Source organism: Prevotella pallens (genome assembly GCF_900454935.1).
GTDB lineage: Bacteria > Bacteroidota > Bacteroidia > Bacteroidales > Bacteroidaceae > Prevotella > Prevotella pallens.
In genome coordinates, this window is sequence record NZ_UGTP01000001.1 from 115344 (window position 1) to 173014 (window position 57671).

Genomic DNA, 57671 nt, shown 5'->3' on the forward strand with positions numbered 1-57671 from the left:
ACATCGCTGAATTTGCGCATTACATTGAAGTTACACTCAAATATTCCGCTTACACATTCCTCGAATTCTATAATCTGGTGGCTCATTGTTCCAATAGCAACAAGGTTGTATTGCATAGCAAGATAAATGTTGCTTGTTCCTGCAAAGCGTCCCGTCCATGGGTGAAAACCATCGTTATCGGTATAGCCACCCTGTTCGTATACCTCCTTCATAGTACGAATAACCATATTTTGGTGGTCGAACGACATACGACGACGCGTACCCATATCGCTTAAAATAAGTCCATTTGAAAGTATTTTGCGTGTTTTTTCCACACAACGTTCATACTCGTGCTTAGGGTTATAGGTTTCTATATCGCCTTGAAGATTGTGCATTAACTCCGAAACAATACTCAAAATGGGCATCTCCCACATAATGGTAGAGAACCATTTTCCACGCACTCGAATATCTAAATGCCCTTCTTCATCTTGCGAAACTGTAAGTTCGTGTGGATTGAAACGATATCCACGAAGAAAAGTAAAGTACCATTCGGGCAGATAATACATACGTTTCTTCATAAAAGCAATCTCTTCTTCCGTGATAATAACACGAGGCATACACCCCAATTGTTCGTTTAGCAGCTCGGCAAACCCCTTTGGATAGATAGTTTCGTTACGATCAAAGAAGGTATATTCCACTTCGGCACGAGGATAAGTCTGCATTATGTAATACTGACAACTAAATGTATAGGCATCGTTATCGGTAAAATGTTGAATTATTTGTTGCATATTCTTTTCTAAAATCTGCCTCATTGTTAAGGCTTTATCCCGTGCAAAGATAATAAAACTTAATGGATAAGTAGGCTAACTCTTATTTATTTTGTACATTTGCACCTAATTTTAATGTTTAAAGAACATCAACAATGCAAAACTTAGTTATATATAATACGTTGCATCGGCAGAAGGAACGCTTCCAACCAATAGCCGCACCACACGTTGGAATGTATGTTTGTGGACCTACAGTGTACGGCGATCCACACTTGGGACATGCACGTCCAGCCATAACCTTCGACATTTTGTTTCGCTATCTACAGCATATTGGCTACAAAGTGCGCTATGTTCGCAACATAACCGACGTAGGACACTTAGAACACGATGCCGATGAAGGCGACGACAAGATAGAAAAGAAAGCACGATTGGAACAGCTTGAGCCTATGGAAATAGCTCAATTTTATGCCAATAGATACCACGATGCTATGCGTGCGCTTAACGTTTTGCCTCCATCTATAGAGCCTTGCGCTACAGGACACATAATAGAGCAAGAGGAGTTAGTAAAGGAGATACTAGCAAATGGATATGCTTACGAGAGCAATGGTAGCATTTACTTTGATGTTGCTAAGTATGACAAGGACCATAAGTACGGTATTCTGTCTGGACGAAACCTTAACGATATGATAAACAACTCGCGCGAGCTGAACGGCGTGGGCGAAAAGCGAAACCAAACAGACTTTGCTCTGTGGAAACGAGCTATGCCTGAGCACATAATGCGGTGGCCTTCGCCTTGGAGCGACGGCTTCCCGGGCTGGCATTGCGAGTGTACTGCAATGGGAAGAAAGTATCTTGGCAAGCATTTCGATATACATGGTGGCGGAATGGACTTGGTTTTCCCACACCACGAGTGCGAGATAGCACAGGCTGTGGCAGCCCAAGGCGACCAAATGGTGAAGTATTGGATGCACAATAACATGATAACCATCAACGGACAGAAGATGGGTAAGTCGCTAAACAACTTCATTACGCTGGAACAGTTCTTTACTGGCAACCACGAAACGCTACAACAGGCTTACTCGCCTATGACCATTCGTTTCTTTATCCTATCTGCTCACTATCGCGGAACTGTAGATTTCTCTAACGAAGCTCTACAAGCTGCACAGAAAGGATACGAAAAACTAATGAATGGTATAGAGGATTTGAAACACATTCAAACCGCTAAAACAAGCGACGAGAATACAAAAAAGTTTGTTTCTACCCTACGCCAGAAGTGTTACGATGCAATGAACGACGACCTTATGACACCTGCCGTTATCTCAAACCTATTTGAAGCGTGCCACATAGTGAACCTGCTTATAGACCATAAGGCGCAAATTAGCGAAGAAGACTTAAAGGAACTCAGCGAAACTATGCATCTTTTTGCTTTCGATATACTTGGTTTAGTAAACGAACGTGGCGCTAATAACGATGCACGAGAGGCTGCTTACGGCAAAGTAGTTGATATGGTGCTCGACTTACGTGCGAAAGCAAAAGCCAATAAAGATTGGGCTGTGAGCGACCAAATACGCAACGCACTTGCTGAAGCTGGTTTTCAAGTGAAAGATACCAAAGATGGTGTAACGTGGAAATTAGATAAATAGGGCTGAATAGCCAACGGAACATAAAAGCGTAAAGCGGAGTTTATCAGGGATTCTTTCGCCCTCTTAACTCCGCTTTACGCTTTTATACTTTTATTATATGTGTTTCGTAGAACTATTATATACGCACTGCGGTGCCCGAACAAGCCACCATAAGCATAGAACCACCCTGCCCCACTGTTTCATAATCAATATCTATGCCTACAATAGCGTTCGCACCCAATTCTTGTGCACGTTCCATCATCTCCTTAATACACGTATTTTTACCTTCCAGCAATACACTTTCGTACGACTTGCTGCGTCCGCCTACAATGTCTCTAATACCTGCAAAGAAGTCTTTCACTATGTTTGCACCAATAATAGCCTCACCCGTTACAAGTCCTTTGTACTCTAAAATCTTATAACCTTCAATGTTTGGAGTTGTTGTAAGAATCATAATTTTCCTTTTTTTAAGTTTTAATTGGCAATCGCTTTGACCGCCCTACCCTTTTAACGGAATATCTCCCGAAAAATTATAAAAGGCAAGTCCTATAAACACTCCTGCCAAAACTCCACAACAGAGTTTTGGCAGGATATTCTATCTATGTTTTTTTAACACCTGTTCCTTACGGGTGGCTGGGCGTGCCGCCCTCTTCTTGTTTGCCTTTCCCTTTTTCGTCGTCTTTCTTCACCGTCTCATACGAATTGTCGGCAAGCTCTTTCTTCAGTTCCGTGCTTGGCGTAAAGGTTACGCGGGGTTTAATCTTCTCAATGTTGAAGGCTTTTTCCGTCAGCGAACCCTCGCTCGAAAGCGTCAGGCGCATGGTGCCGAACTCGCTAAGCTGCACGCTGAAACCGTCGCGCAGGTAGCTGGGCAGACGGTCTACGAAGTTCGACAGCACGTTCTCGATATCGCCTCGCGTCAGCGACGACCGCCCGGCAATATCCTTCGCAATGTCTTTCAGCGTCTTGCGTCCCACGTTCACGGGGTTCGCATAAAACTTGCCGGGACCCGTCTTCGTGCCCGGCTTCCTCTTTTCTATCAACTTTATTTTCATTGTGTTAAAAATTTAAATTATTAATAATCATCGTGCCACGTCCGCAGCACAACGTTTCCAACTTTTTTGTTTGTCTTCTGTCTACACTTTCAACATAGCTGACGCAATCGTGTTCATTCCCTCCGTTTTCCAAGCGAAGGCAAACCTCCGTACAGCCTAAAAAAACAGTGCCTTTTCGAGGCTGAAAAATCCGACGGGTTGCCCTAAAATTTTTCACACGTGAGAAGAAAATTTCTCACACGTGAAAAATATTTTTCTCACCCGTTCCCCGTAAATTTCTCACACGTGAAAAATTTTGTTCCGACGGGTGAGAATTTTTACGCCTCCCATTGCACCTTTTTACCATACCTTTAGTAGTGGACGAAAGGACGGACAATGTAGGTTGTTGCATCATTATAATATGAAGCATAGGCATTCTCACTATTTCTTTTATTAATAAGATGTGCAGGCAACATGGCTTGAATATAGTAAAAAGAATAATCTCTACGGCTGTATGCAATTGGTGCTATATAGTTACTTGCATCGTATTCCGACGACAAAAGTGGTATTTGGACATCTGTTTGACCTGACGTGCTTGCAAATGCTGAAATGACATTCCCACTTGCACGTCGGAAGCCATAATCGACAGGGCAGAGGCCTGACGGATATGCGCCTGGCCTTGGAGGATTGGTAAAGCTTGTGTATGTGGTTATCAGTGGAAGGTCTACGATTTCAAGGTTAAGGTTTCTAGACAGCAAGTTCCATTCGCCCAAGGTGGGTAGGAACCATTTGCCCACATTCGACCCCGTAACGGGTACACCCGGGTCGTAATGGGGCGCAGCGTAGAAGGCCGGATAATCGGCAGCCTCGTTACCCTTCACCTTCCCGTCCGTGCTGTAGGTAGAAGTCCAGGTATAGTCCTCGCCCTTGAAGTCGGCAATATGGGCGGCTATGTTGCTGCTCATAGTTGTAAGGCTCTGTGTGTTCTGAAGAGCGGAAGCGCTCCAAAGTGTAGCTGCAACCGGAGAACCGAACTGCTGCCTCAGCACACCTTCGGCAGCATTTTTCAATGCCACGGCCAATCGTTTCGAGCGGCTCACAACGATGCCTATTGGTGTTTTGCCACTGTGGGCAGCATCGGTGTATTGGCCTGTCGTGCCGTCGCTGTAAAGGTAGATGTAGTTGTAGTGGAGTGCCATTTGTAATGTGTACGAACCGTTGGCCGCCATCAAAGCCAGTGCAGGGAACAAAACCGTGCGACCTGCAACGGGCATACGGTAGGCCGTGCCGCCGGTAAGGGTCAGCTTCAATTGGCTACCGGCAGTGCCAGGAAAGAAGTACACGTATTGGCTGTTCTTAACCTGGCTGTCATACGAACCATAATCGGGTGTAACGGCAAGGGCTTCCGTAGAGGCATTGGTATAGGTTTGTGTGGCGGGGTTGAAGTTTACGGAAGCTGCAATGTTGCTTGTCGATGTAAACGTACTCGTAATGTTCTGCAGCGGGAAGCCGTCGGCCACCAGTTGTATTTTTGCACGGCTACCAACATACTTCATTTCGAACGCAACTTTCTGTTTGCGCGGCGTGGCAGTAATCACTTGCCCTGCGGCAATGCCGATACGCGCATTTTCAAGGTTTGCACGGTCGATGGTCCATGTTTCGCCCGAAACGTTCACCTTGTCGTTGCAGCAAACAAAGGTGTAGGTGCCAGGCTCCAGTCCTATTTCTTGATTGCTGCTCGTGGGTGTGAACACATTACTGCTAACGATTCCCGTCAGTGTGCCCTTGAGCGTGGTGCCCTGATAAGCGTAAATGGTGTAGGTGCCGTCGGTAAGGGCGCGGGTGGCAGCAGCCTTTTCTTTGGGTGTTGCCTTCGTGGTGTCGCGCTGCAGACTTACCTCGGCATACATCATGTCGCCCATGGGAACAATGCGCGGCTTGGCTAGCTCGGCATCCATTGCGGCACGGGTGGCGTGGTTTACGGTGTCTTCGGCGTTGTAGTCGCTGAACGACAAACTAAACTCTATATTCTCGGCTGCATTTATCTGCGTCGTGGTCTTGCCGTTCGGCATATCGTCGTTGCTGCACGCTGCCAATAGTAGGGCCGATGTAACGCAGGCTGCTGAAATAATGGTTGTTTTAAATGTCTTCATTTTTCTTGTCTCTTTAATTTGTTTGATAATCTTTTTTTAATTTTCGTCGGCCCAAAATCCGTTTTGTTCTTTTGCCGGAGCCACCTCGGTGGAAGAACCGAACCATTCGTCGTGGTCGCCGTTGATGATTTGGTCGTACCCCCACGTGTTCGGCTCCGAGGAGCCTTGCGGATTGAGCGTTACCGAGACGCATATACAACCCTCGTTCTCAACTGCCACCGTGCTGCACGCCGGAGCGACATAAGTTTTCTTTGCGTGTTCCGTCTGCCCCGATACATCGGCAACCGGTAAACTTACTTTCTTTTTGTTCATACTCTCTTGTCTTTTGTTATTAAAAAAATATACTATGTTTCATCTTATAGGACAAACCACTGCCCTTCTGTTTCAAAATCTTGAGACAGAAGTTAAAACCTTACTTTGCCCAGTTAGGACTAAAACGTTGTGCATAAACCATAGTCTTGCATGTCGTTATTCGGAGTAACAATCAATTTATCGACCTGCAGTTCCGAAACTGTTGCACCTATTCATAAGAGGTGCACAAGGAGAAAGAAAAAATACCGAAAGTACAGACTATCAAAAGGTTCTGCAAGGATTAACAAAACGAAGGAATAGAAATTTAGTTAGGAAACATTTGCATATTTGAAAGAAAAGCCTTACTTTTGCGGCACTTAACGCAGTTTGTGCACCTCTTATGAATAGGTGCAACAAATACAGCTTCCATCAAGTATTCATTTGTCTTTTTCATTACGCTGTTGTCTACCCTGTCCAAGTAATATTGCGTAGTACCGACATTGCTGTGCCCGAGAGCCTGAGAAATAATTCCAACCGGAATACCCTTCTCGTTGGCAATGCTCGCCCAAGAATGGCGGGGAATGTAGGAAGAAAGCGGAACCTCAATGCCAGCTTTCTTTGCCAACGCCTTTAATGCACGGTTGTATTGCGAAAGAAACGAACGATACTTCCTATAGTTTCCTAATCGGGGAAAGATTAAATCGGAACTATCTTTCCTGTACCTATCTATTATCACTTGCATCTGTTCATTGATGGGCACAACAACCATGTTTCCGGTCTTTTGCCTGCGATAAGTAATCGCACTACCTCTAACCTGTGAGTAGCGTAGATAGAAAATGTCGATGGGCGGCATGCCCATGGCACAGAACGAAAAAAGGAAAAGGTCGCGCGCAAAGGCAAGAAACGAACCTTCGGATAGTGCAAGCATACGTAATCGTTGCAGTTCGCTGGCTTTCAGGCTCGTCTTCACCGTCGGCTCGTTGCCTGTAAACACACCCTTAAACGGCTTCGCATCGCGCACCTTGTGCTTCGCTACACCTTTATTATATATAGCACGCAGCGAACGCAAATAACACGAAATGGTGTTGTTGCACACGCCTCGCTTGCGCAACCACCATTCGTATGCTTTTACTTTATCGGCCGTGATGCCCGACAAGGCAATGTCATTTCCTTTATTAAAACGATGGAAAGAGCGCACAGCCGTATGATAGTTGCCTTTGGTAGACTCGCTGACACCTTTTGATGCCACCGTAACAAAGTTATTCAAGGTTAATACAGGAACATTGGCTTTATCAGGTTTGCCAACCTTTACCTTATGCTTGGAGTGCGAAAACACAGAGAATATGCCTATGAATTTCATAGCTTGTATAGATTTTGATTGATAATTGATGCCAAAAATAAACAAAAGGGCTGAATTCCTTGCAAGGAAATTGGCTATCGTTTGGACAATATGCCGAAAATTCGTATTTTTGCATTTCACGAATTTATATAGTAATAGGTAAGAAAGGTAAAAGCAATATGGCAAAAGACAACAAAGGACTTACTCCGATGATGCGACAATTCTTTTCGATGAAAGAAAAGCACCCCGATGCGTTAATGCTCTTTAGGTGTGGCGACTTCTACGAAACGTATTGCGACGATGCTATAGAGGCTTCTAAAATTCTTGGTATTACTTTGACACGACGAAATAATGGTGCTGCAGCTGGCGATGAGATGGCTGGGTTCCCTCATCATGCACTTGATACCTTCTTACCAAAGCTTATCCGTGCTGGAAAGCGTGTAGCTATCTGCGACCAATTAGAAGACCCAAAGAAGAAACGAGAGGCTTTAAAGGGACAACGAGGCTTGTCTGCCGAAGACAAGATGGTGAAACGGGGTATAACAGAACTAGTTACACCTGGTATTGCTATGGGCGACAACGTGCTAAACTATAAAGAAAACAACTTTTTAGCAGCTGTTCATTTTGGAAAAGGGGCGTGTGGCGTAAGCTTTCTCGATATTTCTACAGGCGAATTTCTTGTTGGTGAGGGTACTTTCGACTATGTTGAAAAGCTTATTGGCAACTTCTCGCCGAAAGAAGTATTATACGAACGTTCACGAAAAGCCGACTTTGACCGCTATTTTGGTACACGAATGTGTGTGTACGAAATGGAAGACTGGGTGTTTACCGACCTTTCAGCACGACAAAAGCTGCTGAAACATTTTGGAACAAAGAACTTAAAAGGTTTCGGTGTAGACCATCTGAACAACGGAGTAATAGCTGCTGGAGCTATTATGCAATACTTAGAACAAACGCAACATACGCATATTAGCCATATAACGTCGCTCGCTCGCATAGAAGAAGAGAAGTATGTGCGACTCGACCGTTTCACTATTCGCTCTTTAGAGCTTGTTGCACCTATGCAAGAAGATGGTTTATCGCTGCTTGGAGTGGTAGATAGAACCATAACTCCTATGGGTGGTAGAATGTTACACCGCTGGCTTGTGTTTCCATTAAAGGACGTAAAGCCCATTAACGAACGTTTAGACATTGTGGAATACTACTTCCGCGAACCTGATTTCCGCCATTGTTTAGACGACCAACTACACCGTATGGGCGACTTGGAACGTATTATTTCTAGAGTAGCAGCAGGCAGAGTATCGCCCAGAGAAGTTGTTCAACTAAAGAATGCCCTATCTGCCATACAGCCAATAAAGTCTGCTTGCTTATATTCTAGTAACGAAGCGTTGAAAAGAGTGGGGGAACAGCTGAACCTTTGCGAGTCTATTCGCGACCGAATAGAACAAGAAATAATGCCCGATCCACCACAGTTGGTTGCAAAAGGAGGAGTTATTGCACATGGTTTCAATGCCGAATTAGACGAATTGCGTTCTATCCGAGAGAATGGAAAGCAAGTTTTGTTAGACATTCAAGAGAAAGAAGCTGCTAAAACAGGTATTAATTCGTTAAAAATAGGCTTCAACAACATCTTTGGATACTATCTTGAAGTGCGCAATACCTTTAAAAACAAAGTACCACAAGACTGGATTCGCAAACAAACACTTGCACAAGCAGAACGCTATATTACTCCCGAATTAAAGGAATATGAGGCAAAAATACTAGGTGCAGACGAGAAAATACTAATTCTTGAAGCCCGTCTCTTTAACGAATTAGTACAAGATATGCAAGAGTATATTCCACAAATACAAATAAATGCCAATCTTTTGGCACGGCTCGATTGCCTGTTGTCGTTTGCAAACATTGCCGAAGAGAACAAGTATGTGCGCCCTATGGTTGACGATAGTATGGTGATTGATATAAAGAAAGGTCGCCACCCCGTTATAGAAACTCAACTCCCACTTGGTGAACAATACATTCCGAACGATGTATATCTTGACAACGAACAACAGCAAATTATGATGATAACTGGTCCAAATATGGCTGGTAAATCGGCATTGTTGCGTCAAACGGCACTCATAGTACTCTTAGCGCAGGTGGGTTGCTTTGTTCCTGCAGAGAGTGCACGTATTGGTTTAGTAGACAAAGTATTTACAAGAGTTGGCGCTTCTGATAATATTTCGCTTGGAGAGTCTACATTTATGGTTGAAATGACCGAAGCTGCAAATATTCTAAATAGTGTAACGCCACGTTCTTTAGTACTCTTCGACGAATTAGGGCGCGGTACAAGCACCTACGATGGAATAAGTATAGCGTGGGCTATAGTAGAATATTTGCACGAACAACCACGCGCAACGGCACGCACTCTCTTCGCTACGCACTACCATGAACTAAACGAAATGGCGAAAAACTTCCACAGAATAAAGAACTTTAATGTGTCGGTGAAAGAAGTAAATGGTAAGATTATCTTCCTAAGAAAGTTAGAGCGAGGTGGCAGTGAACATTCTTTCGGTATACATGTGGCTGATATTGCGGGTATGCCAAAGTCGATTGTGAAACGTGCAAACATTGTTCTAAAAGAGTTAGAAGCCGACAACGCACAAGTGGGAAGTGTTGGAAAACCATCAGCAGAGAAGTTTGAGAAGAGTAGGGAAGGGGTTCAGCTTTCGTTCTTCCAGCTCGACGACCCTGTACTAACACAGATACGCGACGAGATTATAGGATTAGATATTAACAACCTTACTCCTGTTGAGGCTCTAAACAAACTTAATGAGATTAAACGAATAGTGCTTCCAAACAGTAAAAACTAATAGAACGCTCAGTATCTATAGGATTCAGAACTACAATACTGTATCGCTATTTAGTTTTAATTATAGTATAAAATAAACTAAATTATAAGTTAATTCTTTCGATAATGGTATTTGGTGCGATGCTTTGCATACATTCGAAGTCGGCACGATAGCATGGTTTGTTACCAAATACAGAACAAGGACGACATTCTAATTTAGTGTTTTGCACGGCATCTTCTGTTTTCTGATTCCAACCAAGGAACCCACAGTAAGGATGTGTAGCCCCCCAAATGCTTACAACACGTGTTCCTACAAGCGATGCAAGGTGCATATTGGCACTATCCATCGATATCATAACATCTAAATGACTCATTAATACAAGTTCGTCGTGTAGTCCGTGTAGCACTTCAGACGCACAAATGCAATGCTTATATTTTGTTGCCCACATATTTAGTACTTGTTTTTCTTCTTTTCCGCCACCAAAAAAGAATATGCGCAGACTTGTATAATTGGCAGAAAGAGTATTCACAACCTCTTCCATTTTATCTTTTGGATACATTTTTCCACCGTGGGCAGCAAACGGAGCTATACCTATCCAGCGCTCACCATCAGGTTTTTCACCTATTATATTAGGGAGTTGCGACAGCTGGTTGCCACCATTTGCAAACAATGAGGTAAAAGAAATATTTATAGGATAGCCCAATTTGCTTAATACTTCGGCATAGTTATGGAACGATGTGGGCTGTTGTTCCATTACTTTATGTGTTTTTCGACATAGTTTACGCTTACCACTCTTATGCTTGTCAATGTGTGCCACTTTGTATCCAGACAACAAAAAGCGTGTTCTTATGTATTTTGTACGCAACACATCGTGAAAATCGGCAATGGCTGTAGGTTGTTTTGCCTTCAGCCTACCATATAGTTGGTTTAGTCCTTTAATACCCTTATATTCGCTTTTTAAGTCGGCTGCAATAAAATATACATTCTTTGACAACCCTGTGAAAAAAGCTTTGGCAAACGGACGGGAGAGAACACTAATGCGCAACTCAGGATATTGCTTTGCAAGCGAATAGACCACAGGTACAGTCATAGCTACATCGCCCATTGCAGAGAAGCGCATTATAATAATGTGGTCAGTCTTCACCTCTTACTTTTTGTAGAGTACAGGATTGGTTGCAGGGTCGTTATACATCTTCATTTGGCGATAAACTTTCATAAATTTACGCCCTGCTTGAATGTCATCGAGTAACTGGTCGATAGCCGTTCCCAGATCAACTTGCTGCTCGAGTAACACGTTTAGCTTATTCTTACATCTCTTTATATGTTCTTCCGAAGCATCTGTGCGCTCTGCTTGTTCGCGCATGTGATAGATTTTCAGTGCCAATATAGACAAGCGGTCTACTGCCCAAGCTGGACTTTCGGTATTGATAGTTGCACCTTCTTGTATTTTCACGTCAGAATAGAGCTGTCGAAAGTACGAATCAATTTGCTCTACTAAATCTGTCCTGTCCTGATTAGAACGGTCTATACGACGCTTTAAACTCATTCCATCTTCTGGAGCGATGTGTGGATCGCGGATAAGATCCTCAAAATGCCACTGCACCGTATCAATCCAGCACTTCAAATACAATCTATTCTCAATTGAATCTCTCTCGTATGGATTATTTATAGGTGTGTCTACATTATCCGTGATATGGTAATCGCGGATTGCCTGATTAAAAATCTCATTACAATGGTCTGTGAATGACATATTTTTTGTTCTTTTAATTTTTCTGCAAATATAGTTCAAATAAATCACATACACAAAATAAAAACACGGCATTTTACCAGTATAGCCGTTATTGAAACAAAATATAGGTTTAATTAATGTATTAAAGTGCCTGTTAAACCGTAAGCGAAAGTATTTAATAACGCATACAATGCATACAGAATGTAGAGATTTAAAATGCTTAAACACAACACGAATAATAGAAATAAGATAGTTTCATAAGGGTATTTAGGCATCTACGAAAGGCGTGGCTGAGAAAAGTTAGGAAAACTATAAGCAGTGTTCACAGGCATTCACCATTCGGATAGATAGCTCAGATATCTATAAAAAATCGTCAGAATTTAGTTGCTCTTGTTTTAGATATCTGTCACGTTCGTCTCAGATATCTGTCGTGTTTGTCTCAGATATCTATCAGTTACGAATTAGGCATCATAAAAAACAACAACTATATGCTCTCATTTATCTATTTCGGCAAAACCATTACTAAAAATCTATAATGCTAATTCCAACACAAAAGACATTAAATTAATTTCATTTAGCAACTAAGACTTTAAAAATAATGCATTGGCTGAATTAGAAAATAGTAGAAGTAAGGTTCTAATCATACAGCATAATGTCTTGATTTAGCGCAATATAATAGCAAAAAGTATCATTTTTATTGCACAATTATATATGTTCTGTGCAAAGTAGTATGCATTTTTGAATAAAAAATTTGCGTGTATCGAAAATTTATCTTTCCTTTGCAGCCGAATTTTATAATTTAGAAAGTTAATAATAATAATTTTAAAACTTAACAATTATGTCAGAAATTGAATCAAAGGTAAAAGCAATTATCGTGGATAAGCTCGGTGTTGACGAAGCAGAAGTAAAGCCAGAAGCAAGTTTTACAAACGATCTTGGTGCTGATTCTTTGGATACAGTAGAACTTATTATGGAGTTTGAGAAAGAATTTGGTATTTCAATTCCAGACGATAAGGCAGAAAAGATTGTTACTGTAGGCGATGCCATTGCTTATATCCAAGAGAACGCAAAGTAAGAAGATACATAAATTAAGGTTGGGAGCTTCGGCTTCCAGCTAATTTTTATCTTTACATTCACTTATTTCTTACTTAGGGTTCGTTCATTCAGAGTCTAAGACAAGAATAAGAATTAAGGAGTTAAGCCAATCGTTTTACTTATGTTTCTAAATGTACGTAGAACTAATTGCTTAACTCCTTAATTTTATATCTGAAAAGAGAGCCTTATGCGTCTCGTACTATCACGATGACAGAATTTAAACTAATAAATTAATGGAATTAAAAAGAGTAGTAGTAACAGGACTTGGTGCAGTTACTCCATTGGGAAACAACCCTGAAGAAACTTGGAAAGCAATGCTCGAAGGTAAGAGTGGCGCAGCTCCTATTACTTATTTCGATACAACTAATTTTAAAACAAAATTCGCTTGCGAAGTAAAAGGGCTAAATATAAACGATTATATCGACCGTAAAGAAGCACGTAAGCTCGACCGTTATACACAATTAGCACTCATTAGTGCCATTCAAGGTGTAGAAGATTGTGGCATCGATTTGGACAAAGTAAACAAGAATCGCATCGGTGTAGTCTACGGAGTAGGTATTGGCGGTATAAAGACTTTTGAAGAAGAAATTAGTTATTATGCTTTGCATAAAGAAGCAGGTCCAAAATTCAATCCATTCTTCATTCCTAAAATGATTGCCGACATTGCTTCTGGACACATTAGCATACGTTTCGGCTTCCATGGACCAAACTTTACAACCACATCAGCTTGTGCATCGTCTACCAATGCAATCAGTCAAGCATTCAATTTAATACGTTTGGGTAAAGCCGATATGATTGTTAGCGGTGGAGCAGAAGCAGCTATTACCGAATCAGGAGTAGGCGGTTTCAATGCAATGCACGCTCTCTCTACTCGTAACGACGACCCAGAACACGCATCTCGTCCATTTTCTGCAAGTCGCGATGGCTTCGTTATGGGCGAAGGAGCAGGTTGCTTAATTCTCGAAGAACTAGAACACGCAAAAGCTCGCGGTGCTAAGATATATGCAGAACTAGTTGGTGAAGGCGAATCTGCCGATGCATATCACATCACAGCATCTCACCCAGATGGTTTGGGAGCAAATTTAGTAATGCAAGCAGCCCTCAACGATGCAGGATTAAAGCCTGAAGACATAGACTATATAAATGTTCATGGCACATCAACCCCCGTTGGCGATGTTTCAGAAATAAAGGCTATTACGCAATTATTCGGCGATGCAGCCTACAAACTCAATATTTCGTCTACCAAAAGTATGACTGGACACTTGCTAGGAGCAGCTGGAGCTGTTGAGGCAATGGCTTGTGTACTTTCAATTCAGAACGATATTGTTCCCCCAACAATTAATCATAATGAAGAGGATAAGGACGAAGAAATTGATTACAACCTGAATTTTACGTTTAATAAAGCAGAAAAACGCGAAGTGCGTGCAGCACTTAGCAATACATTTGGCTTTGGCGGCCACAATGCTTGCGTAATATTCAAGAAATATGCTGAATAAAATCATTGATAGAATAAAGCTCCCTTTCCGCAAGGAAAAGGAGCTTTATTTGTCATTATATAATATAATAGGTGTGCTTCCGCATAATCTTTCCTTTTACAAAACAGCCCTTTTACACAAAAGTGTGGCACGAAGGAACGACAAAGGCAAACCCGTTAACAACGAACGCTTAGAGTTTTTGGGAGATGCAATTCTCGATGCTATTGTAGGAGACATTGTTTACGAACACTTTCCTGGTAAACGAGAAGGTTTTCTCACTAATACTCGTTCGAAAATAGTACAGCGCGAAACACTAAATAAGTTAGCTAACGATTTAGGAATAACGCGTTTAATTTTGTCGAGTGGACATTCTCAGTCGCACAATAGTTACCTTGGTGGCAATGCATTCGAGGCTTTAGTGGGTGCATTATATCTCGACCATGGATACACAGCCTGTATGAAGTTTATGAAGAAACAAATATTAGGCGAACTTATAAACATTGATAAGGTGGCATATAAGGAGGTAAACTTTAAGTCGAAACTCATAGAATGGACACAGAAACACAAAATTTGCCTTGAGTTTAAACCTCTTTCGTTTGGTAAAGACAAGGAAGGCAGTCCCACTTTTTCATTCCAGGTAGTATTGGAAGGTATTGCTTGTGGCGAAGGAAGCGGTTACTCCAAGAAAGAAAGTCAGCAAGAAGCGGCTAAAGTTACACTTCAATACATTCGAAAGAACACAAAGTTCGCTGATAAAATATTCAAAGCTAAACAAAAGCGTATAGCTTTAGAACAACCAGAAGACCTTAGTGTTATTGAAACAACAGAAGATAATGTATCTGTTTTGCCTCTGAAAGATGACGCAGATGATGAATCTAATACATTTACCAACATAGAAAGAGAAGATTGCTTTTCTGGTATGGTGGCAGATGAGAAAGAAAACATTATTGCTAAAGCAGAAGCAGAGGCATTCGAATAATAATAGCTATATAAAGCAGTGCAAAATAGCTTTGCAATTTACAATAAGAATATAAAATAGTGCTTTTCAAAGCTTTTAGTATCAGAATAAAGCCGTATTTTTGCACTAAAAGAATATAAATGTTATTTAGAATATGGCATTAAAATGTGGTATAGTAGGTTTGCCTAACGTTGGCAAATCTACACTTTTCAATTGTTTGAGCAGTGCCAAAGCTCAGGCAGCCAATTTTCCGTTTTGTACAATAGAACCCAACTTGGGTGTTATTACTGTTCCTGACGAGCGTTTGAACAAACTCGCTGAGATTGTTCACCCGGGGAGAATTGTACCTGCAACTTGCGAAATAGTAGACATTGCTGGTCTTGTTAAGGGAGCCAGCAAAGGCGAAGGATTGGGTAATAAGTTTCTTGGTAATATTCGCGAATGCGATGCTATCATTCATGTAATTCGTTGTTTTGAAGACGATAATATAGTTCGTGAAGGTGGGGCAGCAGTTAATCCGATTGAAGACAAGGAAATTATAGATACCGAACTCCAGCTAAAAGACCTTGAAACTATAGAATCGCAGCTTGCTAAACAGCAAAAAGTGGCTGCAGCAGGCAACAAAGATGCAAAGACTATGGTTGCTGTTCTCGAAGCTTACAAAACTGTTTTAGAGCAAGGAAAGAACGCGCGCAGTGTGCAATTCGAAACTAAAGAAGAACAACTGGCGGCTCACGACCTTTTTCTTCTTACCACAAAGCCCGTTCTTTACGTTTGCAACGTAGATGAAAACAGTGCGAAAGAGGGTAACGAATATAGCAAGCAGGTTGAGAAGATTGCTGCTGAAGAGGGTGCCGAAGCTATGATTATTGCTGCAAAGACCGAAGAAGACATTGCATCGTTGGATAGTTACGAAGACAAGAAACTCTTTCTCGACGAACTTGGGTTAGAACAAAGTGGCGTAAACCGACTGATAAAGAAGGCTTATCATCTCTTAAATCTTCAAACATTCATTACTGCTGGAGAAATGGAGGTAAAGGCATGGACATTCCATAAAGGTTGGAAGGCTCCACAATGTGCTGGAGTTATACACACTGACTTCGAAAAGGGATTCATCAGAGCAGAGGTTATTAAGTACGACGACTATCTGAAATATGGTTCAGAAGCCGCTGTTAGAGAAGCAGGAAAACTCGGCGTAGAAGGTAAAGAGTATATAGTGCAAGACGGAGACATTATGCACTTCCGTTTCAATGTATAGTTTATGGAGGAATAAAGTATGCTGAATAACTTGCTTTATATAGCCTGGCAACCCAACGAATACCTTGTGCGCATTGGCTCAGCAGGCATACGTTGGTATGGAATGTGTTGGCTGGTAGGGTTTGCTATAGCCTATTTGCTTATGCGATGGCTTTTTAAACAACACAAAATAGCTAACGAGAAGTTCGAACCAATGTTTATGTATGTTTTTCTTGGTGCATTTATAGGAGCACGCTTAGGACATTGTTTCTTTTACGAACCAAAAGAATTTTTCGACTCTTGGCAGCATTTTGTTGAAATATTCCTACCTATTAAGTTTCTTGCTGGCGGTGGCTGGAAGTTTGTTGGCTATCAAGGATTGGCATCGCACGGTGGAGTTGTAGGACTGCTTATAGCGCTTTATCTCTACATAAAACGCACTAAGCTGAACCCATGGTTAGTTCTCGACTTTATGGGTATCTGTTCTACCATTACATCGGTATTCATTCGTTTAGGAAATCTTATGAATTCGGAGATTATAGGTAGAGTTACCGATGTGCCTTGGGCATTTATTTTTTACGATGTTGATACCTATCCGCGACACCCCGGACAACTCTATGAGGCAATTGCTTACTTTGTTTTCTTCTGGATTATATTTCTCATTTACAGGAAATATCCTAAAAAGGCTGGTACTGGTCTTTACTTTGGGCTTTGCCTTACGCTTATATTCACTTTCCGTTTCCTCATTGAATTTACAAAAGAAGTACAGGTTTCATTCGAATCGAGCTTACCTATTGATATGGGACAAATACTTAGTGTGCCGCTCATAGCACTGGGTATGTGGGCTATCATACGGTCGAAGGGGAAAGAATATAACGAATAAAGTTACTCTATAAGCAAAAAACACTTTTAAAAACAGTGCATTCGCCGTCTAGAATTCCTATTTATCCATAGGAATTCTAGATTTTTTCGTCTTTCAAATACAAACTTTTTCTATTCTAATAATGGCTCAACAGAAAGGCTGATAGGGTTCTTTGGAAAAAAGATATAGCGTTACGAACGCTACTTTTATATAACACATTGGTGAACAACATATTGGTTTCCGAGATACTATAATAACACCTAAAGTAAAATATTGCAGAATTAAAACCAAATAACTCATTAACCACAATATGCATAGTTCTTATTACTGTGGTATTGTTTCCTAACATTGTTTATTTTCTTATCGGTATCTTGTCTGTCTTTCTAACTTAACGTAGCCCGCTACGCCTACATTGCTAAGACAGACAATCTACTCAACAATAAAACAAAATATGCTTAGGCTCTAATGACAGATTTGGATTAAATAATTCGTAATCTTCAGCTAAATAATTATCTTTTAAATACGATAATGTAGAGTTATAAAGGTGGTAGTTTTTTATGATATCTAATTCGCAACTGACAGATGTCTGAAAGGAACACGACAGATATCTGTAACGAACACGACAGATATCTGAAACGAACGCAATAGATATCTGAAACAAAAGTATCTAATATCTATCTGATTTTTCTAAGCATTTGTGATATTCCATTCGACTTGTGGGTGTATGTGGACAGACAGTAGATGCTGCTCATAAAATATCTACTCATTTTCTACCTATTTTCTATAATGCTTAAGAATACTAAGTATATATTTTCTTATTTCTTACAACAAACTTTTTTATACTATAAAAGTTATGCTTTTGCATTGCAAAACAATTGTTTTTGGTAAACGCCTCATATTCTGTACAAATCTAAAACAATAAATGCGTCAAATTATAACTAACCAAAAATTCTCTAACCAATAATCTTTAACTGTTAGTTCTTTCCTGTTCTACACCAAATTAATTTGGTAAAAGACTTGTTATACCTATTAAAATTCGTAATTTTGCAACTTGGATAGTAACGCATTGTCATATAATGAACTAAACGATAGGGTAGGGGAAGCGTCTTCGCCTTACCAGTATTATGGTTCGTAAACAACGACATCAAAATAAAACAAACATAAGAATGGAATACAACTTCACAGAGATTGAGAAGAAATGGCAGAAGAAATGGGTTGAGAACAAAACCTATAAGGTTGTTGAAGATAAGAACAAGCAAAAGTTCTATGTGCTTAATATGTTTCCATACCCATCGGGAGCAGGGTTGCACGTAGGACACCCACTCGGCTATATAGCCAGCGACATTTACGCACGCTATAAGCGTTTGAAAGGTTTCAACGTGTTAAATCCAATGGGATATGATGCTTACGGACTGCCTGCCGAGCAGTATGCCATTCAAACAGGACAGCACCCATCTATTACAACCGAAAAAAATATAGCCCGTTATAGGGAACAGTTAGACAAGATAGGTTTCAGTTTCGATTGGGATCGTGAAGTGCGTACCTGCGATCCTGAATACTACCATTGGACACAATGGGCATTCCAACGTATGTTTGATTCATACTACGACTATAATGATGGCAAAGCAAAACCTATATCTAACCTCGTTCTCCATTTTGAAGAAGAAGGAACGCTTAATCTCAACGTAGCGCAAGGCGAAGAAAAAACATTCTCTGCTCGCAATTGGATAAGTATGAGCGAAAAAGAACAGCAGGAAACGCTTATGAACTATCGTATAGCATATCTTGGCGAGACTATGGTGAACTGGTGTCCTGGTTTAGGAACAGTGTTGGCAAACGATGAAGTTGTAGATGGTGTAAGCGAACGCGGAGGCTATCCGGTTGTACAAAAGAAAATGAAACAATGGTGTTTACGTGTTTCTGCATACGCACAACGGTTGTTAGACGGTTTAGAAAATGTAAACTGGACAGACTCTATGAAAGAGACACAACGCAACTGGATTGGGCGTTCGGAAGGTACGGAAGTGGTGTTTAAGAGCATTACACCCACAGCCGATAATGAGGAAATAGAACACGACATTACTATCTTTACAACCCGTGCCGATACAATGTTTGGCGTAACTTTTATAGTGCTTGCTCCAGAAAGCGAATTAGTTCCAGAGCTTACAACAGCCAAACAAAAATCAGAGGTTGAAGAATATTTAGCATACGTAAAGAAACGAACAGAGCGCGACCGTATGACCGACCGTAAAGTTACAGGTGTTTTCACAGGTTCGTATGGTATTAATCCGCTAACAGACGAGAAATTACCTATCTATATATCAGAATACGTACTCTCAGGCTATGGTACAGGTGCCATTATGGCTGTACCAGCACACGACAGTCGCGATTATGCATTTGCCAAACACTTCGGTCTTCCAATACGTCCGCTTATCGAAGGCGCTGATGTTTCAGAAGAAAGCTTCGACGCAAAAGAAGGTATCGTCATCAATAGTCCAATAAAACCAGTTGAAGGAAGTTTCTCTTTGAACGGACTTACAGTGAAAGAAGCAATAGCAGCAACTAAGAAGTATGTTACAGAGAGAGGATTAGGCAAAGTGAAAGTGAACTATCGTTTACGCGATGCTATCTTCTCACGCCAACGCTATTGGGGCGAACCATTCCCAGTTTATTATAAAGATGGTATGCCTTATATGGTTCCAGAAGAATGTTTACCACTCGAATTACCAGCAATAGACAAATTTGAACCTACCAAAACGGGCGAACCTCCATTGGGACGAGCTAAAATATGGGCTTGGGACGAAGAGAATAAGACTATTGTAGATAAAGAATTGATAGACAATAAAACTATATTCCCATTAGAATTGAATACAATGCCGGGCTTCGCAGGTAGCTCTGCTTATTATCTTCGCTATATGGACCCACACAATAACAAGGCTTTAGTGGGAAAAGAAGCCGATGAATATTGGCAGAATGTAGACCTTTATGTAGGAGGAACAGAGCATGCAACAGGACACTTAATATACAGCCGCTTCTGGAATAAGTTCCTTTTCGACTACGGTTATAGTTGTAAAGAAGAACCATACGAGAAGTTAGTAAATCAAGGAATGATACAAGGACGTTCTAACTTTGTGTATCGCATCAATTCAGACGACCATTCTAAAGCTCCAGTATTTGTAAGTTTCGGACTGAAAGATAAATACGAAACAACACCAATCCACGTAGATGTGAATATTGTTCATGCCGATGTATTGGATATTGATGCTTTCAAAGCATGGCGACCAGAATACGAAAATGCAGAGTTTATACTCGAAGATGGTAAGTATATTTGCGGTTGGGCAGTAGAAAAAATGTCGAAGTCTATGTTCAACGTAGTCAATCCCGACGTCATTGTTGAGCAATATGGCGCAGATACTTTACGTTTGTATGAAATGTTCTTAGGTCCAGTTGAAACAAGTAAACCTTGGGACACCAATGGTATTGATGGTTGTTTCCGATTCTTGAAAAAGTTTTGGAAACTGTATCAGCAAGACTTAAACGACAACGAGCCTTCTAAAGAGTCAGTAAAGAGTGTTCATAAACTTATTAAGAAGGTTTCTAACGATATAGAACAGTTCTCTTACAATACTGCTATCTCTGCTTTCATGATTTGTGTAAACGAATTAGGACAACAAAAGTGTAATAACCGTGGTCTGTTGCGCAACTTAGTTATATTAATAGCACCGTTTGCACCACACATTGCCGAAGAACTTTGGCAACATCTTGGTGAAAAAGACAGCGTTTGTAACGCACAATGGCCAATATGGAACGAGGCTTATTTAACAGAAAACGAGGTTCAACTCACCATTTCTTTCAACGGGAAAGCACGCTTCCAAATGACTTTCCCTATTGATGCAAGTAAAGAAGATGTTGAAACGGCAGCATTAAACGATGAAAGAAGTAAAAAATACATAGACGGTAAAACTATTGTAAAAGTAATAGTAGTACCTAAGAAAATTGTAAACATCGTTTGCAAATAGAATAAAAGCACATTCATTGGTTTGAAACACAGCCACGAATGTGCTAAAACACATTATTAAACTATGACAATTAATCAGCAATTAATTAGAGACGAAATAAAAGATTACATTTTACTAACTCTTGGTTTAACGCTGTATGCGGCTGCATTCACAGTGTTTCTTATGCCATATCAGATAGTAACAGGTGGTGTTACAGGTTTATCAGCCATTATTTTCTATGCAACACAGTTTAAACTCGAAAACACTTATATGATTATCAATGTAGTATTATTGGGTGCTGCACTGAAGATATTGGGTTTAAAGTTTATGATGAAAACCATCTACGCTATTATTGTGTTATATTTTATGCTAAAGTTTGCACAACAATTAATGCCAATAGATACAAACGGACACTTCGTAAAGATATTAGGCGAAGACCAAAAGTTTATGTCGCTCATTGTGGGGTGTTGTATTACAGGTACTGGAATGGCTATGGTATTTCTAAATGGTGGTAGTATGGGTGGTACAGATATAGTTGCAGCCTGCATAAACAAATATAAAAACATTTCGTTGGGACAGGTTCTAATGGCTGTCGATATCTGTATTATTGGTAGTTGTATGCTTTTTCCACAATTTGGAACATACATTCAGCGTTTTTATAAAGTTATTTTCGGTCTTTGCACAATGTTTATCGAATGTTCTGTACTCGATTATATAATGAATTTAAGGCGCCAATCGGTACAATTTCTCATATTTTCTAAGAAGTATGAAGAGATTGCTAATGCTATTATGCAAGAACGCGATCGAGGAATAACCATATTAGATGGACATGGTTGGTACACTGGAAAAGATGTAAAAGTAATTTGCCTAATGGCTAAACGTAGAGAAAGCCAATCTATATTTCGTATTGTTAAGATTATAGACCCATTAGCTTTTGTCAGTCAAAGTTCTGTAATTGGCGTCTATGGGGAAGGATTCGATAAAATAAAAGTAAATACAAAGAATGCTGAGAAAGTTCTTTCGCAAGTATATCCGAATAACAATACGGAAATAACCAACGAACAATAAAATGAAAATAGTATTTGCAACAAACAATAAACACAAGCTTATCGAAATTAAAGATATTCTTGGAAACGACTTTAATATTGTTTCGTTAAAGGATATTGGCTGCAACGTAGACATACCAGAAACTGCCGATACGCTGGAAGGAAACGCAAGTATAAAGTCGCATTATATCTACAATAATTATCATTTAAATTGCTTTGCCGATGATACAGGACTTGAAGTTGATGCACTTAACGGTGAACCTGGTGTACATTCTGCACGTTACGACGAATATACCGACCACGATAGCGAAGCAAATATGCGCAAATTGCTCCGTAAATTGGGCGATACAACGAATAGAAAAGCGCACTTCCGAACAGTAATTTCTCTAATTATTGATGGTAAAGAACATCAATTCGAAGGTAGAGTAGATGGATATATTGCTACGAAAAAATTGGGAACAGAAGGCTTTGGCTACGATCCTATCTTTATTCCTGAAGGCTATGACAAGAGTTTTGCAGAACTTGGAGAAGATATTAAAAACCAAATTTCGCACAGAGCACGTGCCGTTCGTAAACTCGCTGAATATCTAAAGCAACTATAATGAGTAAAAGTTTGTCTATTCTGCTGCCCACTTACAATTGTAATTGCACTGCACTTATCAGTGAATTGCAACGACAGTGTGTTGCAGAAGGAACAAATTTCGAAATTATTGTAGCCGACGATGCATCTCCTGACAAACGGTTTATTATAAAAAACAGAACCATTTCAAACCTTGATGGCGTTCGTTATATAGAAAGAGAACAAAATGTTGGTAGGTCTGCTATCCGCAATTATCTTGTTTCGCAGTCGTCAAAGGAATGGATTTTGTTTATTGATGGAGACCTTTCGCTCAACAATTCTAAATTTATACACAACTATTTGAAAGCCGAAGGCGATGTTATTGTAGGTGGTATTAGTATTGTTGAAAACGAAAAAAGATGGGGAAACAATTTAAGATACCGTTACGAACATTCTTCAAAAGAAGCTATTAGTGCCGAAAATCGCAGAAAAACACCTTATCAACATCTTAGTACTAATTTCATTGCAAACAGAAAACTAATAGGAAAAAATCCTTATAACGAAGATATAAAACAATATGGTTTTGAAGATGTGTTGCTTGGAAAACGCTTCAAAGCATTAAACGCAAAAATAAACCATATTGATAATCCTGTACTATTCAACGATTTTGAACTTAACGCAGTATTTCTTTGCAAAACCGAAGAGGCTTTACGTACACTTTCTACCTTTCAAACAGAGTTAAAAGGCTATTCTAATTTATTAAAAATAACTGGAAAGCTACAAAAAATGTACATTAGCTGGATAGGAGTGTGGCTTTATAAATTTTTGCATAAACCATTAAAACACAATCTTAAAGGCAATAATCCCAGTGTTTTCTTGTTTAATATCTATAAACTTCTTTATTTTTTACATTATAATTCTATAAGGAAATGACAAAAAGAATATACATACTTATATTTACTTGCTTACTCTTCGTACTACCATTAAGTTGTTTTGCCAATGCTACAGATACATGGAAAAACTATATGGCATATAGTAATGTGCAATGGATAGAAAAAGGTGGTAATATGCTTTATGTACTTGCGTCCAACGACCTATATTCTTATAACGAAAAGGACAATAGTATTCAAACATTCGATAAAGTAAATGGACTAAACGATACCGATATTGAATTTATAGCATGGAACAATGTTGCTAAATGTTTAGTTATTGCTTATTCTGACCAAAATATAGATTTGCTCACACAAAAAGGAGAAATTATTAGCTTGTCTGATTATTACAGAAAAACTATGACAGCTAATAAAAAAATAAATAATCTATATATAGAAGGACAATATTGCTACGTTTCAACTGGATTTGGTATTTTAAAAATAAATGTTAGTAAAGCAGAAATAAGCGATACTTACAATCTTGGTTTCAATGTAAACTATACTTATATAGAAGGAAACTATATTTATGCTGCAAGTAACGAACAAGGACTTTTTCGAGCTTTGCTTTCCGATAATCTTTTAGATAGAAATAATTGGCAATGGGTAGGCAACTATGTAGCACAAAACAAAACTATTGCACCTGAATTATTGGAGAAAGTAAAAGCTTTACAACCGGGTGGTCCTAAATACAATCGTTTTTTCTTTATGCAATATCTTAATAATCGTCTTTATACAACGGGTGGAGCATTTGAACCAGGAGCAATAGGACTGAATCAACCTGGAACAATACAGGTATTAAAGAATGGCGAATGGGATATCTATCAAGACGAATTGGATAAAATAACGGGATATTACTATCACGATATGAACTGTTTGGCAGTAGATCCAAAGAATTCTGAACATGTATTTGCAGGTGGACGAGCTGGATTATACGAATTTTTGAATGGAAAACTTAAGCGATATTTCAATAAAGATAATAGCCTTTTACGTCCTTCGGTTCATAAAGGAATTGAGCTTGGAAACGATTATGTGGTAATACAAGGATTAGTTTTCGACCGAAAAAACAATTTATGGATATTAAATAGTGGTACCAAAACTACATCTTTATTAAAGTTATCGCCAGATGGAACTATGACAGACTATTCTAAACCTCAACTTATGAATAAAGGATTTAGTTTACACGTTATGCGTCGTCCTATTCTTGATAGTCGTGGCTTAATATGGTTTGTAAATAGTCATTACGAAGCCCCTGGTTTGTTCTGTTATAATCCAGAAACCGATAAGCTAAATGTTTATAACAACTTTAAAAATCAAGATGGCTCATCTATTATGGTTATTCAAATGCGTTGTGTTGTTGAAGATGCATATCAAAATATTTGGGTTGGAACAAATGTAGGACCATTACGTCTTACTACTGAACAAATGAAAAATCCTTCTGAAGCTATTTTCGAACAAATAAAAATACCACGCAACGATGGAACAAATCTTGCCGATTATTTATTGGCTGGTGTAGATATTTCGTGTATGGCTATTGATGGTGGCGGCAGAAAATGGTTTGGTACAAACGGAAATGGTGTTTATCTTATTAGTGCCGACAATATGAAACAGGTGCAACACTTCCTAAGCGACAACAGCAAACTTATTTCAAACAATATAGAAAGTATTGCCATTAACGATAAAACTGGCGAAGTTTTCATTGGAACCGATAAAGGATTATGCTCGTATATGAGTGATGCTACAAAACCATCTGATAATCCTGGTGGAGAAGAAACTTATGCTTATCCTAATCCTGTACGTCCAAATTACACAGGATTAATAACAGTTGTTGGCTTAGCTTTTAATTCCGATGTAAAAATAGTTACCACTAATGGTGTACTTGTAGCAAAAGGTACAAGTAATGGTGGTACATTTACATGGGACGGCAACGATTTAAATGGAAAACGTGTAGCATCTGGAGTTTATATGGTGCAAACATCCGACCAAGAAGGTAATAACGGAACAGTATGCAAAATAGCAATTGTGAATTAAAACAAAATAAACGCAAACATTGGATAGACTTATTGCGAGGTTTTTGTATGGTGGCTATATTGCTCGACCATACTGAAATATATTATACAGGCGACAACATTATTGGCTACAATTATTATGTAGCCAATGTGTTAGTCGCTTTTTTCTTTCTTTCAGGCTATCTTTTCTATAAAGATACACCGTTTTCGCTGCAACTGAAACTTAAAGCCATTGCACGATATTTATTATTGCCTTATTTTATCTTCACAACCTTTATTGCAATTCCTAAAGCTTTAGCACACGGATTTGATATTCCAGAAACTTTATTCTCTGTTCTTACAGGACAAGCATCGTGGTTTATAGCGGCTCTTATTGTAGCAGAAATTGTTTTTTCCACAGTGTTATGGGCATGCAAAGGTAAAACTTGGGGATTATTAACACTTTCTCTTGTAGCATCAGTTGCTTGTTATTTTCTTTCCACACGTTATTCCAATATTTATTGGCAAATAGAAAATGCTTGTATGGCGCTCCCTATCCTTTGTTTTGGCTATTTTTACCATAAATGGGAAAATGTTTTCCACCGTTTCCACAACCTATCATCATCTTTCTTTTTATTTATACTTTTAGTAATTATAAAAGTATATGAACATACGCAAGGCATAAGTTTACTTATAGAACCTATACAAGTAAACAATTGGTATGTATTTATTTTCGATACCTTTATTTGCACCTTATTCCTTGTTAGTTTAGCTAAACAGTTAGAAAGCGTTACTTGGTTAGAATGGACAGGACGTAGAAGTATTGTTTATTATTTCTTTTCTGGTGGCATACCACTCATTGTTTCTTCTTTATTACAACGCATCGGTATGGGTTATTCTGGCGAATACTATCGTGTTCTTATTGCTTTCCTTCTTGTTTATGCCTTTGCTTCCATTATAGCGTGGGCTATTTATCGCTATTTAGGGTTTATTGTTCAAAAAAATAATTGAGTACAGGAAAGAAATAAAAAAGAAAAGCAGTCGTTTGAAGAAGTTCATATTACATTTCATTAACGTACCTGCCAAATGGATTAAGACAGGAAGGAGATACGTCTTAAACCTATACACCCAAAAAGTATTATATCAAGATTTTTAAAGAATAGCTTCAAACTCTTTGCTGAATTTTATCTTTCCCATTCCCTATGGGTAAGGGAACTTGTGTCGAATAACCAGCCTATTTGTGATAAGTTGAGCAAAAAATAACAAATCGAACTTTCTCGTAGGGTTAAATGAGACGCAAACAAGTTTTGAAACAAACAAGGAAATTGTTTGCGGAAATAAGGTGTTATATCACCTTTACCTTCCTAATAGAGTGCTATTTTTGCAATTTTACTAATTGTCCAAAAAGATAATATAATTTATATAGGATTATAGTCTTACTGCAAGTATTGTTGAAACTTTGCTATAGAAATAGTCATGGTTTGACAATTATTTACTATCTTTGCAACAAAAACAAACATAAAACCAATGAGGGAAATCCCGATTATTGAAAATGTGTTGCGTATGAAACACGCTGAAGAAATGCTTTCGTTTTGGTTAGTTGTCCAAGAAAATGCTATAACCTCAACCGAAAATCAAGTACAAAGCGTGTATTAGAGTTGGCGAAAAACACCATGCATTAACGAAACAGAACTATAATATTATGCCTCAAATAAAATCATATAAGAAATCATTCTTAATAGGTGCTTCGCTCTTTGCAAGTGCTGGAATAGATGAACAATATTTTAAAGATGTTGGTATTAATATTGTTGCAGCTAATGAATTGTTGCCTGAACGTGCAAAACTATATCAAGCGCAATATCCAAATTCAAAAATGATTTGTGGCAATATTTTGGATAAAAAGATTTTTAATGCAATGGTAGAAGCTACACCACAAAAGTTAGATTTTTTAATAGCCTCTCCTCCGTGTCAAGGAATGAGTGTAGCAGGGAAAAACCGAACATTAAAACAAATGCTTGCAGATGAACGCAATTTCTTAGTGTTTAAAATTATTGATTTTATAAATATAAAAAATCCTGATTTTGTTTTGATAGAAAATGTACCGACATTTTTTAAAATAGAATTGCTATTTCAAGATATGCCGATGAAGATTGTAAATATACTTCAAATTTTATATGGCGCTACTTATGTTATTAAACCAGAAATATTTGATGCTTCTGAATATGGCGTTGCCCAAAAACGTACACGAGCAATTATCAAAATGCACAAGAAAGGAACAACATGGGGGGAACCTCAAAAGTTAAAACAAGTAACTGTTAGAGATGTTATTGGAGATTTGCCAAGTCTTGAAGCAGGGGAAAAATCGGATATAAAATGGCATTTTGCACGCAAACATTCAAAAAAGCATATTGAATGGATGCGTTACACGCCGACAGGAAAAACTGCTATTGATAATCCTTTACATTATCCTGTAAAAAGAGATGGAACACGAATAAATAGTTATAAAACCACATATCGTCGTATGAAATGGGACGAGCCAGCACCCACTATAACTATTCGCAATGATGCAATAAGTTCGCAGTTGAATGTACACCCTGGAAGATTGAAACCAGATGGCACTTATTCGGATGCAAGAGTGTTGACTCCTTTAGAATTGATGTTACTTTCGTCTTTGCCCCCAAATTGGAAAATTCCTGATGATACTCCTGAACTTTTGATACGCAAATGTATTGGCGAATGTATTCCGCCATTACTTATTAAACAAATTGTTTCTGAAATCAATAAATAAAAAGAATGACTCTTCAAGTTGAACATCCTAAATGGATTTTATACAGACATACGAGTGATTTTACATTATTATGTGAAGTTGCCCAAATTCTTAAATCTTATTCAAAAACCAATATAACAAAAGCAGAGAAAGAGCGACTTAATCTACGTTTACGTGAATTGGGTTTGTATAATGAACGGAATCCACAATTACCGCTTGATGCTATTAATCACAAGATAAATCAATTGTCCTATTATATGTTTGGTTATCAAGCCAAAATTGATGGAGTTGATAGATTTATGTTTAGCCCATTGGGCAATCTATTACTGAAAAATCTTAATGACAAAGAAAAGTTAGCAAAGATATTTCTAACAATGCTTTGGGCTATGCAATATCGCCACCCACACGGGGGAACTGATAAGGAGTTTCAACTTTATCCATTTAGATTGATTTACAAACTGCTTTCTGATGCAAGATTAGAAAATAAACTCTATGCTTTTGAAGTAGCTTATTCTGTTGTATTTATTAAAAATGTAACAGTGGATATTTACGAAAATCTTGTGAATCAATTACTTGGTTTACGTAAACTTTCAAACAATGACTTGGCAGTAAAATTTCAAGAAGATAGACATGCTTATGTTAATTCTGCTTATGAATGGGATTATTATGTTTCAAAACTATTTCAAAGTGCAGGAGTATTAGAGAAAAGAAATGGCGAATTGATTTGTAAGTTGCAACATGGAAATACAGCTACTTTTAGAAAGGTAACTCGCAATGTAGTTTCTATTCCTAAAAATCTTGTTTCGCTTGTGAATGAGTTAGAACAACAATATTCATATCTTGATAAACCTTTATTCCTGAATGATACAGAACGCTTACAAATAGATATTATAAAAGAAATTTATAGTTTTTATCCAGATATATTGTTATCAGCAATTGGAGAATCAAAGGAGATGAGCAAACTCCTTGAACTCCCCAAATTGATAGAGCAATATTCCAATAATCCAGAAAACGAAACGGCTTATTTATTTGAGAATATTTTGGTTGAGGGATTCAATATGTTTTATAATGTAGAAGCAAAAGGAATTGGAGGGGCAGGACATACAGATATTGAATGTTTGTATTTGACTAAAAAGAAAAAATTTGCAGTGGAAGCCAAATCAACGGCAAATAAACTATTGGGTATAAGTATAGGCAGATTGCGTGAACATCGAAAAGAGATAGGCGGAGAATATACTATTGTTGTAACGCCACGATATGTTCCAGCCACAAAACGTGATATTATAGGAACACCTATTGTTATTATTTTAGCAAGTACCTTTGCCGAATATCTTTATAATTGCATAGACCATAATGTAAGAGAAATCGATTATGAAGATTTTGATAATATTATTGTCAATAATTTGGGTAAAGATATTAGTCGTAGTATTTCCACATTAACCATTTCAAAATTTGCCGTACGTAGGAGGGAACAATGATAACTATTAGTCAAGAAGATAATATGCAATTGATGTCAAGATACCCTGATGGATATTTTGACCTTGCTATTGTAGACCCACCATATGGGATTCTCAATAAAACGCCACGTGGGGGAGACCATAAATTTAATAAAAGTGAATATGGTCAATGGGATATAAAGCCTAGCAATGAATATTTTAAGGAGTTGTTTCGTGTTTCCAAAAATCAAATCATTTGGGGAGGAAACTATTTTGGACAATTGTGGGCAAGAAGTGAGTATAATAAAGGATTTATTATTTGGGATAAAAATCAACCAGAATCATTGAATAATTTTTCTATGGCAGAAATGGCATGGTCATCGCTCGACCGTCCCTCAAAGATTTTTCATTTCAGCGTGCGTAAGAATAGAAACAAAATACATCCTACGCAGAAACCTGTTGAATTATACGAATGGCTACTGAATATGTATGCAAAGCCAACAGATAAGATATTAGACACACATTTAGGAAGCGGAACAATAGCTATTGCGTGTTATCATGCAGGAATAGACCTTACAGCCTGTGAAATAAGTAAAGAATATTTTTTAAAAGCATTAGGAAAAATTAAAGAAGTTATTCCTGAAGAAGCGATAGAATTTCAAGAAAACAATTTCTCAATTACAGAATAATAAGGACTGCGAGTTGTGTAAAATATAATGATATATGTGCTTTAGATTTTAAAAAACTATTGTTTTGTCAAAAAAGCAATAGGTTTTGCCGTGTAAATGATATATTATTGCATGAGCCATTCCCCTTCATTCGGGCGGTTTAGTTTTATTTGCAAAGATAACAAAAAAAAGAAGTGAATGCAATAATTTGGGCAAAAAAGTTAAGCCATGTGAATTATTTGCAACAATCTGTGGTTTTATATAAAGTCTTAATTATCAGATGCCCATAGTAGTAGTGGTTTCCTATCCGATTTACTTACAATGTTTTGGAGAACTTTGAAAGTAGAATTATTTATAACAAAGCACCCAAGGCTAACATTCCCAAAAGGGGCTAGCAAATATAAATTAGAACACCAATCAACTTCCTTTCTTGGGTGAATAAGAATGCCTCTTTTGGTGGAATTTTTCACGTAATAGATGTCTTTTACGTCTAAAAATTATAGATAATATTAAGTTCGATACCGAGAGAAAATTAAACTTTGCATTCCAAATTAATGCTTTAATAAAAAGATTGTTTATATTTGTACTTGCTTGTTGAAAACAACAGTAGAAATAATAATAACAGATTCATAAAATATGGAAACTATCTTTAATGTTATAGCTTCTAATTTAGCCAATAAGATGCCTTTTAAGTCCCTATTTAAGGAACTTGGAGATGCAAATATAAATTCAGAACAAAAGTTGAAATATCTAATGTTTTCAGCTTATTGTTTTTACTTTGATGGTGATATAACACACACGAAAGAAATTCTATCTGATTTAGTTAATTACAGTTTTGATGGCGATTATAATAAATGGACTTGGATAGAAGCAGCCATTATGCTACAGCTGTATCTTGATGACTTTAATAATTTAGAATTAAAGAATAAAGTTCTGGCAACTTTAGATTATGGCAACGATGAGTTGAAAAATAAAATAAAGAAAAAGGCTTTTGCCAGAAGAAGCAATGGACTTTTATTGCATACAAACGAAAAGTCGTCTTTAGTAAACAATAAAGAAGTAGACTTTTTAAAACTAATACCCTATTTCAGCGAACTTATTTTTATAAGGGCATTTGGAAATGGAGAAAAATTTACGGAAGAAGAATTGATGATTGACCTTACTTCTTTAGAGCAAAAAGTAAAATCTGTAATATCATTGTACAGATAAAAATAGTATTGTTTTGAGAAAAATAATTATGATTAAAGAAAATATTTTAGTATCTCACAATCAAATTATAGTTCGTTCTATTCCATTTAATCATGAAAAACAAAAATGGACGGAAGAAACTCTTGAAAGAGGAATATTGTGGAATAAAAACTATGTAATTTTAGACCCATTAGTTGATGAATCTTTTGGAAGTTGGTTTTTTATAGAAGAAAAAAATATATTACTACCTTGCGAAGATTCTATTAGGGCTGCCATTATTCCTTTTGAGGTAACCAATGTTTGTGATTTTAGTATAAATACAGTTTCGGAATCCGTTAGATTATATAAAGATACCACCAAAGATATAATTCAAGAAAATGAAAAGGGAAATTATTATCCGCTGAATACATTAAATGAATATAACTTCGAAAAAGGTAATTATAGTATGTTATTTGAAATCTGTATGGGCAAACCTTTAGAAAATATTGAAGAAGATGAGGTTTACTATAGGTTCACTTTAAAAAAGGAAGATAATACTATATTTAAAGTCTTAAAAGACGACCCTTATGGCTGGAATAAACAGATGAGTTTATAATAAGATAAAAAGTGTAATGGATATTAGCAATATACTCCAATCGAATTTAAAAAATAAAATATAATTTGTTTACAACTATTCGGAAAGCATAATAATAAAATGGCTTGAAATTTATAATAACAAAAATAAAAATCATAATTACAAAATTAAAATTTATAATTAAAGTTTTGCTGTTTTCTTATTATAAATTTTCAATCAGTAATTTCCTCAAAATAAATAAAAAAAATGACGTTATATTTATAAAAGATATAGCGTCATTTCTTTATTACTATACTAACTTACCAATAAATAAATATTAAAAATTTACATTCCTATTCCTGTACCAACTCCACCAACCTGACTGTCGTTTTTCTTTTCTTGAAAATCGTTAGAAATATTAGTTTTATTTGTTTGGAATTGTCTTTTTGTATTACCAAATTTCCAAGTAAGTGTTAATCCTATTTGCTGAACAGGAATCACTATATTTACACGTTGCGTAAAGTCAGTTCCTTCGCTATAAGTGTTTTGTTTTATTTTTCCAGAGAATGGAGTAAAGTAGTTTAAAGCTACATTTAGTTTTTCGTTAAAGAAATCTTTCGATAAAGCTAAATTTATCATATCAAATCCTTGACTATAACCTTGCAATGTATATCGTTTTGTCATACCTCCGGTATATATACTTGCTTTCACATTCCAAGGCAAAGTTTGTTGCACTCCAATAAATGCCATTGCTTGCCAAGCATATTTTTTTTGATTAAGTTTATTAGAACGCATATCTCCATAATCTAATCCACCATTAAGAAAAATACGTGTATTTGGCGTTATAGAATAGTTTATAAATGTATTGAAGTTAGTCCAACGGCTGCGTACAATATTACCATAAGTAGTGTTCAATAAACCGTTAGCATCCATAAACGAATATTGTTCTATCTGATTATTAGCAAATGCTTCGCCTAAAGTAAGATTTATCATGAATTTAGGAGTGAAGAAATTGAATACAACACTTATATTGTGGCTTTTTTCTACATCAAGGTCTGGATTACCGTATGTAAGTACAGTTGGTATAGAACGATCGATATATGGATTTAAGAATGTAATTCCCGGACGCGAAATGCGCATATTGTAGTTTATACCAATATTTAGCGTAGCCCCTATATTATAGCTGAAGCTTGCCGAAGGTACTAAATTATTATAGCTTCGTTTAAAATTAGAACCATGTCCGAGTATAAATTCTACATTCTCCCATGTATGTTCGTAACGTGTACCAAATTTAGAACTAAACTTACCCAAAGTTAATTTATATTCAATATACGATGCTAAAATGCTTTGTTTGTTTTTGTAGTTTACACTGTTAGTGGCGTTCAGAACTTCGTTTCCACTTATTATATTGTAATATTTAGAATCGGAAGTATTTCTTCGTCCTATAAATTTAGCACCTATATTAAGTGTTTGTATTTTAGACAAAGGTGTTGTATAGTCAGCTTGAAATGTATGTTCTGTACCACGCATTTCAGAATCAGAATGTAAATCGTTTAATGTTAGTGGTATTCCCACAGGTAATGGGTCGTAAATATTTCTACTTTCTGTTGTTGTAGGGTTTGTAGTAAACAGATAACTCAAGGTAATGTTACTTGTTTTATTGTGGTTTAAAAAGCGTTGATAGTCTATGTTTCCATTAAAAGAAGTGTTTTTATTTTGTGTCATCATATAGTTTCCATACGAAAACCCACTGCCATACATACCACCAGAGAAAATTGTTGTTGGATGTCCGTTACTCTTTATGTTGAAATTCATTAAACCAATAGAAGCTCCTATATTGCTTAACGAATCTATGTCGTAACCCAAACTAAAGTTTGCCATATTGAAAGGCACTTTTGTTTTACTTGTTTGAAATGAATTCATTTTCGACCCATCAGAAGCAATACGTTCTGTTGTAAGTTCCATTTTTCCTGTTTGCGAATGGTTGTGCGTTACATTAGCACTGTAGGTTAGTTTTCCTTGTTGTCCGCTTACAAATACCGAACCATTCCAACCAAAGTTATTAATCATACCACTAATACTTCCATTGTAACCGTTCATATTATTTTGTTTTCCACCTATTTTATTCATCACAATGTTTAAAACACCACCAACTCCTTCAGCATCATATTTTGCGCCAGGGTTAGTTACAACTTCAATTGACTTAACTGAAGATGCAGGCATCGATTTAAATATCTGTGAAGGATTAGCAGAAAACATTACATTTGGTTTGCCATCTACATAAACTTTAAAAGAACCTTGTCCGTTTACAGTAATATTATCTTGTCCGTCTACCGTTACCAATGGAACTTTACGCAACATATCGAGTACAGTTTTCGATTTAGAATCAACATCGTTCTCTATATCATAAGTCATTTTGTCGGTTTCCATTTTTACAAGTGGCTTTTGTGCTACAACTTCCACACCTTTCATCATTTTTTCATCGTCTTGAATTAAGATAGTTCCAAGATTTAAAGTAGTGTTTGCTGCACTAATATGCACTTTTCGTGTTATAATTTTACGCCCAATAGAACTTATTGTAAGTGTAAAATTGCCTGTTCCTTCTACTTTTTGAAATATTTTACCATTATCATCGGTAACAGACATAGCAATAGGTTTATCCAATTTCCCATTTTTAAACACACGAATAGTAGCAAACGATTCGCTTTCACGTGTAATAGAATCGAGCAATTCACCTATAATGGTGTTTGTCTGTGCATTCATTATTGTGGCTATCCACATTAATGCAAATGTTAGTAACGTTTTTTTCATATTATTGTTTTTGTAGTTTATTTTTGCACAAAGATAAATATAATATAAAGTAGCCAAAAATATATTTCGACCACTTTATTTATTTTTTCGACGAAAAGACATTTTTAATTTACTTGCGATTCTATTTTGTGGCGAATACCTTTCATTGAAGTAAGAAAAGCTTTGGCAGAACCAAACTTCAAATTTAAATCTAACCGAATAGGAATATGGTTTTCGTCGTCTGTAACAAAAAAATTGGCTATATTACGCCACTTATCATCGTCCTTTTCGTAATAAGCAAGTTCTAAGCAACGATATTTCTTGTCGTTATCAGCCTTTATTGTTTTTTTACCATTATAAATTATACGTGCTGGAGCAAGAGTTTTACCACTTACTAATGGGAAATTCACAACAAATCCTTTCTTCCAACTTGTAGGATTAAAACTACGTGCCCTAAGAAATATACTCATCATATCGTAAACACATTCTTTTGGCGAACTGCTTTTCCAATGTTTTTCTCCATCAGCATCTATTCTGTGCTGCTTTATATTAATATTACCATTAGGATACGAATAAAAAACCTCGTCTACCGTATATCTTTTACCTTCTTTAGCCCCTTTACGATAATAAAGTGGTGCTAAATCTTTCGTATTATAGCAAAGTAATGTGTCGCGCATAATAAAATAGTTATCCAATTTTCCATTACCACGCGTTGTTAACGATGCCCGATAAGCAGGAATACCTTTATAAGTAGACGAAACTGTATACCAAGAAGCAGTTCCAACCTTTACCCAAACAAATTTCCAATTAAAATAAAGGTTATAGTTTAAAAATTCTCCACTATTAAAAGCAGTGTTATGGAAAGAACATTGTGCCGAAATCGATAAAGAAAACAATAAAAAAAGCGACACTACATAAAATTTAAATTTTCTCATCTTATTCACATTTTTCTTGTTAGTTACATTATATTCTTATTTATTCTTTTAAAAAGAAAAAATAAAAGAGTAGTATGATGTGTTGTGGATAGTGTTTATAAGTTTTCAACCAATTTCTTGCATATTTAGTTATTAAACCGTGAATAAAAGTTATCCACACTATAAAAATTTGCTTTCTTATTGATATTCAACTAATAAATAAAGTTATCCACATTTCCACTCTATCTTGCAAAGATAATAAGTTAATATCTTTTATATTGTAAAAGCTGTGTAAAACTTCTATAAAAGTCTATTAATAACTTGGTAGTTATACCCATTATCTTTGTTATCTTCTGTGCATTGTTCATAAACTAACAGTTATTCTAAAGTTATTAGTAAAGTTATCCACACAGTTATTCATAATCCTGATAGATTGATTTTAATCCAAATCGTCATTAGATCACAATGGATTCATTGTTTAATTAATCGTATTGTTTTCTGACTAATGACTAATTTGAGTTTAAATGTAGATTTAGTATGTTCTTATAATATACTTATTATATAGTTATATTTATAGAACATGGGTGTGTCTCAACCACTCTAAAATTTTGTTTTAATAACCTTTTATCGAAAAAGCAAATTTGAACTTTTCCTATTTGTGCTAAATAAATTCCAGATTTTGGGAAACAAATAGTTGTACTATTAAAAGAATTAGGTACAGCCAAAACTCTTATTGCGCTATAATTAAAATCAGGGAGCTTTTTTAAATATTGAAGAACAAAAGAGAAACTAACTTTTTTTTTCTTATTTTTCTTTTTTATTTCTTCTGCGAGACTAACAAATTCATCAAAAGATTTTAAATCGCCTAAAAGGTCATAAAGCAAAGGAGAATGCGCATCATATAATGTTTGACAAATTACATATCCTTTAGATTTATATATGGTTTCTCCCCACCATTTTGCATTTTCTAAGCGTGTATCCCAAAAATAATAACCTTCTCCTAACCATGGAGTTTTAGCACCGGTTTTAATTTTTTTATTTTCATAAAATAAAGAACAGAAATACGGACCATGATTTTCTATTTCTTCATTATTATTACGATGTTCAAGTGTTTGATAAATTTTGGTAAGTTTCATTTATCATTTAACTACAGATGTGTTTTTGCAAAGAATATCTGTCAATCCCATTAAGTTTACTGTTGGCAATACTATAGGAGAAGTATTTGCCTGTAACGAAAGTGTACTGACAAAAGCTCTTATATATGGGAAAATTATTGCAAGACTATTAGGATAAAAAAATTCTGGTATATCATTAAATCTAATTTTCCCATTAAAAGAAAAAGATGCAATACAAGAAATACTTATTACAACTGTATCTGTCTCTTTATAGATTACAGCAGTATCAAAAAATAGTTTGTAACAGCCATCTTTTTCATAAAATTTACCTGAAGGCTTGAAATTTATATCTAACTCAGCTTTTTGCGGTATATCAAAATTTAAAATTGCCTTAGTAAATTTATAGCCATCTAATTTAAATGCTACTTCATTGTTCATAGTTATGCTACTTTACCATATTGTGCATTAGAATTTATATTATCAGTAGAGACAGTGAAACTATAATTATTTTCATTTAAGAAATCATCAGAAGAATTATATTCTATCTCTGTACCAATATAACCTCTAATTATATTAGCATATTCTATAACATCAGGACCAATCTCATTGAGGTAGTCCCATTCTCTGCTCTCTTTCTCAAGAATATCTGCTGGAGTATTCTCAAAATAATTTTTAAGTTGCTCAAGAAGTTTTCCCATTGTCCTTTTGTTATTTTTTTATTTCTATGGCAAAGGTATGATTTTATTTCTGAATATCCTAATAATACTCTATATTTCGATATAATTGTATATGTTTGTTATAACTTTATTTTTAAGTTTATATAAAATATTTAAATTCTCACACAAAAAAATTAATTATAAGTTGAGGAATTTCTTATTAAAAAAAATAATTTTTTAATTACAAATTTTGAAATTATAATTATATTTTTCGGAGAGAATATCTATAACTTACATAAAATAGCTAAAAAACAGGGATATTCAGTAATTTTGCAGTAATTTTGCAATTTAAACAATAGGATAAGAAATGAATTTAACAAGCATAGTAAATAAGTTGTACTTTCAACCTCGCCGACGAGAATTGGAACGTTATATTAATAAAGGCGAAGAAATGCAACACGAAATATTACAATACTTGGTTAAGCGTGGCAAAGATACTGAATATGGTAGAAAATATTTGTTTTCTACAATAAACAATTATAACGATTTTGCACAGAATATACCTCTTAATACTTACGAAGAATTAAAAGGATATATTGAGCGAATGAGGCATGGAGAACGAAATATATTATGGCCAGGACAAGTAAAATGGTATGCAAAATCGTCGGGAACTACTAATGATAAAAGTAAATTTATTCCAATTACGCACGAAGGTTTACAAAATGTGCATTATCAAGGAGGAAAAGATGTTCTGGCTTACTATTTAAGCAACAATCCTAATAGTAAACTTTTCAGCGGAAAAGGACTTATTCTTGGTGGAAGTCATTCGCCCAACTATAATTTTTCAAATTCGCTTGTTGGCGACTTAAGTGCCATTCTTATAGAAAATATAAATCCATTAGCCAATCTTGTTCGTGTACCTTCTAAAGAAGTTGCATTGTTAAGCGATTTTGAAGTAAAGCGAGATAGAATGGCTAAAGAAGTAATTTCGCAAAATGTAACCAATATTTCGGGTGTTCCATCGTGGATGTTGTCAGTTTTGTTACGTGTAATGGAACTGTCTGGAAAGAAACATTTGCAAGAAGTTTGGCCAAATTTAGAAGTTTTTTTCCATGGAGGTATATCTTTTACACCTTATCGTGAGCAATACGAACAGCTTATTTCAAAGCAAGATATGCAATATATGGAGACTTACAATGCATCGGAAGGATTTTTTGGAATACAAGACGATCCAAACGATAAGAGTATGTCGCTAATGTTAGATTATGGTGTATATTACGAATTTTTACCAATGGACGAATTTGAAAGCGAAAAGCCAAATATTGTTCCATTAGAAGGTGTAGAAATAGGGCGCAATTATGCCATTATTATTAGTACAGTGTGTGGATTATGGCGTTACGAAATAGGCGATACTATACAGTTTACATCTGTTCGTCCTTATAAATTTGTTATTACAGGGCGTACAAAATATTTTATTAATGCTTTTGGCGAAGAACTCATAATGGATAATGCCGAAAAAGGAATAGAAGCTGCCTGCAAAGCTACTGGAGCGCAGATTTCTGATTATACAGCTGCACCAATTTTTATGGATTCAAATGCCAAATGTCGCCATCAATGGCTAATAGAATTTACAAAAATGCCCGATAGTATAAGCGATTTTGAACGCATATTAGATAGCAAATTGCAAGAAATTAATTCCGATTACGAGGCAAAACGCTTTCACGATGTAACATTACAACAATTAGAAGTGGTGGTTGCACGGAAAAATTTGTTTAACGATTGGTTAAAATTGAAAGGTAAACTTGGTGGTCAGCACAAAATTCCACGACTATCGAACAGTAGGAAGAATATAGACCAAATGTTGGCAATGAATATAAACTAAACAAATATGAACAAACAAGGCATAAAGAAAACAAGTTGGAAAGTAGGAAGTATAATTTTATTCAACTTACTTTTACTAACTATTTTTTCGTGTGCAAGAATGGGGAGTCCTGACGGTGGTTGGTACGACGAAACACCACCAAAAATACTTGGAACATCGCCTGCAAATGGTTCTGACGATGTAAATAGTAAAAAAGTTACCATTCTGTTTAATGAATTTGTAAAGCTCGATAATCCAACCGAAAAGGTTGTTGTATCGCCACCACAATTAGAAGCACCCGAAGTTAAAGTAAGTGGAAAACGAATTACTGTGGCTTTGCAAGACACTTTAAAGCCAAATACTACTTATACCATAGATTTTTCTGATGCTATTACAGATAATAATGAGGGAAATCCATTAGGAAACTACACTTATTCGTTCTCTACAGGCAACCGAATAGATACAATGGAAGTGGCAGGATATGTGTTAGAAGCACAAAACTTAGAGCCAATAAAAGGTATTTTAGTGGGACTTTACAGCAATCTTAACGATACAGCTTTCCAACATGAACCTATGATGCGCATTGCTCGTACCGATGGAAATGGACATTTTGTGATAAAAGGTGTGGCAAAAGGCGATTATCGTATCTATGCTTTACAAGATATGGACGGTAATTACAAGTTTAATCAGCCAGGAGAAAAAATAGCATTTACACCAGAAATAATAATGCCTTCGTTTAAACCAGATGTACGACAAGACACTATTTGGAGAGATTCGCTCCATATTAGCGATATAAAACAAGTGCCTTACACACACTTTCTGCCCGACGATGTGGTACTTTCAGCCTTTACCCAAATACAAACCAACCGATATTTCTTAAAGGCAGAACGCAAAGAACCCGACCATTTCACCTTGTTTTATAGTTACGGCAATGCCGAATTGCCCGAAATAAAAGGTCTGAACTTTAGCGAAAAGAACGCTTTTGTAGTAGAACCCAGTTTAAATCAAGACACAATAACCTACTGGCTTCGCGATACAATGCTCGTTAATCAAGATACATTACACATGCAAGTTTCTTATTTGGCAAACGATTCGTTAGGAAAATTGGTAAAACAAACAGATACATTAGAAGTTTTGTCGAAAGTTCCCTACGAAAAACGTCTGAAACAGCAAAAGGAAGAATACGACAAATGGAAAAAGCAACAAGAAAAGAATAAAAAGAAAGGCGAACCTTACCTAACAGAATATCCAGCAACACCCTTAGAAGTAAGAATAAAAAACGGAACACAAATAGCACCCGACGAAAATCCAACCTTTATTTTACCATCGCCCGTAGCTGTTTGCGACACGTCTAAAATACATCTTTACGAAAAAGTAGACACTCTTTGGCAACGTGCTAAATATCAGTTTGGTAGTATTCCTGGTATTCCTCGGCAATATAAACTTGTGGGTGCATGGAATCCAGGGCACGAATACAGTCTCGAATTAGATTCTGCCACCTTTATTGATATATATGGCAAGGCATCGCAAAAGGTAAAACAGAGTATAAAAGTGAGTTCGCTCGACGAATTTAGCACGCTAATTGTGTCGCTTCAACAAATGGAAGGCAAAAACTGTTTGCTGCAATTGCTCAACGAAAGCGATAAACCCATAAAAGAAGTAGTAGCAAAAAACAACGAAGCTACTTTCTATTATATAAAACCAGGCACATTCTATTTGCGATTAATAGTAGACGAGAACGATAATGGCGTTTGGGACACCGGACTTTATAATACTCGCCAGCCAGAAGCTGTTTACTATTACACAAAAGAAATAGAATGTAAAGCCAAACGCGATGTGAGAATAACGTGGAATCCACGCCAAACTCCACTTTATTTGCAGAAACCGGCAAAGATAACTAAACAGAAAGCCGACGAGAAGCAAAAAATAAAACGTCAAAACTACGAACGTGCTAAGAAACTCGGCTTAGAATATAACCCGAAAACTGGCGTAGCTGAGAAGGAAAAGAAGAGTAAAAAGGCTCATCGTAAATGAGTGTTCCACTTGCGCAATGTTCTTAAGTTCATCATTCACCGTTTCTATAATGGCTCTTTTTCTGAGTAAAAGTCTGTCTGAAACACTCATTAAAGCTCCTTCCATGTTACTTTACAGTCTTTTTAAAACATATAAAAATTCCCAATCATTGTAATGCTAAGAGTATACACTTTTCCTTTAATAGAAGTGTAATTCGTATTTTCATTTATCGTTACGATATACAATATTGGGATTTATAGATTGTAGATTCCTTATGAAGCCATTTTTGTCTTTTGGTGAAATAATAAGAGGTGTTTTTTGTTGGATGAAATATATTTCTATTCGATCTAGCGAGGCTGCCGGTGCAGCAAGAATAGAATTTGTGTCTTTTATTTTTCTTATTTGATTTATATCATAATTGGTGGTTGATAACATACTGTATTTAACAGAGAGGATGTTATTATGGATAGTATAGCGGATATCAAAAAGAGAGAAAAGAGCAAAAAAGAGAATTAATGCTACAATTGTCACTACAATCCACGAAAAATCGTATACTAATACGGGTATTATAGGAATTACAGTGAATCCTATAATGGCACATATTAGCCAAATTGCAATTTTTGTTTTATAAACTTTTTCCATCCCGTTCAATAATTATATGGTCATATTAAATCAATCTGCATTTTTTGTTAGTTGATAACATGGTTAGTTTTTTATATTTTTACAGTCTTGACCGTTCAGACACTCCAGCATTACTTCCATTATATCTATTTTTCTGTAAGTTAAATTTATATGAAACTGATAATATAATTCCGTTTACTTTGCGATAAGAATTTCTTATTAAATCGATATTTACAAATTGCAGATGTTTTTCTTCTTTATTTGTTTTAAATACATCGGTCCAATTAAGGTATACATCAAGTTTTTCTTTAAAAAAAGATTTTGAAATACCTAAACTTATCTCTCCTTTTGGCTTATAATGATATAGCATAATATGTCCTCCTGTTGAGAACGAGGTATAGAAATAAAATATGTATCCATTTTTTAGAGATAACATATTGTTGAATGACAAAGAAAACATTATAGAATTATAGTTTCTGCCATTAAATTCCAATAAAGGTTTTTGTATAGAAGTATTAATAAATGGAGTCCACTCTCCAATAGACTTTGACCACGATAATGCGAAAGAGAGTTTTTGATACTTAGGAATATTTTTTGGTGAATATAAAATAGATTCCATATCCACAAGTTTTTCTGCCGTCTGTATAATTGCTTTTTTTCTATGTTCAAAAGATAAAATAGCATTAAAGTTTTTATATGTTGCAAGTAGCGATAAATCATAAATTATGCATGGTTTTAAAGAGGTGTTTCCAGAAGCATATTCTAATGGAGAATAATATTCTACGTTCGATCTTAGTTCTTGATAATTAGGTCTGCGTATTTTCACAGAATAATTTAGCCCAGTGAAAAAATTACCAAACGTTTTTTTGAGCGATATTGATGGAAAAAGATTATTATTGCTCCATTTTATTTTATTTTCATGGTCTGTACCATCTTTATATCTTATCAAAGAATGTTCATATCTAAGTCCGAAAGTTAAATCTATAAACGAAGTATGTGTATTAAATTCGCAAAAAGTAGCAACAGTTCTCTCTTTTCTTTCAGATTTAGTATAGGTTGGTATAACCCCATTTGCGATAGACGAACAAAATTCTGTGTTATAGTTAGTAATTGTTGCCTCTGAACCAAATTTTAAAATACTATTTCCAATATTCAATTCTGAAAGAATTTTTTGGCAAAAAATAAAATAGTCATAACTACCATTGCTAATACCAGAATTAGTATTTCCACTATTCGAATTTTTATTTATATTTTGTTTTGTCTTATCTTTACTGCTTGCAAGATAGTTATCTGCTTGTAAAATTAAATATTTCGTAAGGTTGTAATTAACAAAAGATTCTAAGCTATAAATTCCAGTCTTTCTATTTATGCAGTTAGACGAGTTTATTTTTGAAATAGCATTAGAATTTAATTTATATGTATCCTGAATATCATAATTATCCACATAGTTAGGTGTCCAAGTATAGGTATATTTTCCTCCAAAAGATAATTTGTTAGCAATATAATCGAACCCTAATGCCCCATCAAATCCTAACCACTTATTTAATAAATCTGAATGTTGTTTGCGTTCTTTGTTATTTTGCAATTGAAGTTTAGAAATTTGGTTTTCTACAGTAGAAGTTCTTGTATTTCGCATATTAATATTAGCAAAGAAATCGTAAGAACCTTTTCTATAATTCAATAAATTACTTGTAGTTTCTGATATTTGGTTCCCTAAATCGAATAGAGAAACGTCTATGTTTCCTCCTAAACCTTCGTCTTTTCTCCTTTTTGTTGTAATTTTAATAATAGATTGTACAGATGCGTCATATTCGCTTCCTGGAGAAATAATTATTTCTATATTTTTTATATCGCTACCTTTTATGTTAAGTAGTTCGTTTATATCTCTTGCTTCGTGCCCATTAAGAAAGAAAATAGGTGTACCACGTCCAACAACTTCTATATTGTTATTAGATAGTGTTACAAAAGGCATATATGGTAAAATTTTCGATAAATTAAGCAACTTCGAAAGATGGGAGTTTTCTATATTAATTAGTAAAGAGTTGCCCCTATTTAAAGTAGATTTATGTACAACTACTTCGCCTAATTTAAAACTTGCCTCTTGTAGCGTAATAGTTTTAAGTGTATCTATCAATATTGGGATATTATAATCTTCATAACCTAAGCATTTCACAGACAGTCTATATATACCTTTTTTTCCATTAAGTTGAAATGAACCTAACGAATCGGAAACTGTAGAATATAATTTTGTAGAATCTTTTATGTCGAATAAATTAATATTAGCGTATTGTATTGCTTTCCCACACCCATCTATAATGTGTATTGTTTGTGTTTGCGAGAAGAGTAATTGTGGAATCCATAAAAGAAAAAAGAAGATTATTTTTTTCATGTCCATTTTTTGTCTATGTTTATAATGATATGAATTGTTTTTATTTTATTTAGCTTATATCATTATTTTTTGTTTTAGCCATTTTGCAAAAATAGGGTCGGTTATAACCCATTCTGTTTCTTGTTTTTCTATTAAGTCGCGTTCTAAGAGAGCTGTTTTCAGTCGAGTTATATTCGAATAGCTGCCTAAATTATATTCTTTGCGCACTTCAGAAAGTCCAAAATCTTTTGTAACTCCTACAATTATAGCACGTAGGAAATTTAATTGAAATTCAGATAATGGTTCAATCATCTGCATAAAAAGAATATCGTTTGTAGCCAATAAGTCGTTTTCGGCTTGCTTTACATCGTTTTCAGTTACAGTTTCTCCTTCTTCTTTTAATGTAAAAACCAACCAAGCCAATTGTTGTACGTAGGCAGAATAGTTTTCGGTAAATTTGCAAATCTCTTCTGCCAATTCACGGCTAATGGTTCTTTTTCCATCGGCAAAATGCGAAACAATATATTCAATCCAATTTTCTGTTGCTATTTTGTTTAACGAAATAGTATCGCCAAACTGGAAAAAAGGCATACTTCTATGGAGAAATATACTGCTCATTAAGTGGTGTTTACTTCCAAAAAGACAATAAGATACGTGTTTTTGGTGTTGCCAAACAGTTCTTAAACGTGCCTGAATTTGTTTACTATTAGCCATTTCGCCTATTTGCTGAAACTCGTCTATACATATAACGATGCGTTTTTTTCGTTTTATAGCAATAGTTTCAGCCATCTGTAAAACCTCTTCTGGCGTGTGTGTTTTTGGAGTAATACCTAAAGAAATGGAAAAATCGGAATTAGGTTCAGGACTAAAAGATATTTTAGGAGTGAGACGGTAAAGAAACTCTTTTGCTTCTTCAAACCATAATTCGCTTTTAGGAGCAGTTTGTTTTAATACCTCTGCGGTTAATTTATTGTAGAAATCGTATTCGCTTTTGCAACCAAATATGTCTAAATATACCGTAATAATATCTTTATCGTCGAGTTTATTACATACATGTTTCACTAAAGATGTTTTTCCTAATCGTCTTGGCGACATTAGAATTACGTTTATTCCACCTTTAAAATTATCTAACAGTCGCTTTGTTTCTCGTTCTCTTCCTATGAAATTATAGTCGGAAACAGCCACTCCATAAACAAATTTCTTGCACATAACTTGATGTTTTAATTCATCTTACAAGTGCAAATATAATAAGAAAAAAGTAATAACACAAGTATGTATCACACAAACTTGTGTGATACATACTTGTGTTATTATAAATAAACTAAAATATAGGTGGTTGTAATGTGCTTGATAGATATTAATGCTTTACTATATAACATAGTAACACACTGTGTTTTTATCGTCCTTTTTTTACCATTCTTTTTGAGAAATAGAAAAGTGGGAGATAAACTAAAATAGCCGAAATAACACCTGCTATAGCATCTATAAGATAGTGTGCTTGAATATAAACAGTGGCACAACAAAGGAAAAAATAAAATGGGGCAAGCACCATAAGTAATTTGTAATTTCGTGTATGCCATACTAAAAACATACATATAGTACTTATTCCTACATGCGAACTTGGGAAGGCTGCTGTAGGACGTTCTCCTGCAGCTTTAGCATCTTCTACTAAATTATAAAAGAAACCATTGGTGAAACCAGGGCTGGGCAAGCAATCTTTATGTAAATTAAAATAGTCGTGTATATTAGGAAATACTCCTGCTGTAATAGTTTTTAAGCCAACTGCCTTATAATAGAACGTAGGACCAGCCACAGGAACAAATATAAACACTACATAATAAATAAAGAATGAAGCCAATAGTATGAAACTTACCCGTTCAAACTCTTTGTAGCGCCATATAAAATAGTAGAAAACAGTGAGTGCAATCATTGGATAATAAGCTGCATATCCCATATCGAAAAGTTCGCTGAAAAAGGCATCTGGTAATTCTTTAGAGAATAATAGTGCTGGCTGACAGCCAAATATATTTTGTTCCCATTGTGCAAATACATAATCGAGGTTAGGTAAAAGTCTATTAAACTCGTAAGTATCGGGATACCACCACGCAAGTAATCCTAATTGTGCAGATACTCTTGCTAAACGTGTAAACTTACAAGGAAAAATTCTGTATACCAACCATAAAGCAGCCGTCATAGCAATTATGCGTAGCCGTCCATAAATCATAGCTTCGGGAGCTGTCATTTTTGTGTAAAAAAACATTATTAACACAAAAGTGAAAAGCATATAAGCTGCTGCAGCCCATTCTATTGCCATTAATCCTTTTAAAGGTTTCTTTTCTATTTTAAAAAGATCGAGTACAAATTTTACCATTTTATTTCTACTATCAGTTATCCTTATTTTTAAATCCAGCCATTATTTTTATACCAATCCATTGTTTCTTTTACGCCTCGCTCTAATTTATATTCTGGTTTATAGCCAAGTTCTTTTACAATGGGTTGTATGTTACACCGCCAATTTCGTTGTTTCAAAATTTGATATTTATCGTTGTTTAGTGGCGAAAGTTTGCCTGTTATGCGTCCTAAAATATCGCCAAAGAAAGTAACAATACGCAACAAAGCAATAGGAGCTTTAATTCTTATCCACCAAGGATTTCCCAATTCTGTGTGAATAAGATTGCTGAATGTGGTGCTTTGATATACTTCTCCATCGGTAAGAAAATAAGCTCTTCCAGTTTTAGCCTTATCAATTGCAAGAAAAACAGCCTGAACAAGGTCTTTTACATAAATAAAAGTAATGTCTTGACGCTGAAAACCCACCGAAAAGTCTATATGCCCTTTTATAGATTTAGCCATAAGGAAGTAGTCTTTTTCTCTTGGTCCGTACACACCCGTAGGGCGAAGAATAACATAAGGCAATGTTTTTCCGTTGTAAGAAGTATTTGCCAAAACTTTTTCTGCCTTTAGTTTACTCTCTCCGTAAGCTGTGTTTGGTTGAGGAATATCGGTTTCGTCAATATTTTTATAAGGAAGTTGTTCGTGAATAGCACCATAAACGCTGAGGCTCGATATAAAAACAAAGCGTTCTATAGGCATATTTAGCGCTAAAAGTGCATTAACAAAATGTTGCGTTCCTTGTGTGTTTATGCGGAAAAAATCGTCTCTTTTTGTACATTTTGTGGCTCCCGCAGCATGAACAACATAATTAAAGCTGTAAGATTGTAGCTGCTTTTTAAGTTTTTCTTCAGACGAAAAGTCGAGTTCTATAAAGTGAATACGCTCGTCTTGCAAGTATTTTTTAGACGAAGTTGCACGCATTGCTGCCCAAACTTCCATATCGTGGCGCAATGCTTCTGCTACAATAAACGAGCCAATAAAGCCCGAAGCTCCTGTTATTAATATTCTTTTTTTCATTAAAATACTGTGAAACGCTTGCAAAGGTACGAACTTTTTCGTTACTTTGTAAACACAATCAAAGCGCAAATAACAATGGGAAAGGAAAAAAATAATAAAAAACGATTGACCAAAGTAGAACTTGCTGAGAAGATTACAGGTTTCTTTCAAACACAACCAGACAATACTTTTAGCCTAAAACAAATATTTAGAGCATTAAAACTAACCACGCATCCACTAAAAATGCTTGCTATTGATGTGATGGAAGAAATGGCGTGGGACGATTTTCTTTCTAAAGTTGGCGAAAATGCTTATACACTTAACACCAAAGGACAGGTGCAAGAAGGTGTTTTTGTAAGAAAATCGAATGGAAAAAACTCTTTCCTTCCCGACGATGGTGGTACTCCCATTTTTATTTCTGAACGCAATTCTATGTCGGCTCTTAATGGAGACAGGGTGAAAGTGCAGTACTTTGCGCGCCGTCGTAACCATATTAAAGAAGGAATGGTTATTGAAATTCTGCAGCGGAAGAAGGAAACATTTGTAGGACGTTTGCAAGTAGAACCCGAAATAGCATTCCTTATTACGCAAGAAAACCTTTTTGTTCACGATATTCTTATTCCAAAGAAAGCTTTGAATGGTGGAAAAACCGACGATAGAGCTGTGGTGAAAATAACAAAATGGCCAGATGCTGACCATAAAAACCTTGTAGGTGAAGTGATTGATATATTAGGACAAGCAGGCAATAACGATGTAGAAATGAATACTATTCTTGCGCAATATGGTCTGCCTTATAAATATCCGAAGAAAGTCGAGGAAGCGGCAGAGAAAATTAATGCCGAAATTACTGCGCAAGATATTGCCGAACGCGAAGATTTTCGCAAAGTCTGGACTTGTACTATTGATCCTAAAGATGCAAAAGACTTTGACGATGCTCTTTCCATACGTAAGCTGGAAAATGGTTTATGGGAAGTGGGCGTACATATTGCCGATGTTTCCCACTATGTTAAAGAGAACGATATAATTGATAAGGAAGCACAAAAGCGCGCTACATCTATTTATCTTGTAGACAGAACTATTCCAATGCTGCCCGAAAGGTTGTGTAATTTTGTTTGTTCCTTGCGCCCTGACGAAGAAAAATTAGCATACAGCGCAATCTTCCAATTAGACGATAATGCCGAAGTTAAATATTTCCATATTGCACATACTGTTATAAAAAGTAATCGTAGATATGCTTACGAAGAGGTGCAACAATTGTTGGAAGATAATGGAGTGATAGACGGAACTGGTGAACCTGCACCAGAAAAACAAGAATATAAAGGCGAATTTGCCGATAAACTTATAATGCTTGACCGTTTGGCAAAACAACTTCGTGCCGAAAGAATTAAGAAAGGTAGTGTAAAGTTTGAATCGGAAGAACTGCATTTTGATATAGATGAACATGGAAAACCCCTTCGTTGTTACTTTAAACGTTCGAAAGATGCCAACAAACTTATAGAAGAGTTTATGTTGCTTGCCAATAAATATGTTGCAGAACACGTAGGAAAAGTAGAACGCGGCAAAAAAGCAAAAACATTGCCTTATCGTGTTCACGACAATCCAGACCCACAAAAGTTTGAAAACCTCCGACAGTTCTCTGCAAAATTCGGATATAAACTGAAATCGTCTGGTACAAAAGGAGCAACCGCACGGGCTTTAAACGCTTTAATGGACGAGGTGGAAGGCAAAAGCGAACAAAAGGTAATTCAAACTGTGGCTTTACGTTCTATGATGAAAGCAAAATATACTACACACAACATAGGACACTTTGGACTTGCTTTCGATTATTATACTCATTTTACATCACCCATACGTCGTTATCCCGATACTATTGTGCACCGTTTACTTACTCGATATGAAAATGGAGGACGTTCGGCTAATAAAGAACATATAGAAGAGCTTTGCGAACACAGTTCGGATATGGAACAAGTGGCACAAAATGCAGAACGCGATTCTATTAAATATAAAATGGTGGAATTTATGGGCGAACATCTTGGCGAATGTTATGATGCGCACATAAGTGGTATTCAGAGTTATGGAATTTATGCCGAAATTGACGAAAATCATTGTGAAGGAATGATACCAATGCGTGATTTGGACGATGATTATTACGACTTTGATGAGAAGAATTATTGTCTTGTTGGGCGTCGCCATCATCATAAATATCAGTTGGGAGATCCTATTCGGATAAAAGTTGCAAATGCAAATTTAGAACGAAAGCAACTCGATTTTACTTTAGATGAAGATAAAAGTAGAAAAGTTTCGCAAAAGCTTTCTACAAAAACAAAAGCAGGAAAAACTGTAAAGGCACGCAAAAAGCACCGATAGAAACATTTGAAAAATGAAACAAATAGGAATTTTGCTCGCTTTCTTGCTTACAACCATTGTAGCACAATCGCACGAACAACAATATATAAGGTTGAAAGGATACTACCGTGTATATCAGTCTACCAATTTTATGCTTAGCTATTTCGTAGATGGTATGATGGAATTGTATGTTCCATTAGATACAACTTCAAAAAAAACAACTTTCGTAGACCGAAAATTTCTTGGCGAAAGGCGCAGAAAAGCCAAACAAGCTAATGGAGACGAAACTTTTGTTCGTATAAATATGCCTGCATTAGAGTCTACACCTCTTATAGAAAGCATTAAAAGCGAAGAATATTCCACCCGAAACAATGGCGATATTTATCGGTGGGCTGACAAATGCGGTACAATTTCAAAGCATAAGTTTCCTAATCAAAAAATAGCAACTACTGGAATAACCATTAACATGGATAATTTGATGGGACAAGAAAACCATGAAATTGAAATGAACCAACTAAAAATGTATGGTATCATAGCACGTATGACGCAATTTGATGAACAAGAAACTTACGTAGAACATGCAGGAACCTATACATTAAAAGATTTATATTCGGCACATAAACACCAAACTTTTATGGCACATTATAAAGGAGAAGATACAGACGAACAAATAGATGTATGGTCGGACTTGTTTATTACTGATAGAGCTATCATTTCGGAAAGTGAAATGAAAAAAATAAAGAAAGAAAAACCTCGCACACTTACTTTTGAGATACCATCTTCAGTACCACAATTAGACAATAATATTCTGCAAGCATGGTTACAAATGGTGGAATATTAAAAGTATACGCTCTAAACTATTCCTAAATTATTATCTCTTTCGGCGTAATAGACATTTGGTAAACTGGTTATTCCAGCCTACTTTTTAAAAAAACGTCCGTACATTCTTAGAAAAAAGTACGGACGTTTTCAGGAAAAAGTACGGACGTTTTTGGGAAAAAGTACGGACGTTTTAGAGAAAAAGTACGGACGTTTTCAGGAAAAAGTACGGACGTTTTTTGGGAAAAGAATAATAGTTTCGTAAATACCTGAATACTATCTATTTATGCTTTCAGTAAAAAATGCGTTTTTCTGTGCAATTTTGGTATGAAAATATGGTATGTGGTGGGTGATTCCTGCCAACGAATGATGTTGGCAGGTGGGTGTTGCAGTTTACTTTTGTATAATAAAAGTTTATAATGGTTTTGTTGACAGGTATGGGTTTCTGTGTAGTTTTATTTGTTTCTGCAAGATGGTTGCGTTTTTTTATTCTACCGTTATGACACCATCTTTGCCTACTTTTAGTTTTCCTTTCTTTGCGGGTTTGGGTGTATTTTCTATTTTTATGAAGCTTGGTATGGTTTGTGTATTTTTTTGCTTGGCTGTTTTTGGCTTTTTTGTATGGTTTGTAGCCATCGAATTGTGTTTGCTTTTTGCTATTTTCTGCCTTTGCGCTGTTGTGTGGTTTATGTTTCGGTGAGCATAATTATGTGTTTGCCGTGTGGTTTCTATTGTTTCATAATAGTATTTGTCGTCTGAGTTGTCTGCATCGGTATTGTTTTTTCTTGATGTTTTATATATAGTATTTCCTTCGTATTGGTTTTCCGTTGCCATTATTCCGTTACTGAATGTGCGTTTTTTTATGATTGCTCCATTTCTATCGTAGGTATATTTTGTGCCTACTGGCATTCCATTTTGGTAGGTTGTTCGTGCATAAAGTGGCAATTGTCCTTTTCTATCGGGTTCATTGTAGTATTGCAACATTGTTCCGTGTAGCATTCCGTTGTGGTAAGTTTCCATAATATATATGCGTCCTTTATTGTCGTAGACGTAGTATTTGCCTTCTTTTTCTCCATTTTTATAGTCGAACTCTTCGAACTTTGTTCCGTCTTGCCTGTAGGTAACCCAATGTCCTTGTCGTTCGCCAGTATTTTTGTTTATGTATCCTGCTGTTTTCAGCTTTCCATCGTCATAATATTCTTTGTATCTTTCTTGTGCTTTTAGTGCAACAGATACGAATAAAAGTAGTATAAGTGCGAATATTTGTTTCATATTATTTAGCCTTTATTTTGTATTCGGTGTGTATAGAATTGAAGGTTGTGCATTTGCCGTCTTTTAAATCGAAGCTGTAAATGTTCTCTTCGTTCTTTCCTTCTTGCCCTTCTCTTCTTCCGTATATCCAAAAACGATTATTACAAACTACGGCTTCGCTTATATATGTGAACCTTTCTACGGCTTGTGTCCATAAAATGTTTCCGTATGCGTTGCGTAATTGGAACACCGACTTTGCATCGTCGGCTATGGTGGGTTTGAAGGTAATTAGTATATAATTTGCATCGTAGTATTTTATTTGTCCATCGAAACCTACGAACCAATCGGTAACTGGTTGTGCACTTATGAGTCGGTTGCCAGATGATGGTGTGTACGATCCTGAAATACTATTGTAGAACGAAAAGTCTTGTGGGTCGCCATTATGGAATAAAGCATGTATTTTCCATAAACACAAATATCCACCTTTACTTGATGATTCGCTAATATTCTTGCTTCGAAGTTTAAAGAAGGTAGTATCTCTTACTTCTCCATTTAGTTGATTGGGGGGCAAAGTGCGTGCATAATTAAAGGCCTTTTCAGTATAAAGTCTGTTTGTTGCGGGGAAATAATAGTAAGTTGCTGATAAATTATTATGTACTTCAAAGCCTTCTCCCGAGTCGATGTTTATAAAATTTACCGATGAGATGCCTGTGTTCATAACTTCTTTTCCTTTGAAAAGCAATTTAGAAACATCTTTGAAGGTTAATGTTTTTGGATTTAATTCGTAGATAAATTTGTCTGAAATAATGAAGAACCATTTTCGTGCTTGATGGAAATACCTACCTACCATGTCGGAAGGCGACATAGAATTACGCTCTCTTGTATCTTTTTCTGAAATAAGAAGCTGTTCTTTTAGCACATTTCCTGTGGTAGCGTCTCTAAAACCACAGTAATATCCGTCTACATATTTAGGATTTTCGTCTCCATAGTTAGACGCGTAGTCGCGCTCAAGCACATAAAAGTAGCACGGTTTACCATTATAGGTACTCATTAAAAATAGTCTGTAATCGTCTCTAATCTCAACAGAATCTCTGGTTGTTCCCGAAAAAGATGGCGAACTGCTAGACCCACTGTGCATGGCACTATAAAATAGAATTACAACAATGGCTATTGGAGCCAATAAAGCTATGATTCCTATTTTAATTCCGTTGCTAAGAAAACTGTTTAACGACGATGAGTTTGGCGACTGATATTCGTATCGATGGTTTACGTTAATATTAATATCATCGTCGTCTATATAGAATTCGGTACCACAACTTTTACATTTGTACCTTTTATCGTCTAATTGTTCATGCTTCTCGCTACCACATTGTGGGCATTTTATCGCTTTAATTTTTGTTGCCATCTGTTGAGATTAAGCTTCTTTTGAATAATAGATTGCTAAGAACAGCAATATACATTGTATGGAGGTGAGTATAACCACGCCTATTAACCACCAGTTGTTCGACCATCTTTCTGGTGCAAAGAAGCCAGTTAGAAACTCTAATGCACCTATTGCAGTGTATATAAAACCTAAACTTAAACGGTGTGTACTTTCAGCACGTCCTAAGAAAGCGAGTGCCAGTAATAGTCCGTTAAGAACAATAGCCCCACTTGTAAAAAGCAAATTGAGTGAAGAGTATGCAGTAACAATTAAACCTACGAGAAGGTTTGTTATGAGTGCGATGAGCGCAATAATAATTATTCTTTTCATAATGTATCAAGTATTTCGTTCTTCTTCTTTTTATATTCTTCCTCAGTAATAAGCTCTTCGTCAAACAATTGTTTTAGTTGTTTTAACCGAGCAGTAGTGTCTGTTGTTGTAGAAGTAGTGGTTTCGTTTGGCTTTACATTGTTATCTTGAGTATTAAAAAATTCTTTTGCCAATTGAACACCTGCTCCAATTTGCATACCAGCACCAGCAAGTCCACCTTCTGTACGTACAGCATCTCGTAAAGCAGCAAGTTTTTGTACACCAGCATAATCGAGATCAACCTCTGTTGCAGCCAATTTTTCGGCTGTCATATCAGCAATTCTGTTAATACGCTCCAATGTTTCATCGTCGAATGTAACAGAGTCTATACGGAAATCGGTAAGAATTAAGCCTAAACGTTGTAGTTCTTCGGTTGTTTTTAGGCGTAAGTCGTCCGACATTTCCATTAGATGTTTATCTATTTCTGTATATGGATAAGCTTTTTCTGCAAGGAAAGAAGTTAGTGGAGCAACTATACGCGATGCAACAAGTTGGCGAACATCGGTAGCAGTATAATCGCTTACAGTACCTAAAAGTGTGCTGAACATTATAGCAGCATCTTCAATTTTCACAGAAAAGTTACCACACGCACCCACTGCAACAGGCATTTTATAATTAGGTTCCATATACTTCACAGGAGTTGCAGTGCCCCAAAGTACATTTACTAATTCGGCAGTACGGAAGAAATAGAAGCGCATTTTATGTTCGCTTTCCATTCTTTGTGCCAAATTAAGAAGTGTTGTAATAAATGGGTGGTTATCTGTTTGTAATTCGTAGGTATCAGGTTCTGTTAGCGTTGCTTTTACTTTTCCATCGTAAACAAGTAAACAACCTTGTCCAGGAGCTACAATTAACTTACTCGAATTCTTTATTTCGTCAGTAGAAGTGTCTAAGCGATGAAATAAAATATTAGTATCTTGCTCTTTCCATTCTATAACGGAACGTAGCTGTTGCTTAAATAATTTTTTTATGCCCCTAGTGCGATTGTTTAATAGATGATATATTTAGAACGGTTTATCCCCTTTATTATTGTCTTAATTTTTGTCATTCTTTATTAATGAAAGTAAGTGTTCTACCGCCTCTTCTTCAGGTATATTTTTCTCTACACATACCTTTCTGCGATACAAACTTACTTTCTTCATACCTGCACCCACATATCCGTAGTCGGCATCTGCCATTTCTCCAGGACCATTTACAATGCAACCCATAATGCCAATCTTCAGTCCTGTCATACCTTTTGTGGCTTCTTTTATGCGTGCAATAGTAGAACGGAGGTCGTAAAGTGTACGTCCGCAACCCGGACAAGATATATATTCGGTTTTCACCATACGTAATCTTCCAGCCTGAAGTATGCCGAAAGCTGTTTGTTCTATATCGTCTTGTGGAATGTTACCATTGTTCATGAGCCATAAGCCGTCAGTTAATCCGTCTATCATTAGTGCTCCCATATCGGCAGCAGCAGATAGTTGGAACTGTTCTTTGGCATTTGGCTCGTTGGTATTCTTATTGCTTTTTTCAGATGAAAATTGGTACATCTGTGCAAAGACAACCGGATTTTCTACACCTGCAATCATCATTTGATGAACCAATGCTCGTTGTTCGCCAAGTTTGTTTTGGTGCGAACTTACGCAAATCACCACTACTTCGGGGTGATATTTCAAGCAGGCGAGCAATTCTTCTGACGGTGTTCCATACTTTACCACTAAGAATTTAATTTTCGATTTCACTGTTCCAATAAATGGAATTGCAGGAGTAGGGAAAATGGGGAAGACGTTTTCGGTTGGAAGTTCTCCCTTTGCAGCCAAGTCTATATATGCATTATAGTCGATGATATACTTTTGTCCACTTTTCAATTTGGCTGGTAATACATCTTTTGTGTAGATGTAATCGGGTGTTGGAAGGGTTGAAACAATGTCTGCATTATGTTCTGCTGCATTGTGAGTAGCTATTACTATTGGCACATTATCGCCACCGATGTTTTCTACAGCTTTGGTTTTTCTACGTTCAGGACGTAGATAATCGAAACCTTTAAAAGTCGCAGCAGGAATTATAATGTGTCCTTTCTTTTGTCGAATATAGCGTGCTAAGTATTTAGCAACAGGTATTTCGCATTCTGGTTCCTCGCTCAACGATACCCGAATAGTATCTCCTATGCCATCGTTTAGTAGCGCTCCTATACCAACAGCGCTTTTTATACGACCGTCTTCTCCTTCTCCAGCTTCCGTAACACCAAGATGAAGCGGATAGTTCATACCCTCTTTCTCCATTTCAGCTACAAGAAGGCGCACCGAACGCACCATTACAACCGTATTAGAAGCTTTGATAGAAATAACAATATCGTTGAAATTGTGTTTCTTAAAGATACGTAGAAACTCCATACAACTCTCAACAATGCCTTCGGGAGTATCACCGTAGTGCGACATTATACGGTCGGACAAACTTCCGTGATTTACTCCTATGCGTACGGCTGTATGGTTTTCCTTACATATATTAATAAAAGGTGTAAGGCGTTCTTCTATCTTTTTAAGTTCTTTAGCGTATTCCTCGTCTGTATATTCTAGTATTTTGAACGTACGACCAGGGTCTACATAGTTACCAGGATTAATGCGAACCTTCTCTGCATATAGTGCTGCTACGTCTGCAACATTAGCATTGAAGTGTACATCGGCACAAAGTGGTGTCATAATACCTTCTGTTCGAAGTTGCGCATTGATGTGTTTGAGGTTTTCTGCCTCACGTTTTCCTTGTGTAGTGAGCCTTACAAGTTCGCCACCAGCAGCTATAATGCGCTTTGCTTGTGCTACACTTGCATTGGTATCGTTGGTGTTTGTGGTTGTCATTGATTGGATTCTAACAGGATTATCACCACCCATATCTAACGCACCAACGTGTGCAACAGAACTTTTTCTACGTTCGTAATTGAATAAATCTATCATTTTATATTCTTAGCATTAAGCATTCAAACTTTAAGTTAGGCAGAACTATGTTGGTTTTCGAGTGTTTTATCCATCGAAAACCATAGTTTTCGTTCCACAATACTTTGGTTCTGTATTCTTAACACTTATACTTATAGTCTTTTATTTCAGCTAAATCTTTATTAGCTTTTTCTATTTTTTGTCCTAAAGTAGCCTTCCATGCTTCTACTTTCTTTGCTATTTCTTCATTGCCAAGTGCCATCATTTGAGCAGCTAATATAGCTGCGTTCTGTGCACCATTCACTCCTACTGTGGCAACAGGT

General features: G+C 36.3%; 47 protein-coding genes and 1 pseudogene (2 of these 48 cut by a window edge). 23 read left to right on the top strand and 25 right to left on the bottom strand.

The genetic code is table 11. The features are described from left to right. On the bottom strand, positions 1-767 hold the 5' portion of the coding sequence (pncB, locus tag DX009_RS00470; RefSeq protein ID WP_115083784.1) for a nicotinate phosphoribosyltransferase. The gene continues 454 nt to the left of window position 1, outside the view; the window shows 767 of its 1221 coding nt (coding positions 1-767); the start codon lies at positions 765-767; its stop codon lies off the left edge, out of view. Between the two features lie 134 nt (positions 768-901). On the opposite strand from pncB, the gene cysS reads away from it, so the two are divergent. Further along, entirely contained in the window at positions 902-2389 is a 1488-nt protein-coding gene (gene cysS / locus DX009_RS00475) for a cysteine--tRNA ligase (RefSeq protein WP_115082642.1), read from the top strand. Between the two features lie 115 nt (positions 2390-2504). On the opposite strand, the gene DX009_RS00480 is transcribed toward cysS, so the two are convergent. From DX009_RS00480 to DX009_RS00500, 5 genes are all read right to left on the bottom strand, one after another. Further along, complete coding sequence (locus DX009_RS00480) at positions 2505-2822, bottom strand: heavy metal-binding domain-containing protein (protein ID WP_088400896.1); 318 nt, start codon at positions 2820-2822, stop codon at positions 2505-2507. Between the two features lie 169 nt (positions 2823-2991). Continuing rightward, positions 2992-3423, bottom strand: coding sequence for an HU family DNA-binding protein (locus DX009_RS00485; protein ID WP_115082643.1), 432 nt, complete (start codon positions 3421-3423; stop codon positions 2992-2994). 350 nt (positions 3424-3773) lie between these two features. Further along, the gene (locus tag DX009_RS00490; protein ID WP_115082644.1) at positions 3774-5555 is read right to left on the bottom strand and encodes a hypothetical protein; all 1782 of its coding nucleotides are present in this window, start codon (positions 5553-5555) and stop codon (positions 3774-3776) included. A 36-nt stretch (positions 5556-5591) separates the two neighbouring features. Continuing rightward, positions 5592-5867 carry a hypothetical protein gene (locus DX009_RS00495; protein ID WP_245944551.1) on the bottom strand — a complete coding sequence of 92 codons (276 nt, stop codon included), beginning with the start codon at positions 5865-5867 and terminating at the stop codon, positions 5592-5594. Positions 5868-6171: 304 nt separating this feature from the next. Then, entirely contained in the window at positions 6172-7206 is a 1035-nt protein-coding gene (locus tag DX009_RS00500) for a tyrosine-type recombinase/integrase (protein WP_115082645.1), read from the bottom strand. Between the two features lie 158 nt (positions 7207-7364). Between DX009_RS00500 and mutS the strand changes: the two genes are divergently transcribed. Then, positions 7365-10034: a DNA mismatch repair protein MutS gene (mutS, locus tag DX009_RS00505; protein WP_115083786.1), complete on the top strand. Its 2670-nt coding sequence runs from the start codon at positions 7365-7367 to the stop codon at positions 10032-10034. An 82-nt stretch (positions 10035-10116) separates the two neighbouring features. Here the strand turns inward: mutS and DX009_RS00510 are convergent, their stop codons facing one another. Next, on the bottom strand, positions 10117-11157 hold the full coding sequence (locus tag DX009_RS00510) for a glycosyltransferase family 9 protein (RefSeq protein ID WP_115082646.1): 1041 nt from the start codon (positions 11155-11157) through the stop codon (positions 10117-10119). A gap of 3 nt (positions 11158-11160) precedes the next feature. Further along, positions 11161-11763, bottom strand: coding sequence for a DUF4254 domain-containing protein (locus tag DX009_RS00515; protein WP_006043970.1), 603 nt, complete (start codon positions 11761-11763; stop codon positions 11161-11163). Positions 11764-12580: 817 nt separating this feature from the next. Between DX009_RS00515 and DX009_RS00520 the strand changes: the two genes are divergently transcribed. The 17 genes from DX009_RS00520 (at position 12581) to comJ (ending at position 32539) form a co-directional block, all read left to right on the top strand. Continuing rightward, the gene (locus tag DX009_RS00520) at positions 12581-12817 is read left to right on the top strand and encodes an acyl carrier protein (RefSeq protein WP_006043969.1); all 237 of its coding nucleotides are present in this window, start codon (positions 12581-12583) and stop codon (positions 12815-12817) included. A 253-nt stretch (positions 12818-13070) separates the two neighbouring features. Further along, on the top strand, positions 13071-14333 hold the full coding sequence (gene fabF / locus DX009_RS00525) for a beta-ketoacyl-ACP synthase II (RefSeq protein WP_006043968.1): 1263 nt from the start codon (positions 13071-13073) through the stop codon (positions 14331-14333). Then, positions 14323-15291, top strand: a complete 969-nt coding sequence (rnc, locus tag DX009_RS00530) for a ribonuclease III (protein WP_006043967.1) — start codon at positions 14323-14325, stop codon at positions 15289-15291. The genes fabF and rnc overlap by 11 nt, the downstream gene beginning before the upstream one ends. 133 nt (positions 15292-15424) lie before the next feature. After that, the gene (gene ychF, locus DX009_RS00535) at positions 15425-16528 is read left to right on the top strand and encodes a redox-regulated ATPase YchF (protein ID WP_006043966.1); all 1104 of its coding nucleotides are present in this window, start codon (positions 15425-15427) and stop codon (positions 16526-16528) included. 18 nt (positions 16529-16546) lie between these two features. Beyond that, positions 16547-17389 (top strand): prolipoprotein diacylglyceryl transferase, encoded by an 843-nt coding sequence (gene lgt, locus DX009_RS00540; RefSeq protein ID WP_006043965.1) that lies wholly within the window; start codon positions 16547-16549, stop codon positions 17387-17389. Between the two features lie 1145 nt (positions 17390-18534). Further along, positions 18535-21387 carry a leucine--tRNA ligase gene (gene leuS / locus DX009_RS00545; RefSeq protein WP_115083787.1) on the top strand — a complete coding sequence of 951 codons (2853 nt, stop codon included), beginning with the start codon at positions 18535-18537 and terminating at the stop codon, positions 21385-21387. Between the two features lie 63 nt (positions 21388-21450). After that, the gene (locus DX009_RS00550; protein WP_115082647.1) at positions 21451-22434 is read left to right on the top strand and encodes a YitT family protein; all 984 of its coding nucleotides are present in this window, start codon (positions 21451-21453) and stop codon (positions 22432-22434) included. Position 22435: 1 nt separating this feature from the next. After that, positions 22436-23014: a non-canonical purine NTP diphosphatase gene (locus tag DX009_RS00555; RefSeq protein ID WP_115082648.1), complete on the top strand. Its 579-nt coding sequence runs from the start codon at positions 22436-22438 to the stop codon at positions 23012-23014. Further along, positions 23014-23904: a glycosyltransferase family 2 protein gene (locus DX009_RS00560; protein ID WP_115082649.1), complete on the top strand. Its 891-nt coding sequence runs from the start codon at positions 23014-23016 to the stop codon at positions 23902-23904. Before DX009_RS00555 ends, DX009_RS00560 begins: the two co-directional genes overlap by 1 nt. Then, positions 23901-25928 (top strand): type IX secretion system anionic LPS delivery protein PorZ, encoded by a 2028-nt coding sequence (gene porZ / locus DX009_RS00565; protein WP_115082650.1) that lies wholly within the window; start codon positions 23901-23903, stop codon positions 25926-25928. Before DX009_RS00560 ends, porZ begins: the two co-directional genes overlap by 4 nt. Beyond that, on the top strand, positions 25904-26896 hold the full coding sequence (locus tag DX009_RS00570) for an acyltransferase family protein (RefSeq protein ID WP_115082651.1): 993 nt from the start codon (positions 25904-25906) through the stop codon (positions 26894-26896). Before porZ ends, DX009_RS00570 begins: the two co-directional genes overlap by 25 nt. Positions 26897-27412: 516 nt before the next feature. Next, the gene (locus DX009_RS13710; RefSeq protein ID WP_006043957.1) at positions 27413-27541 is read left to right on the top strand and encodes a hypothetical protein; all 129 of its coding nucleotides are present in this window, start codon (positions 27413-27415) and stop codon (positions 27539-27541) included. A 46-nt stretch (positions 27542-27587) separates the two neighbouring features. Beyond that, entirely contained in the window at positions 27588-28673 is a 1086-nt protein-coding gene (dcm, locus tag DX009_RS00575; RefSeq protein WP_006043956.1) for a DNA (cytosine-5-)-methyltransferase, read from the top strand. Positions 28674-28678: 5 nt separating this feature from the next. After that, positions 28679-30130: a hypothetical protein gene (locus tag DX009_RS00580; RefSeq protein ID WP_006043955.1), complete on the top strand. Its 1452-nt coding sequence runs from the start codon at positions 28679-28681 to the stop codon at positions 30128-30130. After that, positions 30127-30777 carry a DNA methyltransferase gene (locus tag DX009_RS00585; protein ID WP_006043954.1) on the top strand — a complete coding sequence of 217 codons (651 nt, stop codon included), beginning with the start codon at positions 30127-30129 and terminating at the stop codon, positions 30775-30777. The genes DX009_RS00580 and DX009_RS00585 overlap by 4 nt, the downstream gene beginning before the upstream one ends. Positions 30778-31392: 615 nt before the next feature. After that, positions 31393-31965: a DUF6707 family protein gene (locus DX009_RS00590; protein WP_115082652.1), complete on the top strand. Its 573-nt coding sequence runs from the start codon at positions 31393-31395 to the stop codon at positions 31963-31965. 28 nt (positions 31966-31993) lie between these two features. Further along, entirely contained in the window at positions 31994-32539 is a 546-nt protein-coding gene (gene comJ, locus DX009_RS00595; RefSeq protein WP_115082653.1) for a competence protein ComJ, read from the top strand. Between the two features lie 303 nt (positions 32540-32842). Here the strand turns inward: comJ and DX009_RS00600 are convergent, their stop codons facing one another. The 5 genes from DX009_RS00600 to DX009_RS00620 form a co-directional block, all read right to left on the bottom strand. Next, entirely contained in the window at positions 32843-35308 is a 2466-nt protein-coding gene (locus DX009_RS00600) for a TonB-dependent receptor domain-containing protein (protein WP_115082654.1), read from the bottom strand. A 104-nt stretch (positions 35309-35412) separates the two neighbouring features. Next, a complete protein-coding gene (locus DX009_RS00605; protein WP_040595345.1) occupies positions 35413-36222 on the bottom strand; it encodes a DUF3108 domain-containing protein in 810 nt (269 codons plus the stop codon). Positions 36223-36758: 536 nt separating this feature from the next. Beyond that, positions 36759-37337 (bottom strand): hypothetical protein, encoded by a 579-nt coding sequence (locus DX009_RS00610; RefSeq protein WP_112316951.1) that lies wholly within the window; start codon positions 37335-37337, stop codon positions 36759-36761. 3 nt (positions 37338-37340) lie between these two features. Beyond that, entirely contained in the window at positions 37341-37754 is a 414-nt protein-coding gene (locus DX009_RS00615; protein WP_006043947.1) for a protein-export chaperone SecB, read from the bottom strand. Positions 37755-37756: 2 nt separating this feature from the next. Further along, positions 37757-38014, bottom strand: coding sequence for a hypothetical protein (locus tag DX009_RS00620; RefSeq protein WP_115082655.1), 258 nt, complete (start codon positions 38012-38014; stop codon positions 37757-37759). A 325-nt stretch (positions 38015-38339) separates the two neighbouring features. Here DX009_RS00620 and DX009_RS00625 point away from each other — a divergent pair, with 325 nt between their 5' ends. Both DX009_RS00625 and DX009_RS00630 read left to right on the top strand, forming a co-directional pair. Further along, entirely contained in the window at positions 38340-39854 is a 1515-nt protein-coding gene (locus tag DX009_RS00625; protein WP_115082656.1) for a GH3 auxin-responsive promoter family protein, read from the top strand. A gap of 6 nt (positions 39855-39860) precedes the next feature. Continuing rightward, a complete protein-coding gene (locus DX009_RS00630; protein WP_115082657.1) occupies positions 39861-41867 on the top strand; it encodes an Ig-like domain-containing protein in 2007 nt (668 codons plus the stop codon). Here DX009_RS00630 and DX009_RS00635 read toward each other — a convergent pair. From DX009_RS00635 to DX009_RS00660, 6 genes and pseudogenes are all read right to left on the bottom strand, one after another. Then, positions 41865-41978 (bottom strand): annotated as a pseudogene (locus tag DX009_RS00635) (transposase); the annotation flags it as partial. The gene DX009_RS00630 and the pseudogene DX009_RS00635 overlap by 3 nt on opposite strands. 90 nt (positions 41979-42068) lie before the next feature. Next, a complete protein-coding gene (locus DX009_RS00640) occupies positions 42069-42488 on the bottom strand; it encodes a PH domain-containing protein (RefSeq protein ID WP_115082658.1) in 420 nt (139 codons plus the stop codon). Positions 42489-42567: 79 nt separating this feature from the next. After that, a complete protein-coding gene (locus DX009_RS00645; protein ID WP_220182386.1) occupies positions 42568-44640 on the bottom strand; it encodes an outer membrane beta-barrel protein in 2073 nt (690 codons plus the stop codon). A gap of 270 nt (positions 44641-44910) precedes the next feature. Further along, on the bottom strand, positions 44911-46044 hold the full coding sequence (locus tag DX009_RS00650; RefSeq protein WP_115082660.1) for an AAA family ATPase: 1134 nt from the start codon (positions 46042-46044) through the stop codon (positions 44911-44913). Between the two features lie 187 nt (positions 46045-46231). Further along, the gene (locus DX009_RS00655; protein WP_115082661.1) at positions 46232-47206 is read right to left on the bottom strand and encodes a phosphatase PAP2 family protein; all 975 of its coding nucleotides are present in this window, start codon (positions 47204-47206) and stop codon (positions 46232-46234) included. Positions 47207-47235: 29 nt separating this feature from the next. Next, positions 47236-48246: an NAD-dependent epimerase/dehydratase family protein gene (locus tag DX009_RS00660; RefSeq protein ID WP_006043938.1), complete on the bottom strand. Its 1011-nt coding sequence runs from the start codon at positions 48244-48246 to the stop codon at positions 47236-47238. Between the two features lie 75 nt (positions 48247-48321). Here DX009_RS00660 and rnr point away from each other — a divergent pair, with 75 nt between their 5' ends. Next, on the top strand, positions 48322-50592 hold the full coding sequence (rnr, locus tag DX009_RS00665; RefSeq protein ID WP_115082662.1) for a ribonuclease R: 2271 nt from the start codon (positions 48322-48324) through the stop codon (positions 50590-50592). Between the two features lie 13 nt (positions 50593-50605). Beyond that, positions 50606-51412 (top strand): hypothetical protein, encoded by an 807-nt coding sequence (locus tag DX009_RS00670; protein WP_115082663.1) that lies wholly within the window; start codon positions 50606-50608, stop codon positions 51410-51412. A 464-nt stretch (positions 51413-51876) separates the two neighbouring features. On the opposite strand, the gene DX009_RS00675 is transcribed toward DX009_RS00670, so the two are convergent. The 6 genes from DX009_RS00675 to purE form a co-directional block, all read right to left on the bottom strand. After that, positions 51877-52662 carry a toxin-antitoxin system YwqK family antitoxin gene (locus tag DX009_RS00675; protein WP_115082664.1) on the bottom strand — a complete coding sequence of 262 codons (786 nt, stop codon included), beginning with the start codon at positions 52660-52662 and terminating at the stop codon, positions 51877-51879. Position 52663: 1 nt separating this feature from the next. After that, positions 52664-54046 (bottom strand): hypothetical protein, encoded by a 1383-nt coding sequence (locus tag DX009_RS00680; RefSeq protein ID WP_115082665.1) that lies wholly within the window; start codon positions 54044-54046, stop codon positions 52664-52666. A 9-nt stretch (positions 54047-54055) separates the two neighbouring features. After that, a complete protein-coding gene (locus DX009_RS00685) occupies positions 54056-54394 on the bottom strand; it encodes a hypothetical protein (protein WP_006043929.1) in 339 nt (112 codons plus the stop codon). After that, complete coding sequence (locus DX009_RS00690) at positions 54391-55437, bottom strand: SPFH domain-containing protein (RefSeq protein WP_115082666.1); 1047 nt, start codon at positions 55435-55437, stop codon at positions 54391-54393. The genes DX009_RS00685 and DX009_RS00690 overlap by 4 nt, the downstream gene beginning before the upstream one ends. 30 nt (positions 55438-55467) lie before the next feature. After that, the gene (locus tag DX009_RS00695) at positions 55468-57369 is read right to left on the bottom strand and encodes a 4-hydroxy-3-methylbut-2-en-1-yl diphosphate synthase (RefSeq protein WP_115082667.1); all 1902 of its coding nucleotides are present in this window, start codon (positions 57367-57369) and stop codon (positions 55468-55470) included. A 118-nt stretch (positions 57370-57487) separates the two neighbouring features. Beyond that, positions 57488-57671 carry the final stretch of a 5-(carboxyamino)imidazole ribonucleotide mutase gene (gene purE, locus DX009_RS00700; protein WP_040595342.1) on the bottom strand. The gene runs 323 nt beyond the window's last position, so the window shows 184 of its 507 coding nt (coding positions 324-507); its start codon lies beyond the right edge, outside the window; it ends in the stop codon at positions 57488-57490.

Excerpts from the sequence above, each read along its gene's own strand:
- DX009_RS00600 (WP_115082654.1), bottom strand. The coding sequence starts at position 35,308 with ATGAAAAAAACGTTACTAACATTTGCATTAATGTGGATAGCCACAATA.
- porZ (WP_115082650.1), top strand. The coding sequence starts at position 23,901 with ATGACAAAAAGAATATACATACTTATATTTACTTGCTTACTCTTCGTA.
- DX009_RS00630 (WP_115082657.1), top strand. The coding sequence starts at position 39,861 with ATGAACAAACAAGGCATAAAGAAAACAAGTTGGAAAGTAGGAAGTATA.
- DX009_RS00625 (WP_115082656.1), top strand. The coding sequence starts at position 38,340 with ATGAATTTAACAAGCATAGTAAATAAGTTGTACTTTCAACCTCGCCGA.
- DX009_RS00670 (WP_115082663.1), top strand. The coding sequence starts at position 50,606 with ATGAAACAAATAGGAATTTTGCTCGCTTTCTTGCTTACAACCATTGTA.
- DX009_RS00590 (WP_115082652.1), top strand. The coding sequence starts at position 31,393 with ATGGAAACTATCTTTAATGTTATAGCTTCTAATTTAGCCAATAAGATG.
- DX009_RS00490 (WP_115082644.1), bottom strand. The coding sequence starts at position 5,555 with ATGAAGACATTTAAAACAACCATTATTTCAGCAGCCTGCGTTACATCG.
- fabF (WP_006043968.1), top strand. The coding sequence starts at position 13,071 with ATGGAATTAAAAAGAGTAGTAGTAACAGGACTTGGTGCAGTTACTCCA.
- DX009_RS00495 (WP_245944551.1), bottom strand. The coding sequence starts at position 5,867 with ATGAACAAAAAGAAAGTAAGTTTACCGGTTGCCGATGTATCGGGGCAG.
- DX009_RS00580 (WP_006043955.1), top strand. The coding sequence starts at position 28,679 with ATGACTCTTCAAGTTGAACATCCTAAATGGATTTTATACAGACATACG.
- cysS (WP_115082642.1), top strand. The coding sequence starts at position 902 with ATGCAAAACTTAGTTATATATAATACGTTGCATCGGCAGAAGGAACGC.
- lgt (WP_006043965.1), top strand. The coding sequence starts at position 16,547 with ATGCTGAATAACTTGCTTTATATAGCCTGGCAACCCAACGAATACCTT.
- DX009_RS00615 (WP_006043947.1), bottom strand. The coding sequence starts at position 37,754 with ATGAACAATGAAGTAGCATTTAAATTAGATGGCTATAAATTTACTAAG.
- DX009_RS00515 (WP_006043970.1), bottom strand. The coding sequence starts at position 11,763 with ATGTCATTCACAGACCATTGTAATGAGATTTTTAATCAGGCAATCCGC.
- DX009_RS13710 (WP_006043957.1), top strand. The coding sequence starts at position 27,413 with ATGAGGGAAATCCCGATTATTGAAAATGTGTTGCGTATGAAACACGCT.
- DX009_RS00555 (WP_115082648.1), top strand. The coding sequence starts at position 22,436 with ATGAAAATAGTATTTGCAACAAACAATAAACACAAGCTTATCGAAATT.
- DX009_RS00655 (WP_115082661.1), bottom strand. The coding sequence starts at position 47,206 with ATGGTAAAATTTGTACTCGATCTTTTTAAAATAGAAAAGAAACCTTTA.
- comJ (WP_115082653.1), top strand. The coding sequence starts at position 31,994 with ATGATTAAAGAAAATATTTTAGTATCTCACAATCAAATTATAGTTCGT.
- DX009_RS00680 (WP_115082665.1), bottom strand. The coding sequence starts at position 54,046 with ATGGCAACAAAAATTAAAGCGATAAAATGCCCACAATGTGGTAGCGAG.
- ychF (WP_006043966.1), top strand. The coding sequence starts at position 15,425 with ATGGCATTAAAATGTGGTATAGTAGGTTTGCCTAACGTTGGCAAATCT.
- DX009_RS00620 (WP_115082655.1), bottom strand. The coding sequence starts at position 38,014 with ATGGGAAAACTTCTTGAGCAACTTAAAAATTATTTTGAGAATACTCCA.
- DX009_RS00660 (WP_006043938.1), bottom strand. The coding sequence starts at position 48,246 with ATGAAAAAAAGAATATTAATAACAGGAGCTTCGGGCTTTATTGGCTCG.
- DX009_RS00650 (WP_115082660.1), bottom strand. The coding sequence starts at position 46,044 with ATGTGCAAGAAATTTGTTTATGGAGTGGCTGTTTCCGACTATAATTTC.
- DX009_RS00560 (WP_115082649.1), top strand. The coding sequence starts at position 23,014 with ATGAGTAAAAGTTTGTCTATTCTGCTGCCCACTTACAATTGTAATTGC.
- DX009_RS00485 (WP_115082643.1), bottom strand. The coding sequence starts at position 3,423 with ATGAAAATAAAGTTGATAGAAAAGAGGAAGCCGGGCACGAAGACGGGT.
- rnc (WP_006043967.1), top strand. The coding sequence starts at position 14,323 with ATGCTGAATAAAATCATTGATAGAATAAAGCTCCCTTTCCGCAAGGAA.
- mutS (WP_115083786.1), top strand. The coding sequence starts at position 7,365 with ATGGCAAAAGACAACAAAGGACTTACTCCGATGATGCGACAATTCTTT.
- DX009_RS00685 (WP_006043929.1), bottom strand. The coding sequence starts at position 54,394 with ATGAAAAGAATAATTATTATTGCGCTCATCGCACTCATAACAAACCTT.
- DX009_RS00520 (WP_006043969.1), top strand. The coding sequence starts at position 12,581 with ATGTCAGAAATTGAATCAAAGGTAAAAGCAATTATCGTGGATAAGCTC.
- DX009_RS00585 (WP_006043954.1), top strand. The coding sequence starts at position 30,127 with ATGATAACTATTAGTCAAGAAGATAATATGCAATTGATGTCAAGATAC.
- DX009_RS00550 (WP_115082647.1), top strand. The coding sequence starts at position 21,451 with ATGACAATTAATCAGCAATTAATTAGAGACGAAATAAAAGATTACATT.
- DX009_RS00695 (WP_115082667.1), bottom strand. The coding sequence starts at position 57,369 with ATGATAGATTTATTCAATTACGAACGTAGAAAAAGTTCTGTTGCACAC.
- DX009_RS00605 (WP_040595345.1), bottom strand. The coding sequence starts at position 36,222 with ATGAGAAAATTTAAATTTTATGTAGTGTCGCTTTTTTTATTGTTTTCT.
- rnr (WP_115082662.1), top strand. The coding sequence starts at position 48,322 with ATGGGAAAGGAAAAAAATAATAAAAAACGATTGACCAAAGTAGAACTT.
- dcm (WP_006043956.1), top strand. The coding sequence starts at position 27,588 with ATGCCTCAAATAAAATCATATAAGAAATCATTCTTAATAGGTGCTTCG.
- DX009_RS00610 (WP_112316951.1), bottom strand. The coding sequence starts at position 37,337 with ATGAAACTTACCAAAATTTATCAAACACTTGAACATCGTAATAATAAT.
- DX009_RS00640 (WP_115082658.1), bottom strand. The coding sequence starts at position 42,488 with ATGGAAAAAGTTTATAAAACAAAAATTGCAATTTGGCTAATATGTGCC.
- DX009_RS00500 (WP_115082645.1), bottom strand. The coding sequence starts at position 7,206 with ATGAAATTCATAGGCATATTCTCTGTGTTTTCGCACTCCAAGCATAAG.
- DX009_RS00480 (WP_088400896.1), bottom strand. The coding sequence starts at position 2,822 with ATGATTCTTACAACAACTCCAAACATTGAAGGTTATAAGATTTTAGAG.
- DX009_RS00570 (WP_115082651.1), top strand. The coding sequence starts at position 25,904 with ATGCAAAATAGCAATTGTGAATTAAAACAAAATAAACGCAAACATTGG.
- DX009_RS00675 (WP_115082664.1), bottom strand. The coding sequence starts at position 52,662 with ATGAAACAAATATTCGCACTTATACTACTTTTATTCGTATCTGTTGCA.
- leuS (WP_115083787.1), top strand. The coding sequence starts at position 18,535 with ATGGAATACAACTTCACAGAGATTGAGAAGAAATGGCAGAAGAAATGG.